Annotated in this window: 41 protein-coding genes, 4 tRNA genes, 1 pseudogene and 1 CRISPR repeat array (1 of these 47 running past the window's edge); of the genes and pseudogenes, 20 read left to right on the top strand and 26 right to left on the bottom strand. The window is 67.0% G+C overall.

Annotated features, from left to right (window positions below; translation table 11 throughout):
- Positions 1–42: 42 nt before the first annotated feature.
- The 3 genes from AC4PWQ_RS02070 to AC4PWQ_RS02080 all read right to left on the bottom strand — a co-directional run bounded on the left by AC4PWQ_RS02070 (position 43) and on the right by AC4PWQ_RS02080 (position 2860).
- Positions 43–186, bottom strand: a complete 144-nt coding sequence (locus AC4PWQ_RS02070) for a hypothetical protein (RefSeq protein WP_492089638.1) — start codon at positions 184–186, stop codon at positions 43–45.
- Positions 183–647 carry a hypothetical protein gene (locus tag AC4PWQ_RS02075; RefSeq protein WP_492089639.1) on the bottom strand — a complete coding sequence of 155 codons (465 nt, stop codon included), beginning with the start codon at positions 645–647 and terminating at the stop codon, positions 183–185. Before AC4PWQ_RS02075 ends, AC4PWQ_RS02070 begins: the two co-directional genes overlap by 4 nt.
- A gap of 1373 nt (positions 648–2020) precedes the next feature.
- On the bottom strand, positions 2021–2860 hold the full coding sequence (locus AC4PWQ_RS02080) for a hypothetical protein (protein ID WP_492089640.1): 840 nt from the start codon (positions 2858–2860) through the stop codon (positions 2021–2023).
- Positions 2861–3373: 513 nt separating this feature from the next.
- Here AC4PWQ_RS02080 and AC4PWQ_RS02085 point away from each other — a divergent pair.
- Positions 3374–3994 (top strand): DUF47 domain-containing protein, encoded by a 621-nt coding sequence (locus AC4PWQ_RS02085; protein WP_371151464.1) that lies wholly within the window; start codon positions 3374–3376, stop codon positions 3992–3994.
- Positions 3995–3996: 2 nt separating this feature from the next.
- The gene (locus AC4PWQ_RS02090) at positions 3997–5055 is read left to right on the top strand and encodes an inorganic phosphate transporter (RefSeq protein WP_371153002.1); all 1059 of its coding nucleotides are present in this window, start codon (positions 3997–3999) and stop codon (positions 5053–5055) included.
- A gap of 403 nt (positions 5056–5458) precedes the next feature.
- Here AC4PWQ_RS02090 and pstB read toward each other — a convergent pair whose 3' ends face one another.
- The 9 genes from pstB to AC4PWQ_RS02135 form a co-directional block, all read right to left on the bottom strand.
- Positions 5459–6238, bottom strand: a complete 780-nt coding sequence (gene pstB, locus AC4PWQ_RS02095; protein WP_371151463.1) for a phosphate ABC transporter ATP-binding protein PstB — start codon at positions 6236–6238, stop codon at positions 5459–5461.
- A gap of 247 nt (positions 6239–6485) precedes the next feature.
- Positions 6486–7535 carry a phosphate ABC transporter permease PstA gene (pstA, locus tag AC4PWQ_RS02100; RefSeq protein ID WP_371174552.1) on the bottom strand — a complete coding sequence of 350 codons (1050 nt, stop codon included), beginning with the start codon at positions 7533–7535 and terminating at the stop codon, positions 6486–6488.
- Complete coding sequence (pstC, locus tag AC4PWQ_RS02105; RefSeq protein WP_371151461.1) at positions 7532–8503, bottom strand: phosphate ABC transporter permease subunit PstC; 972 nt, start codon at positions 8501–8503, stop codon at positions 7532–7534. Before pstC ends, pstA begins: the two co-directional genes overlap by 4 nt.
- 147 nt (positions 8504–8650) lie before the next feature.
- A complete protein-coding gene (gene pstS / locus AC4PWQ_RS02110) occupies positions 8651–9739 on the bottom strand; it encodes a phosphate ABC transporter substrate-binding protein PstS (protein WP_492089641.1) in 1089 nt (362 codons plus the stop codon).
- A 139-nt stretch (positions 9740–9878) separates the two neighbouring features.
- A complete protein-coding gene (locus tag AC4PWQ_RS02115; protein WP_492089642.1) occupies positions 9879–10859 on the bottom strand; it encodes an NUDIX hydrolase in 981 nt (326 codons plus the stop codon).
- An 82-nt stretch (positions 10860–10941) separates the two neighbouring features.
- Positions 10942–13506 (bottom strand): RNA degradosome polyphosphate kinase, encoded by a 2565-nt coding sequence (locus AC4PWQ_RS02120; RefSeq protein ID WP_492089643.1) that lies wholly within the window; start codon positions 13504–13506, stop codon positions 10942–10944.
- Between the two features lie 153 nt (positions 13507–13659).
- On the bottom strand, positions 13660–14208 hold the full coding sequence (locus tag AC4PWQ_RS02125; protein WP_492089644.1) for a hypothetical protein: 549 nt from the start codon (positions 14206–14208) through the stop codon (positions 13660–13662).
- Between the two features lie 1157 nt (positions 14209–15365).
- Positions 15366–15438 (bottom strand) — tRNA-Lys (locus tag AC4PWQ_RS02130).
- Positions 15439–16000: 562 nt separating this feature from the next.
- On the bottom strand, positions 16001–16465 hold the full coding sequence (locus tag AC4PWQ_RS02135; protein ID WP_492089645.1) for a hypothetical protein: 465 nt from the start codon (positions 16463–16465) through the stop codon (positions 16001–16003).
- Between the two features lie 297 nt (positions 16466–16762).
- Here AC4PWQ_RS02135 and AC4PWQ_RS02140 point away from each other — a divergent pair, with 297 nt between their 5' ends.
- Complete coding sequence (locus AC4PWQ_RS02140; protein WP_371151455.1) at positions 16763–17437, top strand: metal-dependent transcriptional regulator; 675 nt, start codon at positions 16763–16765, stop codon at positions 17435–17437.
- A gap of 222 nt (positions 17438–17659) precedes the next feature.
- On the opposite strand, the gene AC4PWQ_RS02145 is transcribed toward AC4PWQ_RS02140, so the two are convergent.
- From AC4PWQ_RS02145 to AC4PWQ_RS02175, 7 genes are all read right to left on the bottom strand, one after another.
- Complete coding sequence (locus AC4PWQ_RS02145) at positions 17660–18622, bottom strand: metal ABC transporter permease (RefSeq protein ID WP_492089646.1); 963 nt, start codon at positions 18620–18622, stop codon at positions 17660–17662.
- A complete protein-coding gene (locus AC4PWQ_RS02150; protein WP_371164142.1) occupies positions 18619–19605 on the bottom strand; it encodes a metal ABC transporter permease in 987 nt (328 codons plus the stop codon). The genes AC4PWQ_RS02145 and AC4PWQ_RS02150 overlap by 4 nt, the downstream gene beginning before the upstream one ends.
- On the bottom strand, positions 19606–20457 hold the full coding sequence (locus AC4PWQ_RS02155) for a metal ABC transporter ATP-binding protein (protein ID WP_371164141.1): 852 nt from the start codon (positions 20455–20457) through the stop codon (positions 19606–19608).
- A 130-nt stretch (positions 20458–20587) separates the two neighbouring features.
- Entirely contained in the window at positions 20588–21547 is a 960-nt protein-coding gene (locus tag AC4PWQ_RS02160; protein ID WP_492089647.1) for a metal ABC transporter substrate-binding protein, read from the bottom strand.
- Positions 21548–21882: 335 nt separating this feature from the next.
- On the bottom strand, positions 21883–22359 hold the full coding sequence (gene msrB, locus AC4PWQ_RS02165) for a peptide-methionine (R)-S-oxide reductase MsrB (protein ID WP_371164137.1): 477 nt from the start codon (positions 22357–22359) through the stop codon (positions 21883–21885).
- 1 nt (position 22360) lies between these two features.
- The gene (locus AC4PWQ_RS02170) at positions 22361–23458 is read right to left on the bottom strand and encodes a mechanosensitive ion channel family protein (RefSeq protein WP_371177245.1); all 1098 of its coding nucleotides are present in this window, start codon (positions 23456–23458) and stop codon (positions 22361–22363) included.
- A gap of 129 nt (positions 23459–23587) precedes the next feature.
- Positions 23588–23992: a metallopeptidase family protein gene (locus tag AC4PWQ_RS02175; protein ID WP_371177246.1), complete on the bottom strand. Its 405-nt coding sequence runs from the start codon at positions 23990–23992 to the stop codon at positions 23588–23590.
- 176 nt (positions 23993–24168) lie between these two features.
- Between AC4PWQ_RS02175 and AC4PWQ_RS02180 the strand changes: the two genes are divergently transcribed.
- The 5 genes from AC4PWQ_RS02180 (at position 24169) to AC4PWQ_RS02200 (ending at position 27900) form a co-directional block, all read left to right on the top strand.
- A tRNA-Glu gene (locus tag AC4PWQ_RS02180) sits at positions 24169–24241 on the top strand.
- Between the two features lie 28 nt (positions 24242–24269).
- A tRNA-Asp gene (locus tag AC4PWQ_RS02185) sits at positions 24270–24343 on the top strand.
- 46 nt (positions 24344–24389) lie between these two features.
- Positions 24390–24462 (top strand) — tRNA-Phe (locus tag AC4PWQ_RS02190).
- A 160-nt stretch (positions 24463–24622) separates the two neighbouring features.
- On the top strand, positions 24623–27616 hold the full coding sequence (cas3, locus tag AC4PWQ_RS02195) for a CRISPR-associated helicase Cas3' (RefSeq protein ID WP_492089648.1): 2994 nt from the start codon (positions 24623–24625) through the stop codon (positions 27614–27616).
- Complete coding sequence (locus AC4PWQ_RS02200) at positions 27613–27900, top strand: type I-E CRISPR-associated protein Cse1/CasA (protein WP_492089649.1); 288 nt, start codon at positions 27613–27615, stop codon at positions 27898–27900. Before cas3 ends, AC4PWQ_RS02200 begins: the two co-directional genes overlap by 4 nt.
- Here AC4PWQ_RS02200 and AC4PWQ_RS02205 read toward each other — a convergent pair.
- Positions 27824–29032, bottom strand: a complete 1209-nt coding sequence (locus AC4PWQ_RS02205; RefSeq protein ID WP_492089650.1) for an IS110 family RNA-guided transposase — start codon at positions 29030–29032, stop codon at positions 27824–27826. The genes AC4PWQ_RS02200 and AC4PWQ_RS02205 overlap by 77 nt on opposite strands.
- A 239-nt stretch (positions 29033–29271) precedes the next feature.
- Here AC4PWQ_RS02205 and casA point away from each other — a divergent pair.
- The 9 genes and pseudogenes from casA to AC4PWQ_RS02250 all read left to right on the top strand — a co-directional run.
- A pseudogene (gene casA, locus AC4PWQ_RS02210) lies at positions 29272–30714 on the top strand (type I-E CRISPR-associated protein Cse1/CasA); the annotation flags it as partial.
- Positions 30711–31394 carry a type I-E CRISPR-associated protein Cse2/CasB gene (gene casB, locus AC4PWQ_RS02215; protein WP_371177249.1) on the top strand — a complete coding sequence of 228 codons (684 nt, stop codon included), beginning with the start codon at positions 30711–30713 and terminating at the stop codon, positions 31392–31394. The pseudogene casA and the gene casB, both read left to right, overlap by 4 nt.
- A 1-nt stretch (position 31395) precedes the next feature.
- Positions 31396–32526, top strand: coding sequence for a type I-E CRISPR-associated protein Cas7/Cse4/CasC (gene cas7e, locus AC4PWQ_RS02220; RefSeq protein WP_371164131.1), 1131 nt, complete (start codon positions 31396–31398; stop codon positions 32524–32526).
- On the top strand, positions 32526–33245 hold the full coding sequence (gene cas5e / locus AC4PWQ_RS02225; RefSeq protein WP_371177250.1) for a type I-E CRISPR-associated protein Cas5/CasD: 720 nt from the start codon (positions 32526–32528) through the stop codon (positions 33243–33245). Before cas7e ends, cas5e begins: the two co-directional genes overlap by 1 nt.
- Positions 33226–33912: a type I-E CRISPR-associated protein Cas6/Cse3/CasE gene (cas6e, locus tag AC4PWQ_RS02230; protein WP_492089651.1), complete on the top strand. Its 687-nt coding sequence runs from the start codon at positions 33226–33228 to the stop codon at positions 33910–33912. The genes cas5e and cas6e overlap by 20 nt, the downstream gene beginning before the upstream one ends.
- A 2-nt stretch (positions 33913–33914) precedes the next feature.
- Positions 33915–34847: a type I-E CRISPR-associated endonuclease Cas1e gene (cas1e, locus tag AC4PWQ_RS02235; protein ID WP_371151441.1), complete on the top strand. Its 933-nt coding sequence runs from the start codon at positions 33915–33917 to the stop codon at positions 34845–34847.
- 53 nt (positions 34848–34900) lie between these two features.
- Positions 34901–35233, top strand: a complete 333-nt coding sequence (gene cas2e / locus AC4PWQ_RS02240) for a type I-E CRISPR-associated endoribonuclease Cas2e (RefSeq protein ID WP_371177251.1) — start codon at positions 34901–34903, stop codon at positions 35231–35233.
- A 56-nt stretch (positions 35234–35289) separates the two neighbouring features.
- Positions 35290–41480: a CRISPR direct-repeat array (repeat unit 29 nt; unit sequence GTGGACCCCGCGCGAGCGGGGATGATCCC).
- A 72-nt stretch (positions 41481–41552) separates the two neighbouring features.
- Entirely contained in the window at positions 41553–41855 is a 303-nt protein-coding gene (locus tag AC4PWQ_RS02245) for a hypothetical protein (RefSeq protein ID WP_492089652.1), read from the top strand.
- Positions 41856–42645: 790 nt separating this feature from the next.
- Entirely contained in the window at positions 42646–42867 is a 222-nt protein-coding gene (locus tag AC4PWQ_RS02250) for a helix-turn-helix transcriptional regulator (protein ID WP_492089653.1), read from the top strand.
- Between the two features lie 104 nt (positions 42868–42971).
- Here the strand turns inward: AC4PWQ_RS02250 and AC4PWQ_RS02255 are convergent, their stop codons facing one another.
- The 3 genes from AC4PWQ_RS02255 to AC4PWQ_RS02265 form a co-directional block, all read right to left on the bottom strand.
- Positions 42972–43706, bottom strand: a complete 735-nt coding sequence (locus AC4PWQ_RS02255) for a nitroreductase (protein ID WP_492089654.1) — start codon at positions 43704–43706, stop codon at positions 42972–42974.
- Between the two features lie 306 nt (positions 43707–44012).
- Positions 44013–48470: a glycosyl hydrolase family 95 catalytic domain-containing protein gene (locus AC4PWQ_RS02260; RefSeq protein ID WP_492089655.1), complete on the bottom strand. Its 4458-nt coding sequence runs from the start codon at positions 48468–48470 to the stop codon at positions 44013–44015.
- 149 nt (positions 48471–48619) lie between these two features.
- Positions 48620–52237 (bottom strand): family 20 glycosylhydrolase, encoded by a 3618-nt coding sequence (locus AC4PWQ_RS02265; RefSeq protein ID WP_371151434.1) that lies wholly within the window; start codon positions 52235–52237, stop codon positions 48620–48622.
- A 313-nt stretch (positions 52238–52550) separates the two neighbouring features.
- On the opposite strand from AC4PWQ_RS02265, the gene AC4PWQ_RS02270 reads away from it, so the two are divergent.
- The 3 genes from AC4PWQ_RS02270 (at position 52551) to AC4PWQ_RS02280 (ending at position 53751) form a co-directional block, all read left to right on the top strand.
- Positions 52551–53078 (top strand): phage holin family protein, encoded by a 528-nt coding sequence (locus AC4PWQ_RS02270; RefSeq protein WP_371151433.1) that lies wholly within the window; start codon positions 52551–52553, stop codon positions 53076–53078.
- Positions 53075–53362 (top strand): DUF3618 domain-containing protein, encoded by a 288-nt coding sequence (locus AC4PWQ_RS02275; protein WP_371151432.1) that lies wholly within the window; start codon positions 53075–53077, stop codon positions 53360–53362. The genes AC4PWQ_RS02270 and AC4PWQ_RS02275 overlap by 4 nt, the downstream gene beginning before the upstream one ends.
- Before the next feature lie 203 nt (positions 53363–53565).
- Positions 53566–53751: a DUF3073 domain-containing protein gene (locus AC4PWQ_RS02280; RefSeq protein ID WP_371151431.1), complete on the top strand. Its 186-nt coding sequence runs from the start codon at positions 53566–53568 to the stop codon at positions 53749–53751.
- Positions 53752–53949: 198 nt separating this feature from the next.
- Here the strand turns inward: AC4PWQ_RS02280 and purM are convergent, their stop codons facing one another.
- From purM to AC4PWQ_RS02295, 3 genes are all read right to left on the bottom strand, one after another.
- On the bottom strand, positions 53950–55119 hold the full coding sequence (gene purM, locus AC4PWQ_RS02285; protein ID WP_492089656.1) for a phosphoribosylformylglycinamidine cyclo-ligase: 1170 nt from the start codon (positions 55117–55119) through the stop codon (positions 53950–53952).
- A complete protein-coding gene (purF, locus tag AC4PWQ_RS02290; RefSeq protein WP_492089678.1) occupies positions 55120–56835 on the bottom strand; it encodes an amidophosphoribosyltransferase in 1716 nt (571 codons plus the stop codon). It lies immediately after the preceding gene.
- A 100-nt stretch (positions 56836–56935) separates the two neighbouring features.
- Positions 56936–57671: the end of an RNB domain-containing ribonuclease gene (locus tag AC4PWQ_RS02295; RefSeq protein ID WP_492089657.1), read on the bottom strand. Its footprint extends 1019 nt past the window's final position; 736 of the gene's 1755 nt are visible here — the last part of the coding sequence; the start codon falls outside the window, past its right edge — the gene reads right to left on this strand; the stop codon is at positions 56936–56938.

Here is a 57671-nt window from a genome sequence, read left to right on the forward strand (position 1 = left end):
ATATTCTGGACCCATAGACGTTTTTCAGGCGCCGCTTCACATTCAGAACCATCGCGCCCACCAGGGCGGTGGAGGACGAGAGGCCACTCGCATCATCGGATCGGCGTCGGCTGTGAAGTGTTTGACGTCGATGATGCCGTCACCGATGGTCTCGGCGACCGCCAGCAGTGCACCGATCACGTTCAATCACCGCAGCCATCAACAGTGCCGCGCGGGGCGTCAAAGCCCGCGTGGGAGCGTCGGGGAATCCGTTGGTGTAGTCGAAGACAAGCGCCAAAACGATGACGGGAACGACGAGCACCAGGGCTAGGTTCAGCATCACGCTTCCTTAAGCGCCGATCAGCACGCGCGAACTTCTCGAAGGAGTCGATGGCGGCCTCGAGCGCGCAGGTGACCTCCTTGAGCTTGATCAGCTCGATGGGGACCTTTTTCTCGTTCTCGAACAGAATGGATGCACTTGCGGTAGACGCGGTCGCCCGCGTTCTCCAGGCGGGTCGATTCATCCAGTACTCTCGCGCAGGTTGGAGGGGTGCGCAGGTTGGGAATACCTCCGTCGTGACATCCGCGCATGGGAGACGTGTCATCGGCGGGGACGCGGAAACCTTGTAGAGGTAGAAGAACTCACCGGCCTCGTCGATCAGGTCCACGCAGAGCGCCTGTCGTCGTGGTCCAGCGGGGGGTGACGAACGGTGGAATTCATGCCGTCCGAACACGGCGTGAATCGCGTCGCTGCGTGGTCTTTGCCGAAGGGTGTCGACGACGCCTCGCGCTCGTGCATGTCCGCCAGAAACCCAGTTTCGACAGCGCAGCTGCTGCGGAGCTCGAGGTGAGTTCCCACCTGGGCAAAGGTGGCCGTTGGTGGGCGTTGGGCGCAATCGCACCGGAATCCTTATCGCGGCATTGGTTTAACCAGCGATAGCCAAACCGGGAACGGTCGGTCTGTGCTCTCAGTACAAAACCGCAGCCTGGCGAGCGTGCTAAGGGAGCCCGAGCCTGCCACGAGGCGCAAGCGCGAGCGGCGAGCGGCGCATTTGGCTCTAAGAGTGAGGACCTTGAATACTCGTTCTGGCCGGAGGGGGAGGGGGCATTTGAGATTCGCCCATATTGGTGTGACCCTGCTCTTCCGGGCTGCGGAACTAGAAACCGCCGGAACCGCGCCGGTTCGGGCGCATTTCCAGCGGCAGGAGCTATGGGGGATGCCTGCTGGAAGGCGCCTGTCGGCGCGTATGCCGCTCGAAGCGGCTCTAGTTGGAGCCGAGGTTTCAGTGCCGATGAAACCTGTAACCCTAGCGCTCGCGGATTCGTGCGATTGGCTCGCAACGACCGGTCGGGCTGGGTCGCCCCTATGGGACGATTGCAGGCGTGACCTCCCAATGAGACCCTCCCAGACCGGGGATCGGGCACCACCGCCCGCGGCCAGAGCGGCACCGCCGGTACGCCCCACTGCCCCCCTTGGTGGGCCCCAGGTGGACGACGTTGCCCCCGCCCTCCCCCTCGCTGCGGCAGGCGGCGGCGGCGCTGGCAGGCGGAGGGGGGCGGCGGAGGCGTCGTCGGACACCAAGGAAAGTCAGGGGGCAACGGCTGGAGCGGCCGCGACTACGGGCGGCAAACTCTAGCCGTCTTCTAGCCAGCGACGCCACCAGCCTCGAAGCGAACTTCGGCACGCGCCCGGGGGTGACCATCGCGCTGGTTTCGGCCGCGATCGCGCTGGCCTTCGCCTATATCTCCGACGCGCCTGCCGCAGGCCGAACGGAATAGGGACCTGACCTTCGCGCTGCTGGCATCGCTGGCCTACGGCTGGCCCTCGCTCATCGGCATCCCCAGCCGGCGCGGCGGCCCACTGGTCATCGCGTTCTCCGGGCTTTCGGCCATCATCCTGCTGCAGCTCACCGGCAGTCCTACGCGTGGAGCGCGGTGGTGATGGGCTTCGCGCTCATCGCGGCGTTCATCCACCAGATGGCGCGCGAGGGTGGCCCGGCCCGGCCTGGTGAGTCGGTGGCGGGGATCGTCACCGGCGCGCTCATCGCGCTGGCGGGCACCGGCCGGCCAGGCCGTTGCAACGACGTTGGCGGCCATGCTGCCCTTCGTTGGGGATCGCGGTGGCCAGGCCGGCCGCCGCCAGGCTGATCCCGCCCACCCCAACGAAGGGCAGCATGGCCGCCGACGTCGTCAACGCTAGCCAGCCGGTGCCCGCCAGCGCGATGAGCGCACCGGTGACGATCCCCGCCACCGACTCCACCAGGCCGGGCCGGCCACCCTCGCGCGCCATCTGGTGGATGAACGCCGCGATGAGCGCGAAGCCCATCACCACCACGCTCCACGCGTAGTTGCCGGTGAGCTGCAGCAGGATGATGGCCGAAAGCCCGGAGAACGCGATGACCAGTGGGCCGCCGCGCCGGCTGGGGATGCCGATGAGCGAGGGCCAGCCGTAGGCCAGCGATGCCAGCAGCGCGAAGGTCGGGTAGGCCTCCATTCGCTGCGGCAGGCGCGTGGAGATATAGGCGAAGGCCAGCGCGATCGCGGCCGAAACCAGCGCGATGGTCACCCCCGGGCGCGTGCCGAAGTTCGCTTCGAGGCTGGTGGCGTCGCTGGCTAGACGGCTGACGTTTGCCGCCCGTAGTCGCGGCCGCTCCACCGTCACGTGCACGCCCCCCTGACTTTCCTTGGTGTCCGACGACGCCTCCGCCGCCCCTCCGCCTGCCAGCGCCGCCCCGCCGCCTGCCGCAGCGAGGGGGAGGGCGGGGGCAACGTCGTCCACCTGGGGCCCACCAAGGGGGGCGGTGGGCGTACCGGCGGTGCCGCTCTGGCCGCGGGCGGTGGTGCGATCTGCCGGGTCTAGGGAGGCTGATTGGGAGGTCACGCCTGCAATCGTCCCATAGGGGGCAACCCAGCCCAACCATCGGTGCGAGCTGAATCACACAATCCGCGAGCGCGGCTTGGGTGATGGGTTACACTTGGGGTGACGTCGGGCCGCGAAAGCCCCGGGCTCCAACTAGAGCCGCTTCGAGCGGCATACGCGCCGACAGGCGCCTTCCGGCCCGGCGTCCCCATAGCTCCCTCCGCTGGAAATGCGCCCCGAACCGGCGCGGTTCCGGCGGTTTTCTCATTCCGGCCACCCGGAGGGGTCCCGGCGCGGGTGGGCACCCAACGTGGCGAATCTCAATCCCCTCCCCCTCCGGCCAGCAACGTGCCAAAAGTCCCTGGCTTAGAGCCAAATGCGCCGCTCGCCGCTCGCGCTTGCGCCTCCATCGCGGCCGCACGGGACAACCGGGCTCCCTTAGCACGCTCGCCAGGGTGCATACTGAGAGCGCGGACCGACCGTTCCCGGTTTGGCTATCGCTCGTTAACCCGATGCCGCGATAAGGAGACTCCGGTGCGATTGCGCCCAACGCCCACCAACGGCCACCTTTTTGACCTCTACGCCCAGGTGGGAACTCACCTGACTGCCGCAGCAGCTGCGCTGTCGAAACTGATCTCGGCGGACATGCACGAGCGCGAGGCGCTCATGGACGCCCTGCACGAGGCCGAGCACGGCGCGGACGACGCGATTCACGCCGTGTTCGAGCGCATGAATTCCACGTTCGTCACCCCGCTGGACCGCGACGACCTGGCCGACCTGGCCACCACGCTGGACGACTGCGTGGACCTGATCGACGAGGCCGGTGAGTTCTTCTACCTCTACAAGGTTTCCCGCGTCCCCGCCGAGCTGGTGGAGCAGGTCTCCCTGGTGGAGAAGTGCGCGGAGATCACGACGGAGGTGCTGCCCAACCTGCGCACCCCCTCCAACCTGCGCGAGTACTGGATGGAGATCAACCGCCTGGAGAACGCGGGCGACCGCGTCTACCGCAAGTGCGTCGGCAACCTGTTCGAGAACGAGAAGGACCCCATCGAGCTGATCAAGCTCAAGGAGGTCACCTGCGCGCTCGAGGCCGCCATCGACTCCTTCGAGAAGTTCGCGCACGTGGTGGAGACGATCGCACTTAAGGAAGCGTGATGCTGAACCTAGCCCTGGTGCTGGTCGTTACCGTCATCGTTTTGGCGCTTGTCTTCGACTACACCAACGGATTCCACGACGCCGCGAACGCTATCGCCACCTCGGTTTCCACGCGGGCTTTGACGCCCCGCGCGGCACTGTTGATGGCTGCGGTCATGAACGTGATCGGTGCGCTGCTGGGCACGGAGGTCGCCAAGACCATCGGTGACGGCATCATCGACGTCAAACACTTCACAGCCGACGCCGATCCGATGATGCAAGTGCACGGTTTGGCGATCATCCTGGCCGCCCTGGTGGGCGCGATCGTGTGGAACATGATCACCTGGTGGTACGGCCTGCCGTCCTCCTCCTCCCACGCCCTGATCGGTGGCCTGGTCGGTGCTGGTCTGGCTAGCGCCACGCAGGTGCACTGGAATGGCATCTTCTGGAAGGTCGTTGTGCCGATGGTGGCCTCGCCGCTGATCGGTTTCCTGCTGGCCTACTTCGTGATGGTGCTGGTGCTGTGGCTGGTGCGCAACCTGCCCTACCACAAGACCAACAAGCGCTTCCGGGTGCTGCAGACCATCTCTGCGGCCGCCATGGCGCTGGGCCACGGCCTGCAGGACGCGCAGAAGACCATGGGTGTCATCGTGATGGCCCTGATCGCGGGCGGCTACGGCCACCACCACCAGGTGTTCGACGCCTCCGGTGAGATCGTGGTGCCGCTGTGGGTGAAGATCGCTGCTGCGCTGGCGATCTCCGCCGGTACCTACGCGGGTGGCTGGCGCATCATGCGCACGCTGGGCCGCAAGGTGATCGAGCTGGACCCGGCCCGCGGCTTCGTGGCCGAGGGCGTGGCCTCCGGTGTTCTCTACACCGCCGCCTACGTGTTCCACGCCCCCGTCTCCACCACCCACACGATCACCGCCGGCATCATGGGCGTGGGCGCCACGCGCCGCCTGTCCGCCGTGCGTTGGGGTGTGGCCGGAAACATCGCGATGGCCTGGGTGCTGACTATCCCGGCCTCCGCTGCGGTGGCCGCCGGTCTCTACTGGATCCTGGCCAACACGCTCGCGGTCTGACTGGGCCGCTCCCAAATGCCTGGGGTATGCCGGTAGCTGATGTGGTTGGTCCCCGCAGGTTTCACCTGCGGGGACCAACTGCTCTCTGCGGCAAAACCCGGGCTCTTCCGCGCCACCCTTGGGCTCTCGCACCCGCGCCACACACCGCCGCTCCGGGCCCCGCTTCCCTCGGTACCCGCGCTCCGCACCGCCCCGGGCGGCGTGGGACCTGCGCAACCGGTTGTGGGCTTCTGCGACCCTTCGAGGGCTTAGCGCTCCGGTTGTAGGGTTACGCGACCAGTTGAGGGGCTACCCGCCCGGGTAACCCCTCAAGAGGTCCACCAACCCCTCAACTGGTGCACCAACCGCGCAATAGGAGCACTAAGCCCTCAACGGGTTGCGCACGCAGCCCCCGCCGCACGGATCAGCCGAAGCGACCCGAGATGTAGTCCTCGGTGGCCTTGTTGGAGGGGTTGGAGAACATGACGTCGGTGGGCCCCACCTCCACCAGCTGCCCCGGCTTGCCCGTGGCCTCCAGGTTGAAGAACCCGGTGGTGCCGGAGACGCGCGCGGCCTGCTGCATGTTGTGGGTGACGATCACTATCGTGTAGTTCTCCTTCAGCTCGTGGATCAGGTCCTCGATCGCGAGAGTGGAGATCGGATCCAGCGCGGAGCAGGGCTCATCCATCAGCAGCACCTCGGGCTTGACCGCGATGGCGCGCGCGATACACAGGCGCTGCTGCTGCCCGCCGGACAGCGAGGAGCCGGGCCGGTCCAGGCGGTCCTTGACCTCGTTCCACAGGTTGGCCCCGCGCAGGGAGGTTTCCACCAGCTCCTCTGCCTCGGACTTGCGCATGCGGCGATTGTTGAGCTTGGCGCCGGCCAGCACGTTGTCCGCGATGGACATGGTGGGGAAGGGGTTGGGCCGCTGGAAGACCATCCCGATGGTGCGGCGCACCTGCACGGCATCCACTGACGGGTCGTAGAGGTTGATTCCGTCCACGATCACCTCGCCCTCCACGCGCGCGCCGGGGATGACCTCGTGCATCCGGTTCAGGGTGCGCAGGAAGGTGGATTTGCCGCAGCCGGACGGGCCAATCAGGGCGGTGACGTGGCGTGGCTCGATGGAGATGTTGACGTCCTTCACGGCCAGGAAGTTGCCGTAGTAGATGTTCTCGCCTCGAACGTCGATTCGCTTGGACATTGTTACTTCGCCTTTCGGGACGATGCGGGGTGGGGGGAACGTGGGGGTTGGGGCACTGGCCTGCACGCGCGCGCGGCCGCACACCGACCTGACGCTGGGGCCGACGCCCCGCCGGCCGCCCCGAGAAACAGCGCTCCGTGCAGCAGCGCGGCGTGCGAATTGGCCGACGCCCCGCCGGCCGCCCCGAGCAACAGCGCGGTTCGCGAGGCGGCCGGGGCGGCGACGTCGGCCACCGGAAGCGGCCTCATCACCGGGCGCCCTTGGGTGAGAAGGCGCGGGAAATCAGGCGTGCCACGAGGTTTAGCAGCATGACGATGATGATCAGGGTGAGGGCGCCACCCCAGGCGAGGGCGAGGTCGTCGGCCTGGCCCTTGTTGTAGCGGTCGTAGACGAAGACGGGCAGGGTGGCCATGGCACCGTCGAAGGGGTTGAGGTTGTAGGCGGTGGCGAGTTTGACGGTCAGCAGCAGGGGCGCGGTCTCGCCGATCACACGGGCCACGGCGATCATGACGCCGGTGGTGATGCCGGCAACTGCGGTGCGCAGCACGACCTTGATGATGGTGAGCCACTTGGGCACGCCGAGGGCGTAGGCGGCCTCGCGCAGGTCGTTTGGCACTAGGCGCAGCATTTCCTCCACGGAGCGGATCACCACCGGGGTCATCAGCAGGGAGAGGGCGATGGCGCCGATGGCGGCGGACTGGTAGCGCGGCCCGAACAGCAGCGAGATCAGGGTGAAGGCGAACAGGCCGGCCACGATGGAGGGGATGCCCGTCATGACGTCGGTGAGGAAGGTGACGGTGCGGGCCACCCAGCCGCGCCCGTACTCGACCAGGTAGACGGCGGTGAGGATGCCGAGCGGCACGGAGATGGCGGAGGCCAGCAGGGTGACCCACAGGGTGCCCAGGATGGCGTGGCCGACGCCGGGGGCTTCGCCGCCGCGCACGCCCTTCATGTCCTCGGTGAAGAAGTCCCAGGACAGGGCCTTGATGCCGTCGGCGGCCACGGTCCATACCAGGGAGACCAGGGGGATCATCACGGCGATGAACGCGAAGACCACGAGGGTGGTGACGAGCGTGTTGGTGCCCCACCGGCGGCCCTCGACGATCCAGGAGGCGCCGGTCATGACCACCAGGTAGAGCAGCCCGGTCAGGGCGAGCGCGGCGAGCGGGTTGAGCCCGCCGGCGGCGAGCGCCCCGAGCCCGACTGTGGCGGCGCTGGCACCGGCCACCGCCGCCCAGGTCCACTTGGGCAGGCGCCTAGGCTTCATGGTCGATTCGGTCAGCACGGCGGCGCTCATGCGTTTGCTCCAGAGAACTCGGCGCGGCGCGCGATGATCCAGCGGGCCAGCATGTTGACGGCGAAGGTGAGGACGAACAAGACCAGGCCGGAGGCGAACAGGACGGAGCGGGACAAGCCGAATGCCTCGCGGAACTGGGCGGCGATGTTCGCGGCGATGGTCTGGTGCTGCCCGGCCTGGAGGATGTTGAGGTTGATGAAGGCGCCCGGGGAGAGGATCATCAGCACGGCCATGGTTTCACCCAGTGCGCGCCCGAGTCCGAGCATGGAGGCGGAGATCATGCCGGAACGCCCGAAGGGCAGCACGGTCTGGCGGATCATCTCGAAGCGGGTGGCGCCGAGCGCCAGGGAGGCTTCCTCTTGGAGGCGCGGGGTTTGCAGGAAGACTTCTCGCATGGTGGCGGTGATGATGGGCAGGATCATGACCGCCAGCACCAGCCCGCCGGTGAGGATGTTCTTGCCGGGGGCGGAGTAGCCCGCAAACAGGGGGATGAATCCCAGGTTGTCGGTGAGCCACTGGTAGACGGGTTCCATGAGCGGGCGCAGCCACAGGAAGCCCCACAGGCCGTAGATGACGGAGGGGATGGCGGCCAGCAGGTCCACCAGGTAGCCGAGCGCCTGCGCTAGGCGGCGCGGGGCGTAGTGGGAGATGAACAGGGCCACGCCGGTGGAGAGCGGCACGGCGATGAGCAGGGCGAGGGCGGCGGCCAGGAGGGTGCCGAAGACGAGCGGGGCCACGTAGGCCCAGAAGCTCTTGCCGCGCATGAACCCGACCTCTGCCAGGGCCTGCCGGTCTGCGGTCAGCGCGTCCCAGGAGCTCCACAGCAGGAAGCCGGCCACTGCCGCCAGCACGATCATGATGACGATGCCGGCGGAGTATGAGATTCCCGCGAACAGTTGGTTTCCGACGCGCCCTGGGGCCTTCTTGCCCAGTTGGCTGGCGACGTTTGGCGCCTGTTCGGCTGCCATGCGTTCTCCTTGCTGTTTGCTGCGTTGTGGTCTGGTGGTGTCCGACGCTGCCGGGGTGCTGCCCCGCTCAGCGCGGCCTTTGTGCGCCCTTACCGGTGCGGTTTCGCCGGTTTCCTCGCGGCGGACCGGGCCGGTGCGGGGCCGGGGCTAGTCGGTGACTATCTGGGCGATGGCTGCATCGACCTTGGCGCGCAGGACGGGCGAGATGGGGGCGGCGCCGGCCACGGTCGGGTCTGCGGCGATCTGTTGGCCTTCCTCGGAGGCGATGAAGGCGAGGTATGCCTTGACGGTGGCGGCCACGTCCGGGTCTTCGTACCGGGAGCAGGCGATGAGGTATGAGACCAGGACGATCGGGTAGGTGCCCGGCACGTCGGTGCGCAGGTCGTAGACCAGGCGCAGGTCGGTGGCGTCGTCGGCCAGTTCGGAGGCGTCGATGGTCGCTGCGGCGGCCTGCGCGGTGAAGGGGGTGAAGTGGCCGTCGGCCCCGACCGCGACGGTGCCGAGTTCGGGGGTGACGCGGGAGGCGTCGGCGTACCCGATGGCTCCGCTCGCGGCGGCCACGGTGGCGACCATGCCGGAGGTGCCGTCGCCGGACTGGCCGCCCTCGATGGGCCAGGTCTCCTCCGCCTTGTGGGGCCACTGGGTGGGCGCCACCTTGGCCAGGTATGCCTGGAAGTTCTTGGTGGTGCCGGACTCGTCGGAGCGGTGCACGGGCACGATCTTCAGCTTCGGCAGGGCGGCACCGGGGTTGAGGGCGGCGATGCGGGCGTCGTCCCAGCTGGTGATGGTGCCGTTGAAGACGTCGGCGATCACGTCCGGGGACATGTTGATGTGATTGTCTGCCGCGAAGCCGGGCACGTTGTAGAACACCGCGATCGGGGAGATGTAGAGGGGCAGCTCGAGCGCCTCCGTGCCCAGGCAGCGCGCCCTGGCCCGGTCCAGTTCGCTGGGCTTGAGGGGGGCGTCGGAGCCGGTGAAGTCCACGGCGCCGGCCATGAACTGTTGGCGGCCGCCGCCGGAGCCGACCGGGTTGTAGGTGATGATGACGTGGTCGTTTGCCACCATGAACGTGTCGAACCAGGCCTCTTGGGCCTTGCCCTGGGAGGAGGCTCCCGCGCCGGAGATGTCTGCGTGCAGACTGCCGTCGGCGGGGCGGGTGGAGGCTCCGCAGGCGGCCAGGCCCAGCGTCAACGCGCTGAGGGCTGCCGCTGCGGCCAGGCGACGGTTGAGGGTCACGTTAGCTTCCATCCTGTCGGGTAGCGGCCAGGCTCTGTTGTTGCCTGGCCTGCTCCCCAAGCTAGGGCCGCTATCTGACCGGTGCGCTCCTTGCCGGTTAACGGAGGGTTAACGGCTTTAGGCGCTCCTCACATCTGGGCTAGCGCTTGACCTTGCCGGCGCGCAGGTACTCGGCGGCAACCACCACGGCGCCGCGCTTGCGGCGCACCATGTGCAGCACCAGGCATTCGCCGGGGCGCAGGTAGGGGTCTTCCAGGCGCAGGGAGCGGCGCACCCGCCCGGGCGCCTTGTCCAGCACCTCGTCGAGGACGGTGGGCAGCACCGGGCGGTGGGTGCACAGGGCGAAGGGCTCGTCGCGGCGCAGGATCTGGGCCCTGACAAGGCGCGCCACGGGGGCGCTACGTTCCTTATGGGCGGCCTCGGTGAGTTCCGCGCGAAAGTCGATGGGGATGCCGGTGGTCTTGGCGTAGGGGGCCAGGGTGGCCGCGCACCGCTCCCACGGGGAGGAGATCAGGTTGCGGATCCCGAAGGCGGAGAGCAGGGGCACCAGCGCCCGGGTCTGCTCGCGGCCCGCCTTGGTCAGCGGGCGGTCGTGCTCGGTGCCGGGCTTCCAGGCGTGCCGTTTGACGGCGCGGGCGTGGCGGGCGATCACCAGGGTCCAGGTGTCCAGGCGGTCGTCGGCGTAGAGGTCGGCCACCTCGTCCAGGCGGTCCCGGTCGTGGGGGTAGGTCAGGCGGGCCTTGGCTTCCTTCACGGTGAGCCACTCGACCTTGTCGATCTCGCTCTTGGGGGCGCGCAGCGGCACGGTGCGGCCGTTGAGGGCGGGGTGGTCCTCCCCCACCTCGCGGGCCACCCAGTAGGTGGACTGCTTCCAGCGCCCGTCGCCCAGCTGGTAGCGCACGGGCTCCAGGCGCTGCCCCAGCTGGACCAGCAGGCCGGTCTCCTCGGCCACCTCCCGCACCGCGCACTCGGCTAGTCCCTCGCCGGGTTCCAGCTTGCCCTTGGGCAGGCCCCAGTCGTTCCACTTGGCCCGGTGGACCACCACCACTTCCAGCTTGCCTCGGCGCACGCGCCAGATCACGGCTCCGGCAGCGTGGACGTCGACTGGCTTGGCAGACATGGCGCTCCTTTGGTTAGGGGACGGTCCGGGGAGGCTGTCTTCCGCCCGCCGGGTATGCCCGCCGGCGGGCGGAGTGCCTAGCCTATCGCTTGGCCGCCACCCGCTTGCGGGCGTTTTCCATCAGCAGCACCTGGATGTCGTCCAGTGGCTTGCCCTTGGCGTCGCGGCTGTGGCGCTTCCAGGTGCCGTCGGCCTCCAGGTGCCAGGACGCGGTGGTGTCCGCCGCCTCCCGCTTGACCAGGCCGGCCAGGTACTTGACCTGCCCGGGCTCGGTGATGCGCACCAGCGCCTCGACGCGGCGGTCGAGGTTGCGGTGCATCAGGTCGGCCGAGCCGATCCACACCTCGGTCTCGCCGCCGTTGGCGAAGGCGTAGATGCGCGAGTGCTCCAGGTAGCGCCCCAGGATGGAGCGCACCCGGATGTTCTCACTCAGCCCGGGGATTCCGGCGCGGATGGCGCAGATGCCGCGCACCACCACCTCCACGGGCACTCCGGCCTGGGAGGCGCGGTAGAGGGCGTCGATCACCACCTCGTCCACCACGGAGTTGACCTTGATGCGGATCCAGGCGAGCAGGCCGGCCTTCTTGTTGGCGATCTCCCGGTCGATGCGCTCCACCAGGCCGGGGCGCACCGATAGCGGCGCCACCAGGAGCCGGTGGAACTTGGCCCTGGGGGCGTAGCCGGAGAGCTGGTTGAACAGGCGCGTGAGGTCCTGCGCCACGTCCGTGTCGCAGGTGAGCAGGCCCAGGTCCTCGTAGCCGCGCGCGGTCTTGGGGTGGTAGTTGCCGGTGCCCACGTGGCAGTAGCGGCGCAGCACCTCGCCCTCGTGGCGCACCACCAGGGAGAGCTTGCAGTGCGTCTTGAGGCCCACCATGCCGTAGACCACGTGCACCCCGGCCCGCTCGAGCTTGCGGGCCCAGGAGATGTTGGCCTCCTCGTCGAAGCGGGCCTTGATCTCCACGATGGCCACCACCTGCTTGCCGGCGCGGGCCGCCTCGATCAGGGCGTCCACGATCGGCGAGTCACCGGAGGTGCGGTAGAGCGTCTGCTTGATCGCCAGCACCTTGGGGTCGGCGGCCGCGGTGGCGATGAAGTGCTGCACCGAGGTGGCGAAGGAGTCGTAGGGGTGGTGCAGCAGCACGTCGCGCTCCCGGATGGCGGCGAACACGTCCCCCGGCCGGGCGGACTCCACCGGGGCGATCCCCTTCGGGGTGACCGGCACGTAGGGCTGGTACTTCAGGCGCGCGATGTCCAGGTCGTGGATCTGGTTCAGCCCGCGCAGGTCCAGCGGGGCGGGCAGCACAAAGGTGTCCTCGGGGCGGATGCCCAGCCGGGAGACCAGGAAGGAGCGCACGTACGGGCTGATGGTGTCCTCCACCTCCAGGCGCACTGCGGGGCCAAAGCGGCGCCGCATCAGCTCCTTCTCCATGGCGGTGAGCAGGTTCTCCGCGTCGTCCTCCTCCACTTCCACGTCCTCGTTGCGGGTGACGCGGAAGGCGTGGTGCTCCACGATCTCCATGCCCGGGAACAGGTGGTCCAGGTGGGCGGCGATCAGCTGCTCCAGCGGCACGAATGCCACCTGCTCCTCCAGCGGGACCGCGCCGGACTCCCTGACCTCCAGGGCCGCGTCCTCGCCGCGCAGCAGGTGGGCGGGGTCAACCTCCACGAAGCGGGGCAGGGACTGCGGCACCTTCACGCGCGCAAAGTGTTCCTTGCCGGAGCGCGGATTGCGCAGGATCACGGCCAGGTTGAGCGAGAGGCCGGAGATGTAGGGGAAGGGGTGGGACGGGTCCACCGCCAGGGGCGTGAGCACCGGGAACACCTGCTTGCGGAAGTAGAGCTGCAGGCGCTCGTGCTCGGTGGCGTCCAGCTGGTCGATGCTGGTCAGCACGATCCCTTCGCGGGCCAGGGCCGGCTTGATGTCGCTGTGGTAGAGCTCGGCGTGCTCGGCCGTGAGGGCCTGGGCCCGCTCCGTGATGGCGTCCAGTTGTTGGCGCGGGGAGACCCCGTGGGTGGGGGTGGCGATGTTCGTGGCGATCCGACGCTTCAGGCCGGCCACCCGCACCATGTAGAACTCGTCCAGGTTGGAGGAGAAGATGGTGAGGAACCAGGCCCGCTCCAGCAGCGGCAGGTCGTGGTCCGCCGCCTGCTCCAGCACGCGCTTGTTGAACGCCAGCCATGAGAGCTCCCGGTTGGCGAAGCGGTCCGGGAAGTGCTTGGGCTTCTTGTCGCTGGTGGGCAGCTCCGGCTCGGCCCGCTTGGCGGCCTTCTTCTCCGCCTTGGCCTCCTTCTTCTCCTCCTTGTCCGACGTTCCGCCCACCTTCCCCTTCTCCCCGGCCGCACCGCTACTGGCCGCAGCGGAGGGGGCGGCAGGCGGGACGTCGGCCACCACGGCCTGCCCGGCGGGGGCCGGACGCGCGGGGGCCGCTGCCACGGTGACGGGACGCGTGGGGGCCGCTGCCACGGTGACGGGCGAGACGACGCCGCGCGGGAAGAGGTCTCGCGGCGTGGGTCGGTGAATCAGGCCGGACTCGGAGCCGAAGTCCTTGTCCTCGTAGTCCACCACTTCCTCACCCGTGAGGAAGTCCTTGGGATCGGCGGGCTCGATCGTGTAGGGCTGAGCGGGCTGGGGATCCTGAGTGTCCATGTGCTTATCGTTCCAGGCAGAAGTAAAGAGAAGGTGAAGAAGGTGGGCGTGTGGTGGGACAGCCAACCGGGATGAGTTGGCTATCCCACCGCGCCAGCCGGCCTATTCCAGGGACTGGCCCATTCCCGGGGCCGGTCTATTCGAGGGGCCGGCCTATTCCAGGGCGCCGCGAGACTGCAGCTGGGAGGCGCGGGCAAGGTCCTGTGCCAGCGCCGGGATGCTCAGCAGCGGCAGCGGCGGCAGGGCATCCTGGTCCAGGGTGCTGAGCGCCTCGGTGAGGTGGGCGCACGCACGCAGGACGGCCGGGAAGCTGGGGGCGCCGGCGCTGAACAGCGAGGTCAGCTGCACGAAGACGCTGGACGGGTCGATGCCGACGCTGCGAGTGGCCTGGCCGACGCGCTCGGGCGCCGACTGCCACCACTCGTGCAGCAGGTAGAGGCGCCACAGCGTGCCCGGTGTGGTGGAGGCGGGCGACTGCGCCCACAACGCCGCCAGGGCACTCAACCCGGCGTCCCCGGCGTGGTCCAGCAGCTCGCGGGCGTCGTCGGAGATGTCCGTGGGCAGCAGGCAGGCGTTGATCGTGGCGGCGGCGGAGAGCGCGGCGGCCTCGGCAACCAGGGCCGGGTCTTCCTCGCCGCGGATCGCCTCCGCGTCGGCAGGCTCAAGGATCGCGGGGCGGCGGGGCCGCATGGGCTCGGTCATCGTTGGCCTCCTTCTGGTCGGGCAAGGGGCGGGCGGCCGGGCTGGCCGCGCACTCCTCCCCTCAATTGTGACCCCTCCCACGCGAACTCGCAGCCGGTCAGGGAAAAAGGGCGGTTCGCACGCGCCGCTGCCGGGCCCGGGCGGCTTGCTCTCCTCCTCCACCCCCAACACCACCTCCCCCACGGACACCTCCACCAGAGCTTCGACCGCAGCCGGGCCCGGTCGACCGCGCGCCCGGGGCTGGGCCGATGTGCGCAAACGGTCGGGCCTTTGTTGTTCTCGTTGAGCCTTTGTTGCACCGGTTGTAGCTTTCTTGCACCTCTTGTGGCGCTACGACGCCGATTAACGCCTCAACAGGTCGCCCAAAGGCTCAGGCGCTGCAAGAAAGGCTCGAAAGCTGCAACAAAGGCTCAACCGCTCGCGCAATGCCCCGGAGTCGGCAGCCAGCCTCGGCCCTTCGAGCGGTCTTCCCCCGCCCGCGCATATGCCCGACCGGCATCCTCCTCCATGTGCGCCCGCTCGATGGTCTTCCGCCGCCCGCGCATGTGCCTGACCGGCTCCAGCGCTTGCCGTGCGGACCGGTGGCTACTTCGCCGCGCGGCCCAGTACCCACCATGGACGACGTTCCACCGGCCGCCCCGCCCCACCCGCCATTCGTGTGCACGGCCCGATCCGGGGAGCGGACCGGCCGGGGTTGCGCAAACGATTGTGGGGTTAATCGACCTATTGAGCCTTTGGTGCACCTCTGGAGCTTTTGGTGCACCTATTGAGGGGTTACCCGACCGGGTAAGCCTACGACTGGTTCACTAAACCCACGAGAGGTGCACCAACCCTACGAGAGGTGCACTATCCCCTCAATCGTTTGCGCAAGAACCCTTCGGCAGTAGCTCGCAGCCGGGCGCTGGGCAAGGCCGGGTCGGACTCGGCCAGGTCGGACTCGGCCGGGCGCTGGGCAAGGCCGGGTCTGACTCGGCCGGGCGCTGGGCATGGTCGGGGCGGGCCCGCTCGGGCCGGGTCGGCATCGGCGGCCCCGGCGGCGATTGCCGCGAACCCGGTTGCGCCCGGCCGGGCATGCCACCTGCGCGCGTAGCCAGGGGCGGACGGAGAGACGAGCGAAGTCCCGGGAATCCTTGGCGAATTCCCGGGACTTCTTCCGGTGCCCCCAGTAGGACTCGAACCTACGACCCACGACTTAAAAGGACGCTGCTCTACCGACTGAGCTATAGGGGCTTGTTGGCTGGTGAAACCAAGGGAACAGTGTAGCCGCAAAGCCGCCCTAGGCCTACGGCCCGCGCACAACCCAACCTGGAGTCGGCTCTCAGCCAGGCAGGTCGCCACCACGTTAAGAGACACACCCGCCACCCGACGCCACCCCCGCCGCCGGCGGTCACACCCAGCGCGTAACAAATGCCCGGCAGGCGCGAACTCGGGGACGAGCACCCCAACCGCGTATTTGATCAGTGGCCGCCCGTCGCCGGCGGCGCCTCCACACAGCGGCCCCCCTGACACTGCAAAGGTTGGACCCGCACTAGGCAGGCACCCGCCCCGGAGCCGGCTCAGCGCACCGCAAAGTCGGTTTAACCCGCACTAGCCAGACTCTCGAAGCCTCACGGGACGTTACCGATGACCAATCCTCAATTGGACCCGCAGTATGCAGACACACGGAACCTCACGGGACGTGATCGCTGACCAATCCTCAATTGGACCCGCGCCGGGCACGCACCCGGCGCGCACTCGGGAGCATCCCCGTCTCCCACCACCGGGGCGTTGGCCGCCGCCTCCCCAAAGCTGGTTAGAGGTTGCTCGCCACCAGGAATACGGCCATTGCGCCGGCCGCCACCGCCACGGCCAGCCAGAAGCCCGGCTTGTAGAAGAAGTCGCCGCTGCGGGCCCCGGCTTCACCGGCGGCGCGCCGTCGCTCCTGGTCCTGTTCCCGCGCGGAGTTCGCGGCGGCGGGATCCGGCAGTAGCTCGGCTCCGCTCGCGGCCGGGATCCCCCAGGCTCCCTGGGCTAGGAGGTCCCCGGTGTCGCTTCCAGGCTGCCCGCCCTCCCCGTCCTTTCGTTCTTCCGGTAGAGAATCGCGCTCTCCCGAGTCGGCGCCCTGAACAGCCGCGCCCTGCACCCCGCCCTGAACAGCCGCGCCCTGCACCCCGCCTTGCCAAGGCGCGCCCCGCTCGGCGACCTCGCCTGGCGCGGGCAGGACGGGCGGCGGGATTTCCACGACGTGCTCGATGCCTTGGGGCTCTACCTGTTCCATTGCTGTGCCTCCTTCGGGTGGTCGGGGGGTCTGCCGCCGCCGGGACGGGCGCCTGCCGGGAACGCACCGCGCTAACCGCGAATGCCCTACCGCAAACCGCAAACGCCGCCGTTAACCGCGAATGCCCCGACTACCCCCAGACGCACCCCGTTACACGCGCGTGGACCGCGCTGCACGCGGGCTCCTCCGGCGGGGCCCTGCCAGACGCGCGGCTGCGCGCGAATCGCGCGAATCCGCCCGCTTCCAGGTCGTGGCTTCGGCGAGAGCAACACTAGCGGCTAGTGCTACGTTGAACCTATGCCGGTTTCGGATCTTTCTAGCAGCTTCCAGAACTACCTGAAGGCCATTTGGTCCCTTCAGGAGTGGAGCGACGATCCCGTGACCACGTCCGCTATCGCGGCGCGCGTGCAGGTGCGCTTGTCGTCGACCTCTGACGCGGTGCGTAAGCTCGCCGCGTTGGGGCTGGTGCGTCACGCCCCCTACGGCGCGATCACGCTTACCCCGCTGGGGCGGCGCTACGCGGTGGAGATGGTGCGCCGGCACCGGCTGCTGGAGTCCTACTTGGTGTGGCAGTTGGGTTACACGTGGGATGAGGTGCACGACGAGGCCGAGGCCCTGGAGCACGCGGTGAGCGACCTGTTCATCGAGCGGATCGACGCCGCGCTGGGTCACCCGGTGCGCGACCCGCACGGCGATCCCATCCCCTCCGCCGACGGCACCCTGCCCTCGCTGGAGGCGGTCTCGCTGAGCGAGGTCGAGTTTGGGACGCCGGTGCGCGTGGAGCGCATTTCGGACGACGACGCCGCCGCCCTGCGCCATTTGAGCACCAACGGGATTGGCGTTGGGACCGTGGTGACGGCCTCCGACGGCCCGCCCTTCTCCGGCACCGCCATCCTGGCGACGGAGGGACGCGAGCCGCTCCCCCTGGGCAAGCCGTTGCTGGAGTCGATCTTCGTCTCTCCGCTCGGATAGGGAGCTGGTATCTGAGCGTGGCCGGGGCCGCAGCTGGGGCTGCGGCTGCAGGCTCGCGTGCTCTCGGTGTACCTCGGGGGCGGGCCGCTGACGCGTTTGGCCCGCTGGACCGTGCCACTCAGCTCCCTGCGCGCCTCGGGGCGCACCACCTATCGACTCGAAAACGCCGCCGGGGGCCGGGCGGATGATCCGCCCGGCCCCCGGCCCTACGTTCTGCGAAACCTAGGCGCGCGCCGCGCGCGCCACTGCGGCGGCCCCGGCACCCGCGGCGCCAGCACCCCCGGCGCCCGCAGCCTGGGCGGTTTCCTCCTGGCCCAGCTGGCCGTGGAGCCGCCTGCGGCGCCACCAGTTGCGCACCTGCACCGACCCGAACGCGATGGCAAAGATGACGCCGTAGAACACGCTCATGCCCGCAGAGGTGGCGACGTTCAGCGAGTACGCCATCTCGAAGCCGGCCCAGGCGCCCAGCCCGGCCACGAGCAGCGTCACCAGGATCATCGACCCCAGGCGCTTGGTGAGCAGGGCGGCCACGGCGGCCGGGATGACCACCAGGGCCAGGATCAGGATCGCGCCGGCCGCGTTGAACGCGGCGGTGACGGTGACGGCCACCAGGAACATGAAGACCGTGCCGAGCATGCCGGTGCGCAGCCCGGCCACGCGGGCGAACTCGCTGTCGAAGGTCGCCACCTTCAGGCGCGGCAGCAGCAGGGCGATCGCGATCGCGTTGATCGCCAGCACGCCCAGCATGACGTAGAGGTACTCGGGGCCGATGCTCTGCCCGTTGACGAACACGTGCTTGAAGGCCGCCAGGTTCAGGTCTCCCACCAGCACCGCGTGCACGTCTAGGTGAATGTGCGCGAAGTCGGAGGTCACCAGGATCACGCCGCCACTGAACAGCGCCGGGAAGAGCAGGCCCTGCGGGGCGTCGCCCGTGACTAGTCGGGTGCGGGTGAGCCAGTCGCTGCCCAGCACCACGGCCAGGCCGGCCAGGGCCGCGCCGGCCACCAGCAGCGGGGAGTCCAGGTCGTGGGTGAAGTAGAAGCCCACCACGATGCCGGGGAACACGGCGTGCGCAATCGCGTCCACCAGCATGGATTCGCGGCGCAGCACCACGAAGACGCCGGGCAGCGAGGCCGCCAGGGCCGTGACGATGGCCAGCAGGAGTACGCCGGTCGTGTAGCTCATAGCCTTGCCTTCCCCTCAGCTCGCTCCCCTGCGGCCGCCATCGCACCGGCCGGGATGGGCGCGGCGGGGCGGGCGGCAACGTCGTCCCTCCGGCGGCGCAGCTGGTTGCGGGCGATCCAGCGGGCCACCAGGCCACGGCGCGGCGCGGCCAGCAGGGAGAACAGGAAGAACACGGACAGGACCACCACGATCACCGGGCCGGTGGGGACGTTGCCGGCGGAGACGGAGACGTAGGCGCCGATCGCGCTGCCCAGACCGCCCAGGAAGGCGGACAGGACGACCATGGAGGGCAGAGAGTTGGTCCACTGGCGGGCGGTGGCCGGCGGCATGACCACGAAGGCCACCATCAGCACCAGTCCCACGGCCTTCACGCCGATCACGGTGGCGGCCACGATCGCGGCGAAGAGGGCCAGGTCCAGCCACTTGCCCTTCAGGCCGATGACGGTGGCGTGGGCGGAGTCGAACGCCCGCAGCGAGAACTCCTTGAACAGCGCCAGCATGATCGCCAGGGCGATGCCGCCCACCACCAGGGAGGTGATCAGGTCGGCCTGGGTGAGGTGGGAGGCGTTGCCGAACAGGTAGTCCTGGATGCCGCCCTTGCCCTTGTAGCGGCCGTTGGTGATGATCCGCATCATGACCATGCCGATGCCGAAGAACACCGTCAGCACCACCACCATGGCGGCGTCGATGGGCAGCTTGGAGTGGCTGCGAATGTAGTTGGTCAACACGGCGGCCAGGGTGCCGGCCACCACCGCACCAACGGTCAGGGTGACCAGGTTGCGGCCGTCCAGGTCCAGGGCCACGGCCACCAGGAAGGCACCCAGCGTGCCGGGCAGGGCGGAGTGGCTGACCACGTCGGAGATGAGGGACTGCTTGCGCAGGTAGGCGAAGCAGCCCAGCGCGCCTGCAACCACACCGATCACGGTGGTGCCCAGCAGCACCATCCGGAAGGTGTAGGAGGCCAGGAATTCGGCGATGCTCATTTACTCGCCCACCGCGAAGGAGAGGAAGGACTCGTCCAGGGCCGGAACCTCGTAGGCGGCCTGGATGGCCTCGCGGGTGAAGGCCTGGGCGGTGGTGCCCGAGGCGATCAGGCGGCGGTTGAGCAGCGCCACGTGGTCGCAGTACTGGCCCACGGTGGCCAGGTCGTGGTGGACCAGGATGACGGTCTTGCCCTGCTCGCGCAGGCTGCGCAGCACGTCCAGGATCGCGCCCTGGCTCTTGGCGTCGATACCGGCGAAGGGCTCGTCCATGCAGTACAGGTCGGGCTCCTGCACCAGGGCACGCGCCAGGAAGACGCGCTGGCGCTGGCCGCCGCTGAGCTGGCCGATCTGGCGGCCGGCGAACTCGCTCATGCCGACCGTCTCTAGCGCCTTGCGGGCGGCGTCCTTCTGTTTGCGGCCGGGCCACTTCAGCAGGCCCAGGCTGGCGTAGGTGCCCATGGTGACCACGTCCAGGACGGTGGCCGGGAAGTCCCAGTCGACGCTGGCGGCCTGCGGCATGTAGGCCACGCGGGAGCGCACGGTGGAAAGCGGCTTGCCGAAGAACTCGACCTCGCCGCGCACCGGGGTGAGCAGGCCCAGGATGCACTTGAGGAGGGTGGACTTGCCGGCGCCGTTGGGGCCAACCACGCCCATGATCACGCCCGTGGGGACGTCCAGGTCGATGTCTGTGAGCACCGGCGCGCTGTGGTAGGCGGCGGTGAGGCCGCGCACCTTGCAGGCGATGGCCTCGCTGGGCGGCGTGGCGGCCGGGGAGCCGGATTGGACGACGTTGGCCGCAGCGGCCGTCGCGTCTACCGCGCGGCCCCCAGTGGTAGCGGACGTGTTGGACACTTCCATCCTCCTTCGGTGGAGGGGTGTTGGCGCTGTTGCGCCGGAGCCGCGCGGCCACCCCCCTCCAACAAGGGTGGCCGCGCGGGGGTTGGAGGGCCCGAGGGCCCCGCTTACCCGTCGCTGAGCGGCCTCACTTTCCGCCCAGCGCCTCCACGATTGCGTCGACGTTGTGCTTGAAGACGCCCAGGTAGGTGTCAACGCCTTCCTCGGCGCCCAGGGAGTCAGCGAACAGCTCCTTGTCGCTGATCTGGACGTCCCAGCCCGCCTTCTTCACGGCTTCCTGCAGGTGCTGGATGGCCTGGGGGTTGGCCAGGTTGTCCTGGAAGATGACGGGCACCTTCTTCTCCGCGACCATCTTGGCCAGCGCGTCGATGTCCGCAGCGGAGAGCTGTGCCTCAGAGGAGACGAAGTCGGTGGCGTGGATCTCCAGGTTGAAGGAGGCGCCCAGGTAGTTGAAGGCGTCGTGGCCGGTGACCAGCACGCGGGTGGCCAGGCCCTCGAAGGCCTTCTCGGCGTCGGCCTTGGCCGTGGCGATCTCGTCCTGGTACTTCTTGGCGTTGGCCTTGTAGGTCTCGCCGTTGGCCGGGTCCACCTCGGCGAGCTTGTCGGCGATGTAGCCGGTGACCAGGATCCAGTTGTCCGGGGAGTTCCAGATGTGCGGGTCGTGCAGCGGGTTGCCCTTGTCGTCGGTTTCGGGCCAGTCCAGCAGGTTCTCCTTGGGCAGCATCTCGCCGACGGCGATCTGCTTGTCGCCCAGGCCCTCCAGCTGGTCCAGCATCTGGGCCTCCATGTGCAGACCGGTCCACACGGTCAGGTCTGCGGCCTGCATGGTCTCCAGGTCCTTGGTGGTGGGCTGGTAGGTGTGCGGGTCGCCACCGGGGCCGACCATCGTGGTGATGTTGGCGTCGGGCGCGATGTTCTTCACCGCGTCGGCCAGGTAGCCGGTGGTGGCAAAGACGTCCAGGCTCTCGGAAGCGGCGCCGCCGTCGGCAGCCGGCTTCTGGTCGCTCTTGGCGCTGCAGCCGGCCAGCAGGAGGGCAGAGCCAGCAGCAACGGCAACGGCGCCGCGCATGAGCCTTGCGTACTTCATAAGTTCCCCTTTCGACATCACCGTAACTTATTGTTCGGCGAGACGTAGTCAGTGAGCGTAGCCTAACCTGGGCTACGGAGTTGAGAATAGTCCTCACAAAGAGGGGTGCTTGGGAACAAAGGCACAGGGAAAACGTGGCATTGCTCAAGAAAATGCGGGAAGGCCACGCGGAGCCGCGAAGCGTCCAGTGTGCACAATCACACGGCGCGCGATCCGAGCTGACGTTCGCGACATAAAGGTGGGGTCGGCCCGCCGAAGCGGGCCGGCCCCACAGCCAGCTCCCAGCCGCATCAACCCGTCCGGAACCCGCCCCCATCGGCGGGTCCCGCCGGCCCTCACTGCAGCGGCTTGAACTGAAGCGACACAGAGTTCATGCAGAACCTGTTACCCGTAGGAGTCTGCGGGGCATCCGGGAAGACGTGCCCCAAGTGAGAGTCGCACCGGGCGCAGCGCACCTCCGTGCGCAGCATCCCGTGACTGCGGTCCTCCAACAGCCTCACCGCGCCGCCGTCCAGCGGCGCGTAGAACGACGGCCAACCACAGTGCGAATCGAACTTGGTCAACGAATCGAACAGCTGGGCCCCGCAACCGCCGCAAGAGTAGGTGCCCTCACGGTCCTCGTGCAGCAGCTCGCCCGTGTGCGGCCGCTCAGTGCCGGCCTCCCGCAGCACGTGGTAGGCCAGCGGGCTCAACCGGGCCCGCCACTGCGCCTCCGTGACCGGAAAGTCCTGCCCCTCCCCGGCCTCACCAGAATCGGGCCCCGGGTTGGGGGCGGCAGCCAAGGCGTCGTCGGACACAGAATCAAAAGTCATTTCAGCTCTCCCTCTCAATCGCGCCCTCCACGCGAGTGCGCGGCAAACTCGTGGGGGCATTTTGCTGCAACCAGGACACCACGTGCTCGCGCAACTGGCAGCGCAGCTTCCACACGTCGCCCGGCGTCGCGGCCGAAACCAGCAGGCGCAACTCCACGCTGCCGCCCTTGGCGTCCGTCACCTCCACCGCGCACTCCCGGCCATCCCACAACTCGCAAGACTCCAGGAAACTACGCGCCTCGGCGCGCACCAGCTCAACCGGCACCCGCCAATCCACGTCCACGAACACCTGCCCAATCCCGTCCTCGCCGTGCCGCGACCGCGTCTCGAAGAACGTCTTGATGAACAGCGTGGAGGGAACCACCACGTGGCGCCCGTCCCACACGGACAACACCACGTAGGTCAGCGTCACCTCCTCCACCTTGCCCGTGTTCGACTCGATAGTCACCGTGTCCCCCACCCGCACCGCGTTCGTAAACGCCAACTGCAGGCCCGCGAACAGGTTCGCCAAACTGGACTGCGCCGCCAAGCCCGCCACCAGCGAGATCAAACCCGCCGACGCGAGCACCGACGTCATCGCCGTGCGCGCCCCCGGGAACGTCATGATGATCGCCACCGTGCCAGCCACGCTCACAATCGCCACCGCCACCCGGCGAATCATCTGCGCCTGCGTGGTGCGCCGGCGGGCCGTGAGCGGGTCGTCCACACTCAACGCCACCACCCGCTGCTCCGCGTGCACGATCAGGCGCGCCACCAGCCAGGTCGCCACCGCGATCGCGCACACCAGCAAGAAGTGAGAGACCAACTCCACCCAATGCGGCTCCACCGCCAGCGGACGCGCCGCCCGCGTCACGTTCAACACCGCAAACGCGCCCACGGCCATGCCCAGCAGCAGCATCGGCAGGCGCAACCGCCGCGACGGCGCCGCCTGGTGACGCCGCAGCGTGCCCACCTTCCACACCATGTAGACGGCCAGGCCCACGCCGGCGCCAACCACCGTGCCAATCAGAATCGGCAAACCGAACTCCAGCAGCGAAGCGGGCAGTCGAAACACAGCCAGATCTGCGGCAAAAACGGGAAGCGGAATCGCGGCGGGCATGCGCCCAGTCTAGGTCCGGCCCAGCGCCACCGCCCGGGAGGCGCCGGTTCCGACCGCGCCGCGAGGGGACCTACCCGCCGACAAGCGAACAGGGCGGGCAGAGGGGGCGGCGGGCGGAACGTCGGCCCACTACCCCCACCCCAACTCGTGCAGGCGATCGTCCTCGATGCCGAAATGGTGGGCGACCTCGTGAACCACCGTCACCGCGATCTCCTCCACCAACTCCTCCCGATCCTCACACATGCGCTTAAGCGGGCCACGGAAGATCGTGATGCGATCCGGCAACGCGCCCGCACCCCAATAGTCGCCACGCTCCGTCAGCGGCGTGCCCTCGTAGAGACCAAGCAGGTCATCGGCGTGCTCCTCACCGCACTCCTCGCACCAAAACGGCTCGGCAGACTCCAGCTGCTCCTCGGTGGGCTCGTCCTCCACCAACACCACCACGTTGTCCAGCCTGCTCAGCAACCCGTCAGGGATCTGCTCCAAGGCCTCCTCGACGGCGGCGTCGAACACATCATCCGGCACGTCAATCACCGCCCCATCCTCCCACCCCCAAGCTCACCGGCGCGGAAAACCCCGCCCAAACGGACCATCTCAGGCCAAAAGTCGCCTGTGTCCCGTCTCACCCGGAGACGATTTGCCCTCCAGGAACTTTTGCCTCTAAGCTAATCCACGTTCCAAAGGGCGCTTCGCCCGGCGGAGCGGCTCTGGCCCCCATCGTCTAGCGGCCCAGGACGCCGCCCTTTCACGGCGGTAGCACGGGTTCGAATCCCGTTGGGGGTACGACAGAGTCAAGGTCTTGTACCAACAAGGCCCCGTAGCGCAGTTGGTTAGCGCGCCGCCCTGTCACGGCGGAGGTCGCGGGTTCAAGTCCCGTCGGGGTCGCGGATGCGAAACTGCCCGGTGACTTCACCGGGCTGTGGAGCATTAAGGCTCTGTAGCTCAGTTGGTAGAGCGTTCGACTGAAAATCGAAAGGTCACCGGATCGACACCGGTCGGAGCCACGAACAGCCCCGAGGAAACTCGGGGCTTTTTCGTATTCGCGGGCGGGGCCGGGGGCGGACGAGGGCCGGGGGCGGCCGGGCGAGGGCCGGGTGCGGGCCGGGTGCGATCTCGCGGGGTGCCGCAGCTTCGAATGTTGGTGACTGCGGGCACACTGTCCCCATGACTCGTTCGCCAGAAATCCCCACAGCGGCCGACGCGCCACTTTCCGCCGCCGCCAGGTCAGTGTGGGCAAAGTCCGGCTACGACCCGGCAAGCACCCGCTGGCTCCCCCTCTGGCTGCACCTGCTCGACACGGCGGCCGTAGCGCGGCACCTGGCGCTCAACTGGTACGGCCCCACCGTGCCGGACATTCTGGAGCGCGAGTTCGCCGACTCCACCACCGGGCTGCCACCCCTAAAGGAATTCGCCGCGCTGGCCGCTTGGATGGGCGCAACGCACGACATCGGCAAGGCAACCCCCGCGTTCGCGCAGCAGGTCCCCCGCCTGTACGACGTGATGCAGGAGGCCGGGCTGAAGTCAGACGTGATTGATCGCAACGAGCGCCGCGAGGCGCCCCACGCGGTAGCAGGGCAGACTTGCCTCAGCAATTGGCTCAATGCCGCGCACGGCTGGACCAGGCGCCAAACTCGAGCACTCACCTCGGTGGTCGGTTCTCACCACGGCCTTCCTCCCACCTTGGCAAAGGTCAACGAGCTCATCAACGGCCTGCGGCCACATCTCTTTGGTGCCAAGACCTGGGAAGAAGCACGGGCAGAGATACTGGATTTCGTCACCACCCGCACCGGCGCCACCTCTCTTCTTTCCCACTGGCGCGGACGCGAATGGAGCCAGCCTTTCCTAGCCGCCCTGTCCGGTCTGGTGATCGTGGCCGACTGGCTTGCTTCTAGCGAGGTCTACTTCCCCACGATGCCGGAGATGGACGACGCCGCCGCACTGCTGCCCCCTTCAGCTCACGCAGTTCGTGTTGAGGCCGCTGTGCAGAAACTGGAGCTGCCAACGCCGTGGCGACCGCTGGATCTGGGAGAATCCCCGGACGAGCTGCTGCAGTCTCGTTTCTCCCTTCCTGACGGCGCGCGCGCCACCGACGTGCAGGCACGGGTGGTGGAAGCGGCCCGAACCATGGAGTTGCCTGGCCTCATGGTGATTCAGGAGTCGACGGGCGGTGGGAAGACCGAAGCTGCCCTGATGGCTGCGGAGGTGCTGGCCGCACGGACCGGTCGGTCGGGTGTCCTGTTCGCGCTGCCTACACAAGCCACCGCTGATGCCATGTTCGCCCGCGAGCTTGCGTGGCTGATGCGCATCCAGGAGCACTACGGCGAGCGTGGTGCTCCCTCGAGCTACAGCGCGAACCTGCTGCATGGACGCGCACGCTTGAATAAAGCTGCCAGAAAGCTCCGCCGAGCTGGGTACGAAATCAGGGATCGTCTACTCGGCAGTGTCGGCGGAGAAATCGGGCTCTCCCCGGTTATGCCCACGCCCCAGGAGGTCGGCAGGGACGAGCCTTTGCCAGACCTGCGCCACGGAGGCAAACGCGTTGCGTTGCCTCACCCGGATGTAGCGATCACGGCCTGGTTTAACGGCAACAAGAAGGCGATGCTCTCTGACTTCGTTGTCACCACAGTCGATCATCTGCTATTCGGTGCGATGCGTTCCCCGCACCTGGCGATGCGCCACCTTGGCCTGTCCCGCAAGGTGGTGATCGTTGACGAGGTGCACTCTTACTCCACCTACATGAACGTCTACCTAGACCGGGTGCTCACCTGGCTGGCCAACTACGGGGTGCCGGTGGTGCTCCTATCGGCCACGCTCTCCCAGAAGCGCTGTGGTGAGCTTGCGGCGGCTTATGGGCGGGGGATCGAACTAGCTGCAGGCGAACTACCCGACGATGTCGACTCCCCTCCGCCGACACGAATTGGTTTCCCAGCGCTGCTAACGATCAGTGCCACCGGCTCGAGAACCGAAGACCTGAACTCTAGCGGCAGACAAAGCACCACCGGTGTGGCACGCCTAGGCAAGGACTGTCTGGTACCGCTACTCGATGACAAGCTCTCCGACGGCGGTTGCGCCCTCATCGTTCGCAACACCGTGAAGCGCGCCCAGGACACCTACCTCGAACTCAAGGCGGTTTTCGGTGACGACGTTTCTCTCCACCACGCGAGGTTCACTATCGCCCATCGGCAGGAGCGTGATAGGAACCTACTGCGCGCGTTCGGGCCTCCTCGGTCAAAGCCACAGCGCCCGCACCGTTCCATAGTGGTGGCCACTCAGGTAGTTGAACAGTCCCTCGATGTCGACTTCGACCTGCTTATTACCGACCTGGCCCCGATAGACCTGGTGTTGCAGCGAATGGGACGCCTGCATCGGCACGTGCGCCCACGCCCTCCCAAGCTCGCCACCCCAGTTGCTTACGTCGACTATCTCCCCTCCACGGCGAGCTCGAGTCCCAGCCTGGAGGGCGGCGCTCGCGCAATTTACGGCGCGCAGGATCTCCTGCTCACTGCGGCCTGCCTGGACCGACTAATCGCTGAGGGGAAACCGGTGGTTGTGCCCGACGACGTACGTACCCTCATTGAGGAGGTATACGGCGACACCGCACGCGTACCGGCTCATTGGGTCGAGCTGGTGGACTCCGCCCGCGCGGAGTGGAACAAGAAGGCACAGCTACTAGAAAACTCAGCGTATAGCTACCTCCTGGCGGAGCCTGACGTAGACAACGGGGCAGGGTTAACTGGCTGGTTGAACACACACGCAATTGCCGACGACGAGGCCGGCCGCGCCCAGGTCAGGGACGGAGAGGACTCTTTGGAGGTGATCCTGCTGGACAAGCGCCTGGTAGGAGGCCAAGAGGAGTACTACACCCTACCGAGCTCTGACGTGCCAGCCTGCCCAGTCCCAACGGACCGGGTTCCCGAACGGGAGGTTGTGGAGGCGATGGCACTATCCGCAGTTCGTCTTCCCTTCACTTTTTCTCGCGGGTCGCTTTTGGATAACTCCATAGCTGAGCTAGAAAAGTGGGTACAAACTGAGTGGCAGGTAGAGCCCGCCTTGCGAGGGCAACTGTTCCTATTGCTCACTGACGGGCGAGCCACTCTGGCCGGAAAGACCTTGGAATACTCACCTGAGTTTGGACTGATGGAGGCGGGCACGGAATGAGCAGCTCTTTCAACCTGGTCGACAAGCCGTGGATACGTGTGACCTACCTGGACGGAAACACAGGGGAGGTTTCCCTTCAGGAGGCCTTCGAGCAGGCAGAACAAATCGCTGCCATCACCGGTGAGCTGGCCAGCCAGGACGTAGCCATCCTGCGCTTGCTACTGGCGATCTGCCACCGAGCGCTGGGGGGTGCCCCTATGTTGTTTGTCAAGCGGCTTGAACGAGTTTCGGGTTTGGTTGTGGGTCGTAGAGGGTGCCTGTGCGGATCATGGCGTGCAGGGTGAGGATGCGGCGGTGGGCCAGGGCGAGGAGTGCTTGGTTGTGGCGTTTGCCTTGGGCGCGTTTACGGTCGTAGTAAGCACGGGAGGTGGCATCGCTTCGTAGGGAGGCAAAGGCAGCTAGGAACATGGCTCGTTTGAGGCGTTTGTTGCCTGTTCTGGATACGTGTTCACCTCTGATGGAGCTGCCCGAGCGTCTGGTTACCGGGGTTAGACCGGCGTAGGAGGCTAGGTGGGCTGCGGTGGGGAAGGTCTTGCCCAGGGTCTCGGCGAGGAAAACAGCTGCGGTCCTGATTCCGATCCCGGGCATGGAAGTCAGGACCTGGAAAAGAGGGTGGGCCTGCACTAGGTGCTCGACCTGGGTGGCGATGTCTTTGCGTTGGGCGTGCAGGGTGATTAGCTGCTGGGCTAGGTGGGGCAGGACTGTGCCTGCGGCTTGGGTGCCGGCAACGGTGACACTTTGTTTGGCTAGTGCTTGGACGATCTGGTCGGCCCATGCGGCGTAGAGTTTGGCTCCGTTGGCTTTGAGTTTGGCGGCAATCCGCGTCTTTCCAGCTTTCTTCAGTTGGGCTGGGGTGGGGTAGGTGTTGATGAGCTGGAGTATGGAGTCATGCTCCAGTTTGGGGCCAAGGACAGCTTCCAGGGCGGGGTGGATCTGGGTGTACAGGCCTCTGATCCGGTTTGCTGTCTGGTTGACCTGACGGGCTAGGTCCAGATCAAACCCGGTCAGCATCGCCAAGGCCGGGCCGTCCTGTTCTCCATCGCCTAACGCGCGCAGGGTGTGAGGCATGGTCAAAGCAGCCATGGCGATCACGGCGGCGTCACGTTTGTCTGTTTTCGCATTGCCCGGGGTTAGGTCGGCGATACGGCGCATGGACAGACCTGGCAGGTAGGCCACGGTGATTTCCATGTCTTGGGCTACTGCCACGGCCAGGGCCCCGATGGTGGCTGGCTGGTCCACCACTACCAAGACCGTGCCGTGTCTAGCTAGGTCTTGGTAGAGCGAGCGGAGTTTGGACTCGTCGTTGGGCAAAGGCTTGTCTAGCAGTTTCTTGCCCGCGCGGTCTAGGGCGTGAGCCCAGTGTTCGCTTTTGCCCACGTCGATGCCGACAAAGACTGAGATCTGGTCTACTTCCATGTGTCCTGCCCCTTGCTAAACCACGGCCAGCGCCACGGTCGCTAGTCCCGCACCCACGTTACGAAAGACCTCGCTACAAGCGGGTCGTTCCCCTAATCAGCGGTCACCAGCGCCCAACTGTCGTGGGTGACAACACCCCCCGGATCATTGGTTAGACAGGGGCAAACCATCATGCCCACGACAGCTGGCCGAGCCCGGAACAACCGAGCCACAAACAAGGTAACGGGCCGAAGACCGTCAAAGAGTGGAAGCGAGCCTGGGCGGCTCCAGATGTTCTTAGAAGCGCAGCCACCGCCTACCTGGCGGAGCACCGCCCTCGTTTCGACCTTCGTGACCCGGTTGCGCCGTTCTTCCAGGTAGCGGGGATTCGGAGTTCCTCAGGAGCTATTTCGGGGTTGGAAAAGCTGATTGCAGATGTGCCCAACGGGGAGCCGTTCTTCACCACTCGGCGCGGTCGAGGGCTCAAGAGCATCAGTTGGGCCGAGGCCGCCCGCTGGCTGGTGCACGTACATTCTTTTGATCCTTCAGGCATTCGCAGCGGCGCGGAAGGAGACCCAGCGGTCAAGGGTGGCAAGGGGTATCCGATCGGGCCCGGCTGGACTGGACAGATTGGCGTCGTCTACGTGAAAGGCGAGAACCTGGCCAAGACTCTCCTGCTCAACACGGTGGTGTGCAAGAAGGTCCCGGACATGCACAGCGTTTCCGAGACAGCAGATTTGCCCCCCTGGGAGCGTGAACCGAGTGGGCCGGCGGGAGCGGAATCGTTGCCGCCAACCGGACCAGTGGCGTGCTACACGTGGCAGACCCGTCGAGTGCTCCTGCATGGCGACGAACACCGTGTGCACGGGCTGTTTCTGGGTAACGGTGACAAGGCCACGCCGCAGAACCGATTCAGCGTCGAGCCGATGACTGCGTGGCGGTACTCAAAGCCGCAGAGTACCAAGTTCAAGACTAAGGTCTACATGCCGCGCAAGCATTCTAAGGAGCAGGCGTTCTGGCGCGGACTGCCTTCTCTGGTTTCTCAGCTGAGCCCGGAAGTGGCTGGGAAGGACGGCGGCTCCCAGTTTAGGCCACCAGCGATCCTCGATTTCTACCAAGTTCTTGTTAGTGAGGAAGTTGTTCCTATTCAGGGCCTGGTACATGTAGTCGCTACCGGCATTGAGTACGGTTCTAACGAGTCAGTAATCGACGAGCTCATTAACGACTCCCTGCAGTTGCCTACCAAGCTGATTCGCCGCGATTCCCCGCTGATCACCTGCGTCCGCGACGCGATGTCTGAGGCGGATCTGGCTGCCTTTGCAATCCGGAATCTTGCAGCCAACCTTGCCAAAGCATGCGGTGCAGAGCCAGACAAGGCCAGTGCCGCAGGCGATGCGGCCAGGGCGGCGATGTATGCGGTTCTGGACCAGGAGTTTCCCAGCTGGCTTGCCTCGCTCGAGAAGACTGACCAGGCAAAGGCCCGCGACGCTTGGCGGACTTTGTTGCATCGTGAGGCCAACCGGCAAAGCCTGGACCTAACTGCAGCGATCCCCGCTACGGCCTTCGCCGGTCGAGGAACCGGCGACGCCCGCATGGATGCCGGCAAAGCTTTGGCATTCTTCCGTTCGGCACTGCGCAAGGGGATCCCGTACCCCACCCAAGAGAAATCATCCACCAACGAGACAGAAAGGACCACGGCATGACCACCCTCGATCCGGGCAATACAGCGGTGACTCCGGGCGACCCCCCGCCCCGCAAAAGTAGGAGGCCGTTTGGCAACAAGACTGTCGAGACGGCCAGCAGGGTCCTCGAAGGCGAGCGCGGGCTTCAGCGCCGGTACTTGGAGGGTGAGTCACGTGCCAGGGCGGAGTTAGCACAGCTCCGTAAAGCAGTACCCAGCTCTCCCGGGGACGTTCCGGCCATCTGGCATCTCACTTCGGTCGAGGTTCCGACTGGTGCTGGAGACGAACCAACTTGGGAGGAGATTGCGGTTCACACCGCGCTGACCCTTTACGCGGTGCATCAGCAATCCAGGTCTGAACCGATGCATGTCCGCGACCAGGGCTTGGGGCACGCGGCTCGTGCACTAGTCGGTACAGGGACCGACGAGAACGATTCGCTGAGGGCGCGCTTCAACGCCCTTGTAACGTCTTCCACGATCACGGAACTGCGCCACCACCTGAAGACCTTTTCCTCACTTCTGCGCGCCAAGGGCATTCCCATGGACTATGTCCTTCTGGCCGGCGATTTGGTTCGTTTCCAGACTCCCGGTGGCGCCAGCGCCATGCGGCTGACGTGGGCTCGCGAGTTCGCTGCGCTCCCGCCCGTTCAGCTCTCCTCTTCTACAACTTCCCCTTCCTCTTCCAACGACTTGGAGCACTGACATGACTACCTTTGTTGACCTGCACATCCTTCAGAACCTGCCGCCGTCGTGCGTGAATCGCGACGATTCTGGCTCTCCTAAGACCGCCGTTTACGGCGGTGTTCGGCGCCTACGGGTTTCCTCTCAGTCGTGGAAGCGGGCCACCCGGCAGTTCTTCGAGACCCGATTGGACCCCACCGAGGTTGGCATCCGCACCAAGCGCGTCGTTGAACTGGTGGCCTCCCGCATCGCCGCTCAGGACCCCGACCTGGCAGGAAAGGCTGAGGAGCTGGCCAAGGGCGTGTTCGCGGCAGCCAAGATCAGGGTGGAGCCGCCCAAGAACAAGAAGGATGGCACCCCGGAGTCGGGCTACCTCCTCTTCCTCTCCCCTTCCCAGGTCGACCGCTTGGCCCGACTTGCGGTTGCTGCCGAGGAGCAGGAGGAGAAGGTGGACGCGAAGATGGCCAAGGCCATTTTCAAGGAGGACCACGCAATCGACATGGCCCTGTTCGGACGCATGGTGGCCGAGGACACCGACCTGAACATCGACGCTTCCTGCCAGGTTGCGCACGCGATTTCCACTCACCCCGTGGAGACGGAGCACGACTTCTTCACGGCAGTGGACGATGCCAAGGAGGACTCCGAAGAGAACGAGGATGCCGGCGCCGGAATGATGGGAACGGTTGAGTTCGCCTCCGCCACCATCTACCGCTATGCGACGGTGAACCTGGACATGCTGAAGGAGAACCTGGGTAGCCCCGAGGCCGCGCTGCGTGCCCTTGAGGTTTTCATCGATGGGTTTGCCCTTGCCATGCCCACTGGCAAGCAGAACACCTTTGCCAACCGGACCCTGCCGCACCTCGTGTCCGTCTCCGTCCGAACGGACCAGCCCGTTTCGTTGGTGGGTGCCTTTGAGGAGCCGGTAAAGACCGACGCGACCTCCGGTTACTTGGGGAGGTCCGTTAAGCGCTTGGCAGAGCACGCAGCTGCGATCGGGGAAGAGTTTGGGCTCCGCCCCGCGACGAGCTTTGTGGCTGGCCTGGCTGACCAGGAAATCACCGCTCCTCTGGGCGAGCACGTTGGCTACGCAGAGCTGGCAAGTAAGGTCCGCGACGCCGTCTCTCCGCTGCTGAGCAAGCAGGAGTCTGCCTGATGTCCACCTTGCTCCTGCGTTTGGCAGGTCCTTTGCAGTCTTGGGGGGTGAAATCGCGTTTCGCGGTGCGAGGCACTGAGCTTGCCCCCACTAAAAGCGGCATTATCGGCATGCTCGCCGCAGCTTTGGGGAGGCGTCGCACTGATCCCTTAGAGGATCTACTCCAGCTTCGGTTCGGGGTGCGGAAGGATCAGCCTGGCCGCCTCCTACGGGATTTTCACACCGCCCACGACCGCAAGGGAGGGTCGATGCCGCTCTCTGAGCGGTATTACCTGTCCGACGCTGTATTCCTTGCCGGCATCGAGGGAGAGCTCGAACTATTGCGCGGCCTTCATGAGGCCGTGCGCAACCCCCAGTTTCCTCTCTACCTGGGCCGGCGTTCCTGTCCACCCAGTCGCGCGATCCCAATCGACGTGAGAGACGGCGACTTGTACACCGTTCTATCGTCGGAGCCGTGGCAGGCGTCAGACTGGTTCAAGAAGCGCAATAAATCCATCATCGCTGAGCTCCTTCTCGATAAGGAAGTCGTGCCTGACGAGATCAGCGTTGGCGACATCCGAACCTCCCGGGACGTTCCCCTCTCGTTCGATCCCGAGTTCCGAGACTACGGCTTCCGCGAGGTCGAGCGCCTGACGGTACCGCTCGGAGACGGCTCCGCAGACCCGCACGACCCGATGACGACTGTGGAGGAGGCAGGCAATGTACCTAACCAAGCTTGAGATTGATCCTCGCCGCAGACTTGCCCGCAAGTTTCTGGGATCACCCCAGGCGATGCACGCCGTTGTGGCCAAGGCAGCGGGAGATTCAGGGCAGGATTCCGAGGGACGGGTGCTTTGGCGGGTCGACCGGCTCTACTCGCACACCTCGCTCTTCATTCTTTCTCCACAGGCACCGGACTGCTCCCAAATTGAGCAGGAAGCTGGCGTGGCTGGGAGTGTGGCCCGCACTCTCGACTACCGCCCGTTCCTGGACAAGCTAGAGAACGGGCAGGAGTGGAGTTTCCGCCTGACAGCCAACCCAGCACGCGCCATCGCGCAGGGGGCAGGCAAGCGCGGAAAAGTTGCCGGGCACGTGACCGTGGCGCAGCAACAGGAATGGCTGACAACGCGAGCGCAGCGAAACGGCTTCGAGCTCCTTGCTGTGCCCGGTGTAGAGCCCGACTCCTTGGACGCTGCGGCCTCGGTAGCACACCGAGAAAAGCCGGTGTTCCGCCGCGCCCGGGAGGACGGTGGCAGGGACATCGTCACCATCAACAGGACAGTCTTTGAGGGAGCCCTGCGAGTCACAGACGTGGACGCGTTTAGGACCGTGCTTGTCAAGGGACTCGGGCGCTCAAAGGCCTACGGGTGTGGCCTGCTGACTCTGGCAAAGAGCTCAGGGAGCTAGCCATGTCCAGGCTGCTTCCCGTCCCGGTCACAGCACTGCCTAGGGTGCAGGATCGCTCGTCCTTCCTCTATCTGGAGCATTGTGTGGTCCATCGGGAGGATGGTGCCCTGACCGCCAGAAACGATCAGGGCACCATCCGGGTACCCGCTGCATCACTGATCGCCGTGCTGCTAGGACCCGGGACAACGGTGAGTCATCAGGCGATGGCATTGCTGGGCGAATGCGGCACCACGGCAGTGTGGGTGGGCGAAAGAGGCGTGCGCTACTACGCGCACGGCCGCTCGCTGGCCACGTCCAGCCACCTGCTGATAGAACAGGCCGCACGGGTCTCCTCGCCACAAAAGAGACTGAAGGTGGCACGGGCCATGTACTGCATGAGATTCGCCGGGGAGGACGTCGGCGGACTAACCATGCAGCAACTACGCGGCCGCGAAGGGGCGCGGGTAAGGGCGATCTACCGGAAGGAGTCTCGTCGCACCGGCGTACCGTGGACTGGGAGGGACTACAAGGCAGACGATTTCGAAGCATCGGACCCGATCAATCAGGCTCTCTCCGCAGCAAACGCCGCGCTTTACGGGGTGGTTCACGGTGTGATCGTTTCCCTGGGGTGTTCACCGGGGCTGGGAGTAGTCCACACCGGGCACGAGCGCGCATTTGTTTACGACATCGCCGACCTTTACAAGGCGGAGGTGTCTATTCCCATCGCCTTCGACGTCGTCGCGGAGGGAATGCAGGACCTAACCGGAACGGTAAGGCGACGGGTCAGAGACCGAATCTTCGAAGCACGAATCATCGAACGATGCGTTGAGGACATTCGCAATCTACTCGGTGACGCCGAACGAACCGACCTCGCGATCAACGTAGTCTCGCTGTGGGACTACCAGCAGAAGGTTATTGCGGCAGGACAGAACTACGAGGAAGTCGGCGGATGGTAGTGCTGCTCTTATCGGCTGCGCCCGCTGGACTACGCGGTGCAATGACCCGCTGGATGATGGAACTGGCTGCTGGCGTATTCGTGGGTAATCTCAGCGCGCGGGTGAGAGAACAGGTGTGGGAGCTCGTGGCACAAAACCTAGGTCAGGGCAGGGCTCTTCTATTGTGGTCTAGCCGTTGCGAACAAGGATTCGAGGTGGCCTCACTGGGGCATGAGCGCGTTCCAACTAACCTTGACGGATTCCTAGTGCTGCTGGAGCCCTACAAGACTGAAACATCTCCAAACAGGCTGACTGGCAGCGCCCCGGCACGCCAAGAAGGGTGGTCCGTGGCCGGCAGACGACGCAAGTTCCGCAACTCCACGGAGCGGGCTCTGGGTAATCAGTAAAGGAAAACTCTGTACAATCCGGAACAGTTACCCTGGAGATTCAACGATTTCCAAGGGTGGACCCCGCGCGAGCGGGGATGATCCCGCGGCCTTGTACGGGCGCGGGTGCGTGGCCTCGTGGACCCCGCGCGAGCGGGGATGATCCCTCGGCGATACCGCCGGCGACCTTCTTCACGGGGTGGACCCCGCGCGAGCGGGGATGATCCCGTGTAACTGCAACTCCGCTCCCCCTGGCTGGTGTGGACCCCGCGCGAGCGGGGATGATCCCCGCCCGCGTGCTTTCGGCATAGGTACTCACACGTGGACCCCGCGCGAGCGGGGATGATCCCTCTATTTGGTGTATTTTTTTTTCATACGTTATGTGGACCCCGCGCGAGCGGGGATGATCCCCCATACTCGCCCGGTCTCAGTGTCAAGCCACCGTGGACCCCGCGCGAGCGGGGATGATCCCTGGTCACGGTAGGCAGCCATTGCGTCAACCGTGTGGACCCCGCGCGAGCGGGGATGATCCCCCGCCCCCGTGTCGGCTATACGCGCACGCACTGTGGACCCCGCGCGAGCGGGGATGATCCTGCAGTAGTGGGGCCTAGAAGCGCTTGGAGGGGGTGGACCCCGCGCGAGCGGGGATGATCCTTAGTGCGAGGGGCGTTGCGTGAACAGCGCCCCGTGGACCCCGCGCGAGCGGGGATGATCCCCCAAGTCGAAACCGAGTCGGTTTCCAGTGGGTGTGGACCCCGCGCGAGCGGGGATGATCCTGGTGTATGACGGGGGCTCAATTCCGTTATTAGGTGGACCCCGCGCGAGCGGGGATGATCCTGCCGTGAGGGGGCCTAGGGGAGCTTGGAGGGGGTGGACCCCGCGCGAGCGGGGATGATCCCCCGGCCCGGTGTCGGCTATACGCGCGCGGGTAGTGGACCCCGCGCGAGCGGGGATGATCCCAAGAGCTAGTTGCCGAACATGTGCCGGCCCTGGTGGACCCCGCGCGAGCGGGGATGATCCTAGCGAAAAAGTCTGAGCGCCCTGCCGGGGCGCGTGGACCCCGCGCGAGCGGGGATGATCCCAAGACTGTAAGGACCAGTAGAAACGTCAAACTGTGGACCCCGCGCGAGCGGGGATGATCCCGCGGTGCGCAGGGACGGGAGGATATTGGCGCGGTGGACCCCGCGCGAGCGGGGATGATCCCGCGCCCTCCGGGCCACCCTCGGCACCGTGTCGGTGGACCCCGCGCGAGCGGGGATGATCCCGCCGGGTAGTTCAAATCCGGGCGCCCGCTCATGTGGACCCCGCGCGAGCGGGGATGATCCCGGCAAGCGTAGCTCGAAGCGCGCGCCAAAGGGGTGGACCCCGCGCGAGCGGGGATGATCCTAGCGCCAACTACCTGCATAAATGCGGGCCAAAGTGGACCCCGCGCGAGCGGGGATGATCCCACCCTAAACAATTGGCTGGGCGGTATTCCGCAGTGGACCCCGCGCGAGCGGGGATGATCCCGGCATTCACGCCCTGCCCAGAGACGGCCAGCAGTGGACCCCGCGCGAGCGGGGATGATCCCGATTTTGAGTATCTGGAGTATCTGCCACCGATGTGGACCCCGCGCGAGCGGGGATGATCCCTTGGCTGCGTCGGTCTCGTAGCGGCGGGCGGCGTGGACCCCGCGCGAGCGGGGATGATCCCTTGATGGTAATGCTGGTTCTTACCTTGTGCGTGTGGACCCCGCGCGAGCGGGGATGATCCCTCGATCATGGACGGCGTGATCTCCAGCCAGTCGTGGACCCCGCGCGAGCGGGGATGATCCGGGGAGGTTGCGGAAGTCCGCGATTTGGTCGGGGTGGACCCCGCGCGAGCGGGGATGATCCTGGTCGGCGCCTGACGCCAGTCACAGAAAGCGGGTGGACCCCGCGCGAGCGGGGATGATCCCCGCTCGGTCGGCTCCAGCTGAGCGGCACCCTGGTGGACCCCGCGCGAGCGGGGATGATCCTGAATCGCAATCTGAGCGAGCGAAATTGGTCGCGTGGACCCCGCGCGAGCGGGGATGATCCCTAATTGGTGTATCCGGTGTCAATGACGTAAGAGTGGACCCCGCGCGAGCGGGGATGATCCTACACCAATTAGTTGCAGCGCTCAGCGGCTTGTGGTGGACCCCGCGCGAGCGGGGATGATCCCACAGAGATTGCGGCTACTTGGGGCGGCACGAAGTGGACCCCGCGCGAGCGGGGATGATCCCGAGATGAGACCAAATATTGCGGCTACTTGGGGGTGGACCCCGCGCGAGCGGGGATGATCCCGACCGCCCACCACGAAACCGGCACTAACCGGGGTGGACCCCGCGCGAGCGGGGATGATCCCTCTTCTTTGGTGGCGGCAGCTAAGCCCGCCGCGTGGACCCCGCGCGAGCGGGGATGATCCTGGTGTATGGCAGAGGTCTAATTCCGTTAATGGGTGGACCCCGCGCGAGCGGGGATGATCCCTAGCGCGGACTTAACCGCGTAGTACCCGCCCGGTGGACCCCGCGCGAGCGGGGATGATCCCGCTGTTCACGCAACGCCCCTCGCACATTTTTTGTGGACCCCGCGCGAGCGGGGATGATCCCTAATTGGTGTGTGTATACACCATTTAACTAATGTGGACCCCGCGCGAGCGGGGATGATCCCGAGCGGTGCCCGTGGCGGCCTCATTAGCCGCCGTGGACCCCGCGCGAGCGGGGATGATCCCGCCACACGGCAGGACCGTACCTGACAGGCCACGTGGACCCCGCGCGAGCGGGGATGATCCCACCAGTAACACCTTCAAAGCGCACCAAAGGATGTGGACCCCGCGCGAGCGGGGATGATCCCGCAGCATTGCGAAAATGGTACTTACCTCCACGGTGGACCCCGCGCGAGCGGGGATGATCCCTTAGGGAGGACAACCGCCTCACCATTTGCAAGGTGGACCCCGCGCGAGCGGGGATGATCCTACTCCAAGACCTCTAAGCGGCACGGGGCGGGAGTGGACCCCGCGCGAGCGGGGATGATCCGTTTGCCTTAAACCCTTGACAAAGACAAAAGTTGTGGACCCCGCGCGAGCGGGGATGATCCCGCGGCCCGCTCACGCCGGATCTGCGTGTCAGAGTGGACCCCGCGCGAGCGGGGATGATCCCACCAGGCCCACGCGCCCTCACCCCTAGCTGATGTGGACCCCGCGCGAGCGGGGATGATCCCCGCAGCCGGGGCAGTCCTGGACGCCAACGCCGGTGGACCCCGCGCGAGCGGGGATGATCCCGGAAAAACGGGGTGGCCTTCCTCTGACCCCACGTGGACCCCGCGCGAGCGGGGATGATCCGGCTGAGCGCCGCAAGGATACGCTTGCAGTGATGTGGACCCCGCGCGAGCGGGGATGATCCGCTGCTCCATGAGTGCGAGCGGTTTTTGGGTCTGTGGACCCCGCGCGAGCGGGGATGATCCCAACCGTCCGGTTATTCGTCGGGCGCGGCGGCGGTGGACCCCGCGCGAGCGGGGATGATCCCGCGTCCTCCGTGGCCGGCACCGCCCTATCCAAGTGGACCCCGCGCGAGCGGGGATGATCCCTTCGCCAGGCAGGGAGACTGCACGATGGGCTGGTGGACCCCGCGCGAGCGGGGATGATCCCTTACTCGCCTATTCAATTCGCGTCAACTAGATGTGGACCCCGCGCGAGCGGGGATGATCCCCGCACGGGGTACTCGTTTTCAAGTGGTCCGAGGTGGACCCCGCGCGAGCGGGGATGATCCGTTGGCGTTTGTGGTTTGCGGGTTGTGCCGGGTGTGGACCCCGCGCGAGCGGGGATGATCCCCGTCGTCAATACCACGCCGGGCCGCCCGCCCGGTGGACCCCGCGCGAGCGGGGATGATCCCTGATCGTGGTCTCGATGAACTACGCGAAGAACGTGGACCCCGCGCGAGCGGGGATGATCCCCACCTGGACCCGGGCACCGTCACTAAAGGCGTGTGGACCCCGCGCGAGCGGGGATGATCCCGGGGCGGCGACGGTGATCCGGGGCACCGCTCCGTGGACCCCGCGCGAGCGGGGATGATCCCGGTGAAATTCGTATTCACGGCAATTAAGAACGGTGGACCCCGCGCGAGCGGGGATGATCCCAGCACGTTGACTTTTTTGAGCTGACTCGCCAGGTGGACCCCGCGCGAGCGGGGATGATCCCGACATGCTCCAAACCTGGGCCGAGCAGGGCCGGTGGACCCCGCGCGAGCGGGGATGATCCCGTCCCCTCCTCGGGGGCTTCGCCGGACCCCAGGTGGACCCCGCGCGAGCGGGGATGATCCCGGGTCCAGGCCGGTGCGCTTGCACTGGTGGAAGTGGACCCCGCGCGAGCGGGGATGATCCCCCCGCGCGAGACTGGACAGGCCAGCACGCACAGTGGACCCCGCGCGAGCGGGGATGATCCCTGGATTTCGCGCAATTATCCGAACTCGCGGGAGTGGACCCCGCGCGAGCGGGGATGATCCCCAGCCATCGCTGTCGTCGTCCCACGCCTGGTCGTGGACCCCGCGCGAGCGGGGATGATCCGTACCTCGGCCGGCACCACCCAAGACTCCGCCGGTGGACCCCGCGCGAGCGGGGATGATCCCTGTCAAGCTGACACTTTGACTGGTGAGGTGCAGTGGACCCCGCGCGAGCGGGGATGATCCCGGCAACGCGTCCAGGCGCTTATTCCCAGGCCAGTGGACCCCGCGCGAGCGGGGATGATCCCGCGCAGGCGATCCGTGACGGCGCTGACTTCCAGTGGACCCCGCGCGAGCGGGGATGATCCCTCGGTCGTGGTCACCGGCAACCGACACGGTGCGTGGACCCCGCGCGAGCGGGGATGATCCCCCGGGTGAACGTCCGCGAGCGCGAGTTCGTAGGTGGACCCCGCGCGAGCGGGGATGATCCCAACTATTGCCTCATTTTCAGGCTCAACCCGAAGTGGACCCCGCGCGAGCGGGGATGATCCCGCGTCGTAGGCGCCCTTGTTTGCGTCGGCCAGGTGGACCCCGCGCGAGCGGGGATGATCCGGGGGTCCGGGGGTACCCCTGCCCAGGTCGAGGGTGGACCCCGCGCGAGCGGGGATGATCCCTGCGGTACGGATTCCGGTCACCACTTCCAGCAGTGGACCCCGCGCGAGCGGGGATGATCCCCGGTGGTGCCCACCGGGGGTCTGGAATGCGGGGTGGACCCCGCGCGAGCGGGGATGATCCCGCCGAGCAGAAGGCCCGTGACCACGAGCTGGCGTGGACCCCGCGCGAGCGGGGATGATCCCACGATCTGGACCTACCCGCAGGCCAACGTGTGGTGGACCCCGCGCGAGCGGGGATGATCCGGTCACCAGGCGCCCGCCCACGAAGCCGAGCGCGTGGACCCCGCGCGAGCGGGGATGATCCCATGCTCCAGCTCATCGGCTCGGCCTCTACCGAGTGGACCCCGCGCGAGCGGGGATGATCCCGCGCTCGGCTACCACCTGGAGGTGGACGGCATGTGGACCCCGCGCGAGCGGGGATGATCCCCCTTCCGTGGTGACCGAGTGCACCGCCACGGTGTGGACCCCGCGCGAGCGGGGATGATCCCCCGAGGGTGTGGGACAGCTCGGCAGCCTCATCGTGGACCCCGCGCGAGCGGGGATGATCCCCACGCTTTGGCCCGCATTTATGCAGGTAGTTGGTGGACCCCGCGCGAGCGGGGATGATCCCTCAGTCGCCAGCAGTTCCTGGGCATCTGCCAAGTGGACCCCGCGCGAGCGGGGATGATCCCTCGTTGATGGGCCACCGCGCGCGGTGATTGAGGTCGACCCTGCGCAAGCGGGGATGATCCCCAAACAGTCGTCTCTGCGATGTACTCGCTGGGGTCGACCCCGCGCAAGCGGGGATGATCCCGTGGTGGTAGCGACCGCGACCCGCTCCAATGCGTCGACCCCGCGCAAGCGGGGATGATCCCAAAACCGCCAGCGCCGATCAGCCGCACGTGAAGTCGACCCCGCGCAAGCGGGGATGATCCCGTGTGCAGCGTCCACCCACCCGGCAGGACGGCGTCGACCCCGCGCAAGCGGGGATGATCCCTGCGCCACGGTCTCGAAATCGCCGTCGGAGCAGTCGACCCCGCGCAAGCGGGGATGATCCCTCGATATCTGAGCCTGACGGGACTGGCTGCCCGTCGACCCCGCGCAAGCGGAGATGATCCCTCCCGCCCGGCCCCGGCGGCCGGCATGTAGCTGTCGACCCCGCGCAAGCTGGGATGATCCGTCTGACCTGTGGATGTTGTACGGGCCAGAAGATCCGGCCTTCCCAAGTGGGCAGGATCCCTACTATGAGGCCATGGACGCCGAGCTGAATGAGCTTCTACGCCGGATCGACACCTACGATCGCGGCGTAATCGAGGAAGCCTGGCCTCACCTTGATGCCACGGCCCGCGAGGGGGTCCTGTGCGATCTGTCCCATGGACAGCCAGAGTGGGCGCTGGATATTGCACTGCGTGCTCTGGCCGAGAGCAAGACCGCTCTACCTCAGGCTGTGCTACGTCCAGCGATCGGCGCCTATAACGTAGACGACGAGCTATGCCAGCGGATTTACCGCGCGTTGCGCGCCAATGCGACGCTGCCCCCGCACGACCTCGGGTGATCCGTTGTACCACCGCCAACCAACCAATGGGAGAGAGTCCGCCCCGCACAAACGTAGGTGATCCCATGCAGACCGGCGCGTTCTTGTGAGAGCAATGCTCGATGCCAACGGCGGAAGGTATGAGGAGTTCTTCGCTGGGACAGTGCGACAGTTTAGCCATGCTTGTAGTTAGCAAAGACATTTGCGGCACTTATCCCGCTTGCGGCTATCCGCACCGGTCGGGCCCGCTACTACCCTAGAACTGGCCCAACCGTGCGATGTTCACCATTCAGCGTGAGCATCTGCAAAATCGCCCACGATACGCTTACCCACGGCGTCCCTTCGGGTGCCGGCAGCGCAGCCTGTGGGTATCAGCCACCCAGCCGCCTCGATATGACTAGCCACAAATCAACTACACCTGCCCAACTCAGTAACGAGGAAGCTGGACGGGTATAGTCACTTGCATGAAGGGGGTGAAGGAAGGAATTCAATCGCCGAGGTCCTGAAGGGGGCGGAGCCCTGCTAATTGCAATCGCAACCCTGATTGCAGCACTCCGACCCTCCATCAGGAAGAAGCGGAAGCGAAAGTAATCCGCAGCGCGGCCCCTGCAGTCAGCCGGGGCGACCCCCTCGGCGTTGAGGCTAACGAGACATGGACCGACGCACAATCATTGCCGGCGGCGGCGCTCTACTGTGTGCCCTAGCTATCCCCGCCAGCACAGTCCCCACATGGGCAAACATCGCTCTGGGGCTAATTGCCGTGACGCTGGGCGCAATCGCCCTGCATTCCGCTCTATCCAGGAGGTAGACCGTGACAATCCGCTATCTGAGCCTGACTGCGCTAGCCGCCCGAGTGGGCATATCGCCCCACACGGCCCGCACCTACCAGCGGGACAACCGACTCCCCGCCCCCGATGTCATCATCGGGGAAGGGACTGGCACCCACGGGTGGCTGCCGGAGACGGTAGACGCCTGGCAGGCTGCCCGCCCCGGCCGGGGAGCGCGCACCGACTTGCGCAAGCCCGTCGACTGACCACGCGGCCCGACCGCACGGGAATGATCCTCGCCAACCGTCGGCAACTCCACGCCTGCACCGGCTCTACGTGCACCTCAGCAGCACCATCACGCCTGCTCTTGTTAGCTCGCGCTACTGCCTGCACGCGAAGGGATCAGCTCCACCGCCGGGCGCTCGGCTTGGAAGTCGTTCACATGGGCACCAGAGCGATATCCCAGCGCAAAGCCAGTGATCAGCTTGTAGTCGCTGGGGACATTGAACTCGGCGTCCACGGGCCTGCGCCAAATGGCTAGCGAACCCAAAGCGCACGAGTCCACTCCGTGTGACTTAGCAGTGAGGAATAGAGTCTGCAGCATGAGGCCCGCATCCAAAGCCGCAAAAGGCATCAGCCCCTTGTGGACAAACACAAATCCAAGTAGTGGCGCCCCAAATCCATTGAAGTTTTCCCGCGCCTGGGCATCACGCGCTTCCCTGTCTCCCCTCGCAATGCCCAGGTGTTTGTAGAGCGCAGCACCAAGCCTATTGGAGCGGGCTTTTAGAACAGGTGGATACTTCATTAAGGGGTTGTAGTCCCCGTCAGGTAGTTTTCCGCTCAGTGCCAATCTAATTGCTGCGCCCAGCTGTTTTCGCTGAACCGGCACCGTCCGGTCAAACTCTGACTCGTAGAGACGCACTAGCCGTTCCTTCTGCGCTCCCGTGGCTATGGCCAACTGGTAGGGGCGCGTATTAGACCAAGAGGGCGCCAGACGAGCCCCGTCTAGAATCTGCTCAACTACCTCTGGGCTCAACGGGTCTGGTTTGAAGGAACGCGTGGACCGCCGGGAGTCGGCAAAAGATTTGAACTCAGCAGGTTCCATACTTCAGAGCGTACTGATTTCCCCTTGACGGGGGGAGCTACGTGACCACCCGAACCACACCACGCATCCGCCCGAACCACGCCACCAACCACCCAAACCACGCGCTCGGGCAATAGACACCGCCCCCTCTCCCCGTCCTCTCCCCTACCCGTTCCCCGTCGCGCCTGCTCCTGCGCCCGCGCTTTTCACCATCCAGAGACACCGCTGCCCATTCCCCACCTGGGCAAAGAGTGGGGGCCGGGTGGCTGCTGCCACCCGGCCCCGGCTCTCGCTCACCCTCACCGTCTTGGTGGGGCTAGCTCCGTGTCACCTCTTGACCAGGTGACGCAACACGCGCTCGACTGCCGTGCTGACGGACTGGGTTCCGCCCACGATCTGGACTTCTTCCAGCACCGCCACTCGGGACTTCAGATCGTCTGATGCCGCCTTGGGCAGCTTCAGTGGCTCAGTGAGCAGCAGCGCACCGTCGCGGTGGGCGACAGCGCCACCCACGGCCAGCGCGTCGGCAGCCACGGACCCGGTCGCCAGGAAGACGATGCGGGCGTCAGCGGCGTACTTCTTCGCGGCGAGCGCGGCGGTGTCGTAACGGGTAGCTCCGCTCAACACCTCCATCGTGGAGCCGGCGATGTAACCGTGGCTGGTCAGCGCGCGGGTGGCCGCGCCACCCACGGCAACGACCGGGGCGGTCTGGTGCTGGGTGAGGAAGGTGCGGGTCACCGCAGGCATCCGGCCACCGTCGGTGAGCACCACCACGGCGTCGTGACGGCCAGCCACCGCAGAAGCGGAGGAGGCGTCCGGGAAGTTGATGCCGTCGGCCACGAACACCTTGGCGATGCGGCCGTTGGCCTTCTCCGCCACCTTGGCCAGCTCAACGGCCGTGGCGAAACGGTTGTTTCCAGCGGCGCGCGTGGTGGTGATGTTCATGGCCTGCAGGGCAGCAACCTTGGCGTCAGAGACGGACTTGGAGCCACCGGCCACGACCACCTCCTTCACGTTCCACTCGCGCAGCAGGTCCACGACGCCCTTCTCCAGGGTGCCACCGACCGTCAGCAGCAGCGGGGCCTCCAGGGCGGCCGCAGCCGGGGCGGCGGCGATCGCGTCCACGAAGTCGCGGCCGTCGGCCAGGACCACAGTGGTGGGCGCGGTGAAGTTCTCGCGGGCAACCGCGATGGCGGTGTCCACTCGAGAGGTGCCCTGGACCCGCTTGATCACGACCGGTCCGGTCGGGTCCGCCGTGGTGGACGGGGCGGGCGTGGCCGTGGCCGTGGTGGACGGCGCGGGCGTGGCGGTCGTCGTCACCGACGGGGCAGGCGTGGCCGTGGCCGTGGTGGACGGCGCGGGCGTGGCGGTCGTCGTCACCGACGGGGCAGGCGTGGCCGTCGCAGTCGTGGACGGAGCCGGCGTGGCCGAAGCCGACACCGAAGCCGACACCGAGGCCGAAGCCGAGGCCGAGGCCGACACCGAGGCCGAGGCCGACACCGAAGCCGAAGCCGAAGCGGACGGGTCCGGCTGGCACGGCTCACCGGTCACCGGCGGCAGCGTGGGAGCGTTGGCGGCGTCCACGAGGCGAGTGGCGGTGAACTCGGACAGCGAGGTGTAGCGAGCCGAACCACCGGAGGCGTTGTAGGCGCTGGTGGAGGTCAGACGCACGTAGCGGGTCTGGGTGTTGGCCGGCGCCTGGACCATCTTCACGGCCGAGGTGTTGGGCCAGTTGCCGGTGGCAATCTGGGTCCAGTCGTTGTTGTTGGTCGGGGAGACCTCAACCTTGTAGCCGTTGATGCGGCCGTTGGAGGCGTTGGAGCGCGGGGCGAAGAACAGCTTGTCCAGCTTCTCCACCTTGCCCAGGTCGAAGATGATGTTGTGCGGCTGCGGGTCCTCGCCACCGGACCACTTGCTGTGCCAGTAGGTGGCGATGTTGCCGTCCAGGGCGTTGGAGCCCCGACCGTTCTCACCGTTGACCTCTTCAGAGTCCACGGACACCACTCGCATGTCCGACTGCGGGATGGCGATCGGGTCGGCCAGGCGCACGCGGAGCACCTTCTGCATCTCCCAGCCCTCGCCCTTCAGCTTCACCTTCAACGCCACCGAGGCGGGCGCGTTCTGGGGCATGGCCGGGGCGATCACGGAGACGGAGAAGTTGCCGTCGGCGCGCACGGACTGCGGGGCCTGCACCTGCCAGCCCTCGGGGGCCTCGACGCTCAGGGTGGCGCAACCGGTGACACCGGAGATCTCGACCGGCGCGGTCACCAGGCCGCTCCAGGTGCCAGAGGCGCCGGAGACACCCATGGTGACCACCGGGGTGACCACGTACTGGTGGCCCTTGACGGCCTGGAACTCAAGGCCGTTGCTGCTGGCGGTGGTAGCAACGTCGGCGCCGGCGGCAACGTCGTACACGCGCACGGGGCCGGACAGGTCGGCAGAACGCACCTTGATAGCGCCGTCGCGGCCGGCCTTCAGACGGGCCTGCTTCACGGCACCGTTCTCCCACGACACGCCAACCTCGTGGCCGCCACGGGCAACCAGGCCGTCGAAGGAGCCGGAGGGCCATGCGGACGGCAGGGAGGGCAGCAGGTCGATCGCGCCGGCGTGGGACTGGACCAGCATCTCGGCGATACCGGCGGTGCCACCGAAGTTACCGTCGATCTGGAACGGCGGGTGGTTGTCCCACAGGTTCGGCAGGGTGGAGTTGGAGATGATGTTGGTGACCATCGTGTGGGCGTGGTCGCCGTCCAGCAGGCGGGCCCAGAAGTTGATCTTCCAGGCCATCGACCAGCCGGTGCCGCCGTCGCCGCGCTGACGCAGCGTCTCGCGGGCGGCGTTAGCGAAGTCCGGGGTCAGGGCGTCGCTGATCTCGTTGCCCGGGTAGAGGGCGTACAGGTGGGAGACGTGGCGGTGGCCCGGCTCGGCGCGGCGCTCGGCAGCGTCGATGGCCGCATCCGGCCACTCCAGGATCTGGCCCTCGTCACCGATGGCGATACCCGGGTCGATCTTGGCCAGGGCGGCGTCCAGGCTGGTGACGAACTCGTCGTTGATGCCCAGCTCGGTGGCGGCGGCCTTGGTGCTCTTGAAGAGCTCGGTGACCAGCTGCTGCGTCATCGCCACACCGGCGGTGAAGGGGCCGTGCTCCGGGGAGTAGGACGGGGAGGCCACGAGCTTGCCGTTGCGCTCCACCAGCATGTCCAGCCAGAACTCGCTGGTCTCCTTCAGGATCGGGTAGGCGCGGTCGCGCAGGAACTCGCGGTCGCCCTCGAACAGCCAGGACTGCCAGAACTCCTGGGCCAGCCAGGCGTTGGCCTCCGGGAACCAGAAGGCAGTGGCCCAGTTACCCAGGCCGGCGAAACCGAAGGGGTTGACCTCGTTGCTGAGCATCCAGCCGCGCGCCTCGAACATGGTGGAGGCGGCGTGGCGGCCCGGCGCACGGTAGGAGTCGATCCAGGTCAGGTAGGCCTCGTCCATCTCAGCCAGGTTGGTGATGTAGACCGGCCAGTAGTTCATCTGGATGTTGATGTTCGGGTGGAAGTCCGCACCCCAGGGGGCGTTGTTGGAGTTGTTCCACATGCCCTGCAGGTTCGCGGGCAGCTTGTGCGCCTCGGTGCTACCGGGGCGGGAGGCGGAGATGAGCAGGTAGCGGCCGAACTGGAAGTACAGCTCCTCCAGGGCGCGGTCCTCTGCGGTCTTGCCGCGGTAGGCGGAGCGCATGCGGTCGGTGTAGAGCGCGGCGCGATCGGCACCCTGCAGGTCCAGGCTCACGCGGCCCATCAGGTCGCTGAAGGACTTGACGTGGTCGGAGCGCAGCTTGTCCCACCCGGTGGTGGCGGCGGCGTTGACGGTCTCGCGGACGCGGGCGTCGGGGGCCTCACCACGGTAGTTCGGGTAGACGTTCTTGTAGTCAGTGCCGGCGGTCCACAGGATGGTGAGGGAGTTGGCGCCGTTGACCGCGATGTTGTTCGCGTTCAGGGTGGTGGTACCACCGTCGGCGATGACCTTGGCCTCCGCAACATACTTCATGTTGTTGGGGTCCTTGCCCGTGGTCAGCGCACCGGCCAGGCGCAAGATGTTCTCGCCCTGCACGGTGGTGACGGCGCCGCCCGCGGGCAGGTTGGAGAAGCTAGCGGTGGTGGTGATCTTGCCGGGCTGGTCGGCGCTCAGGCGGATGGCCACCACGTTGCCCTCGTTGGAGGCCAGGTATTCGCGGGTGTACTTCACGCCGTTGACGGTGAACTTGGTGGCGGCGACACCGTTGCGGATGTCGAGCGAGCGCTCGTACTCGGTGTGACCGGCCAGGCCCTGGGAGGTGAGGACCAGCTCACCGAACTGCGTGTAGGAGCCGTAGCAGACGCGCTCGTGACCCAGCTTGCGGGCCACCTGGTTGGGGGCCATCTTGCCCTGGGAGTCGATGGTCGCACGGACCTCGGCGAGGGCGTTGGGGCGGTCGGACTTGTTCCAGACGCCGTAGTTGTAGCCCCGGCAGCCGGGACCGCCGGACCACAGCGTCTTCTCGTTCATCTGGACCTTGTCGGTCTCCACGCCACCGAAGACGTTTCCACCCACGGCGCCGTTTCCGATCGGCAGGGATTCGCGCTCCCAGTTGGCGGCGGGAGCGGCGTAGCGCATCACCAGGTCCTTGGCCTCCGTGACGGAGGGGACGGTGGGCGATTCCGCCGCGTTAGCCGTTGTTCCGGCGGTTACAAGGCCCGCCGCGACGAGCGCACCGGCGGCCAGGCCAGCCACTGCTCGCCGAAATGGGACAGGGGAAAGAGGCATGTTGGCTCCTACACCATTGAAGGATTACGCGCTTAACCCTAGTTTGGCGCTCTAAATCGCGCAAGGAATAGTTGTGGGAGGGAGAACAAACGCGTTCTCCCTCCCACAACGTGGACGGGTTTGGACGACGTTGCCGCCCGCGCTCCTCCTTACTTAAGCAGTGCCTGCACTGCCGCGACGACGCTGGCGTCCACCGAGCGCGGCCCGCCGAGCACGTTGACTCGCTTGACCTTGCTGTCCTGGATGGCCTGGCCGGTCACCGCAGGCAGCTTGCCCGGCTCGGTGAGCAGCAGCGGGCCACCGTAGTTGGCCGCAGCGGCGCCGCCCGCGAGGGCGTCTGCGAATACCTCACCGGAGGCCAGGAAGCCCACCTCGGCGCCCTGGGAGTAGCTGGCCAGCTTGGCCGCCGTCTCGTAGCGGGAGGTGCCGGACACTGCGGTCATGGTGACTCCACCCACGAAGCCCTCCTCGGCGAGCGCCTTGATGGCGGCACCACCGGCGGCGACCACCTTGGCGGAGGGGAAGTGGTCGATCACGGCGAGCGATCTGGCGGGCAGCTGGGTGCCGTTGGACAGCACCAGCACGCCCTCGGAGTTGGCTGCCGCGACACCGGCCGCGAGCGCATCGGGGAAGTTGCGCCCGTCCGCCACAAAGATGTGCTTGGGCGCTGCACCCAGGCGGGCGGTCTTGTCGGCCGCCCTGGCGGCGGTGTCGTAGCGGTCGCCGCCGGCGACGCGCTCCACCTTCATGCCGGCGCTGCGCAGGGTTCGCTCGGCGCCGATGGAGACGGACGACGTTCCGCCCAGGATGGTGACCTTCTTGATCTTCGCGTCGGTGAGCGCGGTGAGCACCTTGGCCTCCAGGTCGGGGGTCACGGTGAGCACCACCGGTGCCTTGAGGGCCTTGGCCAGGGGGCCGGCCGCGACGGCGTCCGCGTACACGCGCCCGGTGGTGAGGACTACCGTGTCCGTGCCCTGCGGGCGCAGCTCGAACGCGGCCAGGGCGGTGTCCACGCGGTCAGCGCCGGCCAGTCGGCCCACTCCGGGCTCCATCACCGGCGGCTGCGGGGCCGGGGTGGTCGGCGCCGGGGTCGTCGGTGCAGGGGTGGTCGGGGCCGGCGGCGTCGGCGTCGGGGTGGGGTCCACCGGCGGCGTCGGCGTCGGGGTCGGCTCCTCCACGCTGAAGACCAGGTCCCAGCTGGCCGTGCTGCCCGGGGCCATGAAGTAGCCGGTCTTGGCCATGGCGATGACTCGCACCGCCGCTACGCCGGCGGGCACCTTGTAGATACCCGTGGGCACGGCCAGACCGTTGACGGTGAAGTAGATGCCCTCCACCTCGGGGATGGTGACCGTGTCGTTGCCGGTGCCCGGCTTGTCGTCGGTCACCAGGGTCGCCGGCGGGTTGGCCTGCTTGGGCGGCACCGTGGTGCTGAAGCTGAGCTCGTAGCGGGTGGTTGCGCCCTCGGCCAGCACGTAGCCCTGGGCGGCCTCGGCGGTGACGACCACGGAGGCGATGCCGCTGGGCACCTTCTTCACGCCGGCGCTCTGGGCCACGCCCAGCACCTTGTAGACCACACCCTCGGTGGTCGGGATGGTGTAGGTGTCGTTGCCGGTGCCGGGGGCGTCGTTCTTCTCGATCGAGGTCACTGGGGTGGCGACCTTGGGCTGCGGGGTGGTGGGAGTCGGGGTCGGCTCTGCGGCCACGTCCTGCAGGATCCGGATTTCCGCGGCGCTGGCGAAGCGGCTGCCCACCTGGGCCGTGACGGCCTCGAACTTCACGTAGCGGGCCTCCACCTTGGTGAAGTCGACCTCCTTGGTGATCGCGCCGCGCGGGAACGAGCCGGAGGCAACCGGGTCGCCCCAGGTCTGTCCGTCGTTGGAGACGTAGATGCGGTAGTTGCGCACCATCGAGTTGCTCGGGTCGTCCGCCAGGTCCTGGCGGGAGGTGTAGCGCAGGCCGTTGATCGGGTAGGAGCGCTTGAGGTCGAAGGTGAGCGAGTGCGGCAGGTTGGTGTGGCCGGTGGACCACGCCGAGTGCCAAAGGGTGTCGGTGCGGCCGTCGAGCACGTTGACCGCCCGACCGTCCTCACGGTTGGTCTCCTCGGAGGTCGCGGTGACAGTGATGTCGTCCACCGGGATGGCGCGGTCGGCCGGCGGCTCCGGCGGGAAGCCGGTCTTTAGGCCGTCGATCACGTCCACGCGGTGCTCCCACACCTCGTAGGTGGCCTTGGAAACACCGGGCGAGTAGACCCGCTCGGCCATGGCGGCCAGCGGCAGGCGGATGCCGTTTGCCACCACTTGCTCGGTCTCCAGGTCCGGCTTGTCGGCCCAGATCGCGTAGGAGGAGCCCAGCACGTGCTCCTTGTCCACGGTCTGGCGGCCGCTGAACAGGGTGGGAACCCAGTTCTCGTAGATCGCGGAGGCGGGGACGCGCTGGTTGTAGGCGCAGGTGGGGCACTTGGGCAGCACGTAGTAGAAGAAGCCGTCGTTGTAGTTGATGAGCTTGTGGCCCTTCTCGATCAGCTTGGCGGTGCTGGGCATGGTGCGGTGCCACTTGGTCCAGTAGGTCACCTGCACGTCAGAGGGCAGCGTGCCGTGGGTGCCGGTGTAGAGGGCGTCGTTCCACACGCGCACGGTCTCAAAGCCGGCGGCGTTCAAGGCGGCGTCCACGGTGCCCAGGTAGTGCATGTAGCCATCCATTACCGAGGCGCTCGCGTTGACGTTGTCACGGGCGTACTGGGCCAGCTGCGGGTACTTGGTCGTCAGCTGGTTGAGGCGGTCGGGGTCGAATACCTCGTCGCCGCCCATGTGCCACTTCTTGGAGGGGAACAGCGGGGCGAGCTCGGTGATGACGTCGGTGACGAACTTGCGGACCACGGGCTTGGAGTAGTCCAGCACCTTCTTCCCCACCTCGTCGGTCCCGATGGCCCACTCCGGGTGCGCCTTGAGCACCTGGTGCATGTGGCCGGGCACGTCCATCGCCGGCACCACGTCAACGTGGTACTCCGCCGCGACAGCGATGATCTCTGCCAGCTCAGCCTGGGAGATGAACTGGGTGGAGAGCACCTCCGGGTAGCCCTTGATCTCCAGGCGGAAGCCCTCGTTCTCAGAGAAGTGCAGCTGGATCTCGTTGAGCTTGTAGAGGCTCAGGCGCTTGATCTGCGCCTTGAACCAGTCGGGGCTGAAGTACTTGCGCGCCGCGTCCACGTGCAGGGAGCGGACCTCGTAGTCCGCCCAGTCGATCACGGTCGCGGCCTGCACGGCGCCGGCGCTCTTGAGGGACTGCAGCACGGTGCGCGTGCCGTTCCAGAGGCCGTCCGCCTCCGGGGCGGTGATCCAGACGGCCCGGTTGGCGCCGGCCTCGACCCGGTAGCGGTCAAAGCCGGGGGCGTCCACCTGCCCGACGGTCAGCACGATGTCGGTCTTCTTGACCTGGTCGATCGTGACCTTGACTACCGGCGGGGCTTCGGTGAACACGTCCAGTTCACCCAGGTCACGCGCGAACACCCGGGCCTCGGCCTCGTAGTCCACGCGGGACATCTCATCGAGGACCACCCGGGTCTCGGCGGTGGGACGCCACGGCGCCACCCCGTTGGCCATGTTCACGGTCTTTAGGGCGGGCACGACTCCCAGCAGGCCCTCACCCGTGAGGGCTGCCGGTGCCGGCGTCTCGTCCGCAACTGCCACCTGGGCACCCGCGACACTCAATAATCCTGTTGCTGCCAGCGCCAAACTAGCGGCGAGGGCAGCAAGTCTCTTCGACTTCATCTTTCCTCCACGTTCGCCTTTGAATACGAGGATTTCCGAAACGCGCTGCGTGATGTGCTTGCCTCTTTACAAGCTGTGGGGGACGCGCAGCGCACGTCCACCGTAACAAGCTGACAGGCGCCGCATTGGCACTTTGGAATAACTGACAAAAGGTGATCTTTTGGGCCAAATTCCGTCGATTGTGCGCAGTGTCGGGGTCCCGCCCGCCGGCCCGTCGAGGACACCTCACTTCGCTAGCCCTGCCCCACTAGAGTGCGCGGCGCGGAACAAACAAATAGGCTGGTCCAAACGCCTAGTCCGCAAGGAGTCACCCGTGTCTTCCCCGAACAGTCAGCAGCCCTCAGTGGGAGAGCTCGTGGGGCGCATCTCGCTCTCCATCTCCTCGCTGATCCGTGGCGAGATCGATCTGGCCAAGGCCAAGGCGGCTCTGATCGGAAAGCGCTACGGCATGGCCATCGCCATGTTCGCCGCCGCTGCGGTCCTGGCACTCTTCGCCCTACCGTTCGTCCTCTGGACGATCGTCTACGTGCTGGCCATCTGGCTGCCGATGTGGGCGAGCGTGCTCATCGTGACCGGCCTGCTGTTCCTGCTGATCGCAGTGCTTGGGTGGCGAGGCATCGCCTCCCTCCGGGCCGCGAGCAAGGTGCAGGTCTCCCCCGCTGAGGGGCTGGCCGTCTCCGTGCAGGCCGTCACCACCGGCGTGGCCCAGGGCCAGGCGAAGGCCGCGGCGCAGGAGCAGGCCGCAGCTGCGGCTCGCTCCGTGCAGGACCAGTACGGCGCCGGCGTAGCCGGGGGCACCACCAACACCGTCAAGCCCGCTAGCGAAGGAGAGGCGAAGTGAGCCGCACCCCCGAAGAGATTGAGGCCGAGCTCAACAAGGTGCGCGCCGAGCTCACCCAGGACGTCAGTGACCTGACGCAGCTGCTTTCCCCCGCCAAGCTGGGCGAGACCGTCAAGGAGACGGTCAAGTCCGCGGGCCGCTCCGCCTGGAACGACACCAAGGAGCGCTCGCGCGCTTTTGTGGAGAAGGTCAAGAGCGGGGACAGGGAGTCGATCGCGGCCGCCGCCGTGGGTCTTTCCCTGGTGGCGGGCCTGGTGCTGCTCCGCTTCACCCGCAAGCGCTAAATCCCTGTATTCGAGACGTTTTTTCTCACCTGCTCGGCAGCGAAACGGCGGCATCGGCCCAGTTCGGTGTGCGGTAAAGCTCGCGCCTTGAATGGAAGCGAGCCCCCGGGACGTTGTACCCTGTAGGCACGACACAATTTTGCAGACATTCAACGCAGCCGCACTATGTGCCGCTCGTTCTCAACGGTGGAGGGGGTCACGTCATGGGGCGCGGCCGTCAGAAGGCAAAGCAGACCAAGGTAGCGCGGAGGCTGAAGTACTACAGCCCGGAGACCGACTACCAGGCACTGGAGCGGGAGCTATCCTCCACGAGTAGCGGGGCTGGCTACGACTACGACGACGTTCCGCCGGCCATCGACGACTGGGACGACTACACCCCCACGCGCTGACCGCTCGGTAACGGGCGCCTCGCCAATACAGCAGTTTTCGCCGCCATCTTCTGGTGCGCCCTTTCGCGCGCCCGCGCGCGGGCCGGCCAGACGTGAGGGGATTGGTGTGGTATCTCGCGGGGCGGCCCGGCGGACTCAAAAGGGTGGGGCGGTGCGTCCCACGCACCCCCCCCACCCTCAGCCCGGGTCTGCGCAACCTTAGGCCGTCCGGTAGGCGCCCACCATGCGCACGCTGCCACCGGTGACGCCCTTGGCGCCCGTGGTGACGCGAGCCTCAGGCGCCCGCAGCGCCGCGCCCTCCTCGGTGTAGACCTCACCCAGCACCCACGGCTCGCTGCCCTCGCGGCGCGCCGCCGCCAGGGCAGCGTCCACGTGCTCGGGGGCCACGATCGCCACCATGCCCACGCCCAGGTTCAGGGTCACCTCCAGGTCGTCCCAGCTCACCCCGCCCAGGCGGCCCAGCACGTCGAACACCGGCGGCACCACCCAGGTGCCCCGGTCGATCACGGCCGCCAGCCCGGTGGGCAGGACGCGGGCCACGTTCGCGGCCAGACCGGCCCCGGTCACGTGCGACAACGCGTGCACGCCACCGATCGCGGCGCGGCCGGCGGCAGCGTCGTCCACCAAGGCCCCGGTGGTGCCACCCAGCGCGTCAATCAGGTCCAGGCAGGGGCGGGTGTAGAGGCGGGTGGGTTCCAGCAGCTCCTCACCCATGGTGCGGCCGAACTCCTCCACGTGCCGCTCCAGCGGGGTGCCGCTGACCTCCAGCACCTTGCGCACCAGGGAGTAGCCGTTGGAGTGCAGGCCGGAGGCCGGCAGCGCGATCAGCACGTCGCCCTCGCGCACGTGCTGCGGGCCCAGCACCGCGTCGGCCTCCACCACGCCGGTGGCGGCGCCCGCGATGTCGTAGTCGTCCGGCTCCATCACGCCCGGGTGCTCGGCGGTCTCGCCACCCAGCAGCGGCACTCCCACCTCCTCGCAGGCCTCGGCGATGCCGCGCACGATGTTCGCGATGCGCTCGGGCACCACGCGCCCGCAGGCGATGTAGTCGGTCATCAGCAGCGGGGTGGCACCCACCACCACGACGTCGTCCACCACCATCGCCACCAGGTCCTGGCCGATCGTATGGTGGATGTCCAGGGCGCGCGCCAACGCGATCTTCGTGCCCACGCCGTCGGTGGACGTGGCCAGCAGCGGGCGGGAGTAGTGGCGCAATGCGGAGGCGTCCACCATGCCGGCAAAACCACCCTGACCGCCCACCACCAGCGGACCGTGGGTGCGCCCCACCGCCGCCTTCATCAGCTCAACCGCGCGGTCACCTGCCTCCGTGTCCACTCCGGCGCTGCGGTAGCTCAACGGCTCGGTCATTTACTTGCTCCCTCGGTAGGCGCTGGGCATGCGGGTGCGGCGGGGCAGCACCACGGGTTCGTGGGTGGAGGTGCCGTCGGTGACGCCCTCCACAGGGATCGGGTATTCGCCGGTGAAGCAGGCGGTGCACAGCTGGTCCTCGCTCTGGCCACTGGCCTCCACCATCGCCTCCAGGGACAGGTAACCCAGGGAGTCCGCGCCGATCGACTCGCACACCTGCTGCACGTCCATGCCGGCGGAGATCAGCTCGGCGCGGGTGGCGAAGTCGATGCCATAGAAGCACGGCCACAGCACCGGCGGGGAGGAGATGCGCACGTGCACCTCCTTGGCGCCGGCCTCCCGCAGCATGCGCACCAGGGCGCGCTGGGTGTTACCGCGCACGATCGAGTCGTCGATCACCACCAGGCGCTTGCCCTCGATCACGTGCCGCAACGGGTTGAGCTTCAAGCGGATGCCGCGCTGGCGGATGGTCTGGGTGGGCTGGATGAAGGTGCGGCCCACGTAAGCGTTCTTCACCAGGCCCATGCCGTAGGGGATACCGGAGCCGCGCGCGTAGCCGATCGCGGCGGGCGTGCCGGAATCCGGGGTGGGGATCACCAGGTCGGCGTCCACCGGGTAGTCGCGCGCCAGCAGCTCGCCCATCGCCAGGCGGGAGGCCTGGATGGAGCGCCCGGCCACCACCGTGTCGGGGCGGGCCAGGTAGACGTACTCGAACACGCACCCCTTGGGGTTGGAGGGGGCAAAGTGCTCGCTGTGCACGCCGTCCTCGTCGATGGCAATGATCTCGCCCGGCTCCACCTCCCGCACGAACGTGGCCCCGATGATGTCCAACGCCGCAGTCTCTGAGGCCACCGCCCAGCCCCGCTCCAGCCGACCCAACACCAGCGGGCGCACGCCGTTGCGGTCGCGCGCCGCGTACAGGGTGGTCTCGTCCATGAAAACCAGCGAAAACGCGCCGTTCAACATCGGCAGCACCTCCCGCACCGCCGGCAGCAGCTGGTGGCGCAGCGCCCCTGCGGGGATGATGCGGCGCGGCGCGCACGCGGAGGTGATCTGCACGCCCTCTGCCGGCGTAGCGTCCGCTGCGGTCGAGGTGGCCGACGTTCCGCCCGCCTCGTCTCCGCTCCCGCCGGCCAGAATCTGACCAGTTGAGCCACCGGCCTGGTCGGCAGCGTCGTCCTCGCCAGCGCCCGCCTCAACGGCCTGCTGTTGAGCAAAAGAAACGCCACCAACCAGCGAGGCAAGCACTGCGGTGTCCGTGGAGGAGCCCCGCCCAAGCTCACCCGTGAGGTCCTCGCCAAAGCGTTCCTGAATTATCCGCATCAGCGTGCGCGTGTTGGTGAGGTTGCCGTTGTGGGCCAACACCAGCGTGCCGGATGCTGTGGGCCCCAGCATGGGCTGGGCGTTCTCCCACCGGTCCGGGCCTTGCGTGGCGTACCGGACGTGCCCCACCGAGAGATGACCGGGCATTGTCCCCAGCACCTTGTCGTCGAACACCTGCGAAACCAGCCCCATGTCCTTGTAGACGATGATGTTGGAGCCGTCGGAGGTAGCGATGCCGGCGGACTGGGTGCCGCGATGCTGCAACGCGAAAAGACCGTAGTAAGTCAGTTGGGCAACGTCCTCACCCGGCGACCAGACTCCGAATACTCCGCATTCGTCCTGCCCTCCCTCGGTGGGGTCGAGCTCTACGGTGAGGGTGCCATCCGGTCTCATCACAAGTAAATCGTTTCATACCCGACGCCCGGTTTCCAAACACCAGGTCAGGATCTGGGCCACGTTTTTCCACCCGACGGATTGGGGTGACGCGAGGGGGCTACACGACCTCTGCCGTCACCTTACGAGCCGGCACATCCACCCCAGTTACCCGCACCTCCACCTCGCTGGCCACAGCCAGGCCGCTGCCCGAGACGGGGATGATGACGGCGGGCTCGGCCATCATGGCCACGCCCTGCGTGGAGTCGCGGTTCACCTCCAGCAGCACCGCCCGGAAGGTGGCCCCCTCCTGGCCCGCCAACACCAGCGCCTCCAGCGCGGCCACCGCCCCGGAGTCCACCGCGCGGGCACGCCGCGAACCGGCCGCCATCTGGGCCGGCAGGGCCGGCAGCGCCTCCAGCACCCAGGTCGGCACCGGCCGCCCCTCGACCGCCGCCAGGCAGGCCTCCAGCCCGAAGCGATCCACCAGGCGACGCAGCGGCGCGGTGACGTGGGCGTAGGGGGCGGCGATCGAGCCGTGGGTGATCGCGGCAGCGTCGTCCACCGGCAGTGGCGGGCAGGGACCACCAAAGGGCAAATAGTTGGCGCCTCTAAACAGCGTCGTGGTGGCGGTGAGGAAGGCCGCGTGGGCGGGAATGTGGGACGACAGGCCACGCACGAACTGCGCGTAACTCTGCTCCTGATCCCACTCCAAGCCCAGCACGCGGGCAGTCAAGCGCAGCCGGGCGATCTCCTCCGGGCCCGCCGGTGGCAAGGTGCGTAAGATGCCCACCCCCGCCTGGCCCATAATCCGCGCGGCCTCCATGCCAGTCAGCAACGAGATCTGGGCATTCCAC

Source organism: Buchananella sp. 103232 (genome assembly GCF_058725725.1).

What these genes read in the sequence shown, in the direction of transcription:
- pstB (WP_371151463.1), bottom strand. Translation starts at nt 6,238, where the DNA reads ATGTCCAAGCGAATCGACGTTCGAGGCGAGAACATCTACTACGGCAAC.
- pstA (WP_371174552.1), bottom strand. Translation starts at nt 7,535, where the DNA reads ATGAGCGCCGCCGTGCTGACCGAATCGACCATGAAGCCTAGGCGCCTG.
- pstC (WP_371151461.1), bottom strand. Translation starts at nt 8,503, where the DNA reads ATGGCAGCCGAACAGGCGCCAAACGTCGCCAGCCAACTGGGCAAGAAG.
- AC4PWQ_RS02115 (WP_492089642.1), bottom strand. Translation starts at nt 10,859, where the DNA reads ATGTCTGCCAAGCCAGTCGACGTCCACGCTGCCGGAGCCGTGATCTGG.
- AC4PWQ_RS02120 (WP_492089643.1), bottom strand. Translation starts at nt 13,506, where the DNA reads ATGGACACTCAGGATCCCCAGCCCGCTCAGCCCTACACGATCGAGCCC.
- AC4PWQ_RS02125 (WP_492089644.1), bottom strand. Translation starts at nt 14,208, where the DNA reads ATGACCGAGCCCATGCGGCCCCGCCGCCCCGCGATCCTTGAGCCTGCC.
- AC4PWQ_RS02135 (WP_492089645.1), bottom strand. Translation starts at nt 16,465, where the DNA reads ATGGAACAGGTAGAGCCCCAAGGCATCGAGCACGTCGTGGAAATCCCG.
- AC4PWQ_RS02140 (WP_371151455.1), top strand. Translation starts at nt 16,763, where the DNA reads ATGCCGGTTTCGGATCTTTCTAGCAGCTTCCAGAACTACCTGAAGGCC.
- AC4PWQ_RS02145 (WP_492089646.1), bottom strand. Translation starts at nt 18,622, where the DNA reads ATGAGCTACACGACCGGCGTACTCCTGCTGGCCATCGTCACGGCCCTG.
- AC4PWQ_RS02150 (WP_371164142.1), bottom strand. Translation starts at nt 19,605, where the DNA reads ATGAGCATCGCCGAATTCCTGGCCTCCTACACCTTCCGGATGGTGCTG.
- AC4PWQ_RS02160 (WP_492089647.1), bottom strand. Translation starts at nt 21,547, where the DNA reads ATGAAGTACGCAAGGCTCATGCGCGGCGCCGTTGCCGTTGCTGCTGGC.
- msrB (WP_371164137.1), bottom strand. Translation starts at nt 22,359, where the DNA reads ATGACTTTTGATTCTGTGTCCGACGACGCCTTGGCTGCCGCCCCCAAC.
- AC4PWQ_RS02170 (WP_371177245.1), bottom strand. Translation starts at nt 23,458, where the DNA reads ATGCCCGCCGCGATTCCGCTTCCCGTTTTTGCCGCAGATCTGGCTGTG.
- cas3 (WP_492089648.1), top strand. Translation starts at nt 24,623, where the DNA reads ATGACTCGTTCGCCAGAAATCCCCACAGCGGCCGACGCGCCACTTTCC.
- AC4PWQ_RS02200 (WP_492089649.1), top strand. Translation starts at nt 27,613, where the DNA reads ATGAGCAGCTCTTTCAACCTGGTCGACAAGCCGTGGATACGTGTGACC.
- AC4PWQ_RS02205 (WP_492089650.1), bottom strand. Translation starts at nt 29,032, where the DNA reads ATGGAAGTAGACCAGATCTCAGTCTTTGTCGGCATCGACGTGGGCAAA.
- casB (WP_371177249.1), top strand. Translation starts at nt 30,711, where the DNA reads ATGACCACCCTCGATCCGGGCAATACAGCGGTGACTCCGGGCGACCCC.
- cas7e (WP_371164131.1), top strand. Translation starts at nt 31,396, where the DNA reads ATGACTACCTTTGTTGACCTGCACATCCTTCAGAACCTGCCGCCGTCG.
- cas5e (WP_371177250.1), top strand. Translation starts at nt 32,526, where the DNA reads ATGTCCACCTTGCTCCTGCGTTTGGCAGGTCCTTTGCAGTCTTGGGGG.
- cas6e (WP_492089651.1), top strand. Translation starts at nt 33,226, where the DNA reads ATGTACCTAACCAAGCTTGAGATTGATCCTCGCCGCAGACTTGCCCGC.
- cas1e (WP_371151441.1), top strand. Translation starts at nt 33,915, where the DNA reads ATGTCCAGGCTGCTTCCCGTCCCGGTCACAGCACTGCCTAGGGTGCAG.
- cas2e (WP_371177251.1), top strand. Translation starts at nt 34,901, where the DNA reads ATGATGGAACTGGCTGCTGGCGTATTCGTGGGTAATCTCAGCGCGCGG.
- AC4PWQ_RS02245 (WP_492089652.1), top strand. Translation starts at nt 41,553, where the DNA reads ATGGACGCCGAGCTGAATGAGCTTCTACGCCGGATCGACACCTACGAT.
- AC4PWQ_RS02255 (WP_492089654.1), bottom strand. Translation starts at nt 43,706, where the DNA reads ATGGAACCTGCTGAGTTCAAATCTTTTGCCGACTCCCGGCGGTCCACG.
- AC4PWQ_RS02260 (WP_492089655.1), bottom strand. Translation starts at nt 48,470, where the DNA reads ATGCCTCTTTCCCCTGTCCCATTTCGGCGAGCAGTGGCTGGCCTGGCC.
- AC4PWQ_RS02265 (WP_371151434.1), bottom strand. Translation starts at nt 52,237, where the DNA reads ATGAAGTCGAAGAGACTTGCTGCCCTCGCCGCTAGTTTGGCGCTGGCA.
- AC4PWQ_RS02280 (WP_371151431.1), top strand. Translation starts at nt 53,566, where the DNA reads ATGGGGCGCGGCCGTCAGAAGGCAAAGCAGACCAAGGTAGCGCGGAGG.
- purM (WP_492089656.1), bottom strand. Translation starts at nt 55,119, where the DNA reads ATGACCGAGCCGTTGAGCTACCGCAGCGCCGGAGTGGACACGGAGGCA.
- purF (WP_492089678.1), bottom strand. Translation starts at nt 56,835, where the DNA reads ATGAGACCGGATGGCACCCTCACCGTAGAGCTCGACCCCACCGAGGGA.